Raw genomic sequence first — 41,871 nt, forward strand, 5'->3', positions numbered from 1 at the left:
TCTGGGCTTTGCGCATAAAAAAGGCTGTGTCAGCGTTTTGACACAACCTCTTATATTAGAAGCTAAAGTATTGCTAAAACATAGCAATCTGCTTGTTTATCAAATTTCTGATGAATTGAACTTCCCTAATCCTTCTTTTTTCTCGAAGTTCTTTAAGCGAATGACAGGAATGACACCACATGAATATCAATTCTCGAAATAAATTTTATTTCGAGAATTCTTTAATTCTTTGCTCTTCTTCCAGCTTGCAGATCAATAATGTGTTATCTTTCTCTGCAATGATATATCCATCCAAGCCTTGAATAACTACTCGTTTTTCTTCGCTGGCATGCACAATACAATTTTTACTTTCATACAAACGGATATCGGTTCCTACGGTTGCATTTCCAGACTTATCCTGTGGAAGCAAACCGCGAAGTGCTCCCCATGTGCCCAGATCTGACCAACCAAAAGAAGCGGGAAGTACATAAATCTCCTGCGCTTTCTCCATCACTGCATAGTCGATAGAAATGCTTTCGCAAGTAGGGAATAACTTCTTGATTGTTTCATTCTCTTTCTCTGTATAGAAATCGGGGAAAATGCGATCGAAAATTTGTGCGATGCCCGGAGCATATACACGCATCACGGAAGTAATAGTACGCACATTCCATACAAAGATTCCCGCATTCCAGAAGAAATTGCCTTCTGCCAGATACTTTTCGGCAGTCTCTTTATCCGGTTTTTCTTTAAATGCATCTACTGTATAAATCTCTTTATCTGTCTGGAGCTGATCGGCAGCAGCAATATATCCGTATCCGGTTTCCGGACGAGTTGGCCGGATACCTATCGTTACAATAGCGCTGCCATCATCTGTGAAACGAAGGGCTTTCTCCATCACTCTACGGAATTCTCCCGTATCAATGACTAATGCATCCGAAGGAGTTACTACAATGTTAGCATTCGGATGTTTTTTCTTAATCTTCCAGCAAGCAAAAGCAATGCAGGGTGCAGTATTGCGCGCACAAGGCTCCGCCAAAATATTACTTTCCGGAATTTCCGGCAACTGCTCCCGAACAATATCAATGTATTTTTCAGAAGTTACGACCCACATATTTTCCCTAGGGCAAACACCGTCGAAACGGTCTGCCGTCAACTGAATCAGCGACCGGCCACATCCCATTACATCAATAAATTGTTTAGGACATTCCGGAGTGCTCATCGGCCAAAAGCGGCTCCCTATGCCACCAGCCATTATTACAACATGATTATCCATACCTGTTATTCTCCTGTAAAAAAAATATTCTTTAAAATAGGTGTGCAAGTTACGCTAAAATGTCCAAAACAGCAAATAAAAATAAGAGTATTTGTAAGCTCCCGATAAAGTACCAATATTTATAATGAAGAAGTATTCAATATAAAAACGGAAGACAACAAAAGTGCTGTCTCCCGTTTTGAGTTGTATATTATCTAGTGATAATATCATTTCAAATATCAACGATCTTCACAGACAGTTGATATAATAGAAATCACATCGGATTTACACCGACATGAGGGCGTTGATCAGGAATACACCGCCGCACATTTCCTGACCACAAAATGTAGGGTGCTTCATGTGTGTAGCATGAAGTTAGGGACCTACATGTTCCATCTCACTTTTGTGTAAAGTATTAAAAGTACTCTATGACATTATTAACTTAAAAAAATCTCGATCACCAATAAAATATATATTGGCGAATTCTATGTCAAAGTTTATTAACCGCTATATTGGTTGAATTTATGACTCCTTGTCATGAAAATGTTCTCCATATCCATAACCGTAACCATAGCGCTTACCATAACCATAGAACTTGCCATATTTACCATAACCGTAATAATAACCGTATTTTCTTCTTTTCAGATCCAAACCATTTATTACAGTACACAGGCTAGGCAATTTATTGTTTTCAGCAAGTTCATTAATCAAAGTATACTCGTTTTTATGAGTATAGTCTGCACGGCAGACATAAACAGACAGGTCAGCCACACGTCCTATCAACAAGGTATCAGTAACCATACCAACAGGAGCTGTATCCAGAATCACATAATCAAAATTCTTCTTAAGAGTTTCAATCGCTTTATCCAGTCCATCACGAGCCAATAATTCGGTAGGATTAGGAGGAACTGTTCCACCGGGAAGAATATAAAGATTCTTACTTACATCAGAAAGCTGTACTAAATCCATCAAGTTCTTTTCCGGATTAGCCAAATATTGAGTTATACCAACTTCTTTTCTCGGAATATTAAATACCTTATTCAAGCCCGGTTTACGAATATCAAGACCAACGATTACTACTTTCTTCCCTAATAAAGAAAGACTAATAGCAAGATTAGCAGAGATGAAAGATTTACCCTCACCACTAACCGTAGAAGTAACCAGAATCACCTTCTTGTCATTTTCAAGCATAAACTGAAGATTCGTTCGGATATTGCGGAAAGTTTCACTCATCAAGTTATTGTGATTCTCAAATACAGCAATAGCACCCTGCTTTTCATCAGTCAATGGAATATCACCAACAATAGGCACACAAGTAAGCTTTTCTACATCAGAACGACCTTCAATCTTGAATTTGGTTAATTCGAGCAGGTAAATAATCCCCACCGGAATTCCGATTCCTAACACTAAAGCAACCAGATAAATTATCTTGCCTCTAGGAGATACAGGAGTATCATCTGCTATAGCGTCATCTATAATCTTCGCATTATTGGCTGTAGCAGCCAGAGTTATCGCATTCTCTTCACGCTTCTGAAGAAGCATCAAATAAAGTCCGGCCTTTATCTCCTGTTGGCGAGCAATACTCACAAACTCACGCTCCTGACCAGGTGCCTCACTAATACGACGGGAATAACGATTCGCTTCACGATCCAAATCTGCCTTTGTAATCAACAATCCACGCAAAACCCTGTCTAAAGATACTTGTACATTCTCTTTCATGGCATGAATACTTGTATCCAAGTTTATAATGGTAGGATTATTCTCCGTTGATGTACGCAGCAAACGTTTTCTCTCAACAAGCACATCATTATAACGGTTGATGGCAGCCGCAAGATTCACATCCTGCAATCCGATATTACTAGGTAAAACCTCATAACCTTCATTTTGCATATATTTTTGCAAATCCTGCAGCAAATTAATCTGGGTTTGATTCTCCACACGCTTCTTTTCATATTCAGCACTACCCGTCAAAGCTATTTGTGCATCACTGGTCAAATCCGTAATACCGGCCCCACGTTTGAAACTTTCCAGATCCTTTTCCGTACTACCCAGTTCTTTGGAGATAATACTAATACGTTCATTGATAAATTCTGCTGTTTTCTGTGCCACTTCATTCTTATCATTATTCGTATTGATATTATACATCTCCAATAACTTATTGATAAAATCCTTGCCGCGTTGTACATTTGAGTTTTTCAATGATATGACAGCCACAGAAGTGGTTTTGGAAGTAGGCTCAATAGTCATATTTTTGCAATACCCTTTCGCTACAGCCAAAGGCTTATTAATTGTTGCTGTAATATTACGTGTAGTCTTTTCTGAATCTGTAATTTTTTCCAATATTCTTTTAGATAATACAGAATCCGGTGTCAGGAAAAAAGCCAATGTTCCTTTATCGGTAGGAAAAACAGCCGGTAACTTTTCGAAATGTTTCTGATATTCATCATCGCCAAGCTTCACATTCACATCCAGACTTCCTTGTGGTTGCAATATCATCTCCACAATTATCGGTTTCTCCAATAAATCGGCCTCCTGCGGAGTCATGCTCACTTGTACTGGTGAAGTTTTATACATATTCCTGGAAAGAAATTCATCCTCATCCGTATAAGAAATATAGAGGCCCAAATCTTCAACCACTTCTTTGACGATAGTCTTGGAACGGAGCACTTCAATCTCGTTATCAATATTCTGTGAAGAAGACATCAAACCATCCAATCCCAAACTCTCTAGCCCAGAAAGCATTCCGGCACTACCTCCCTTTTTATCGTCCTTTATTAAAACCGTAGCAGATATGTTATACACAGGAGTAGCTATATACAAATAGACCCATGCTGTAATCAAACATACCACAACCGCCCCCACAAACCAAGGCCAATGGAGCAAATACTTAAACAGCAGTTCCTTGACATCTATACTTTCTTCCTTAGGCTCTTGTGTTCCGTTGAATTCTGTTTCTTTCATTGCAAATCGTTATTTTAAGATGTTTACTAATAGGCTGACAACGGATACCAAGATAGAGGTAGCGGAGAACCAGAGGCTGGTACTATTGCCCACATCGGAATTTCGAGCCTTTGCTTTATTGGGAGTTATATAAACAATATCATTCTGTTGTAACCAATAGTAAGGTGAAAGAATCGTTTCGGCATTATTTAAATCCAAAGTGACAATTTGCTGTTTGCCATTTGCGTCCTCACGAATCAGCTTCACATTATCACGAAGACCGTATACCGTCATATCACCAGCCATGGCCAATGCCTCCAATAGATTCACCTTCTCATTAGAAATAGTAAATGTACCCGGTCGAGCAACCTCTCCAATGACTGATATCTTATAATTTACCATACGTACTGTAACAATAGGATTTTCTTTCATATAAGGCTTCAATTTATCAACGATTAACTGCTCTGCCTGTTTCTTTGTAAGCCCTCCAACTGTCAGTGCTCCTAATACTGGAAAAGATATTTTCCCTTCATTGTCAACCAAATATTGTTGTAACACAGGCTGAGTAGTAGTGTACTGTATTGATAAATTAGACGGGCTGGCAATTGTCAAGTTAAAGGGTGCAGCTAGTTCCGGACTGGTACACGAAACCACAATTGTCAATAAATCTTTCGGCATGATCTTTGCATCATAAAGAGTTTCCTGCTGAGTAGCTTGATTGACTGCTTCCACGTCTTGCAAATAAGGTACCTTTTTATAAGATTGACATGCTGCTAATAAAAAAGACAACAATATCATACATATTAGTTTATTTACTTTTTCCATATTCTTATCATCTTATTCACTTTTAAAAGTAATATCATCTGTAGGGGGGTATATAAATTCAAACTCTAAAGTTCTTGCCAGCCCCTCTCCTAAAGAATAAGGAGCTTTAAAAACAGAAGAATGTATTTTAGCAGCATCAAATTCAGTTGTTGCACAAAACTTCTTCACACGCACAGAACTTACTGCCAATTTCTTACGAGTAATGCAAGCAAATATATCAAAACAATATCCTCCTATCATGCCCAACCAATAAGGGAAATGAGTAGCCGGAATATGTTTATTCATAACTTTGCTCACATGAGCCACTAGTTCATTCATTGTAAAATCCGGCTTGTCAACATAATTAAACACATTATAACCTGTCCGAACCTCATCAATCATGTATTTTACAAAAGCAACAACATTACCGACATAAGCCATTGATTTTTTATTGTTTCCAGAACCAATCATTAGAAACTTTCCACTCGCAATTTGCTTTAATAAATTGTACACATTGCCTCTGTTACGTTCTCCAAAAATGACTGTTGGACGAATAATATCAATATTCCAATCCGGATGTAACTTATACCATTCATGCAAAATTTGCTCTGCCTGCCATTTACTTTTCCCATAGTGATTAAACGGATCTGCCGGATATTCTTCATTTGGATTCTTTTTATTTAGACCATATACTGCAACAGATGAAAAAAAAATGATTCGTTTTATATTATTTTTCTCCATTGCTTTTAATGTCTTTTCTATACCACCTACATTTGTATCATAATAAAGAGATACCGGAACAACATCATCCCGATGCTGTGCTGCTAATAAAACAACACATTCAGCCCCTTCCAATTTCTTATCTAAATAATCCTGATCACGTACATCACCAATTGCTGTAACTTCTGGAAAGAAACGACTTTGTTGCAAATCAATATTCAACATCTCATATCTTTGTGCTTTTTTCAAAAGTGTAATCAAACGAGTCCCGACAAAACCTGACGCACCAATTAAAGTTATTTTCATGTTTTTTACTAATTATCTTTTTACTAACAATTTACAAATTACAGACATCTTTAAATTTCACGCATAGTTTCGCATAATCATATTTTTCGGCTGCTTTTTTCGCTTTATTACATATTGTCTGATACTCATCAGAAGGCAAGTTTTTAAGCGAAAGTATAGCAGCGGCATAATCCTGCGGATCAGTTAACTTACAGTCTATTCCGACACCCTCCTCTAATATGATACTGTATGGCATTCCTACATTACAACATAATGGTTTACCACTTGCCAGTCCCAAAAACATCTTATTCATACTGCCACCATACTTCCCGAAATTAGTAGAATAATTCAGAGCATTCACATCTGCTTTTGAAAGTATATATGGCACATACTCAGGTGATGTCCATTTTGCTTTAAATTTTACGTTTGTAATCTGTTGTTCTTCACAATAATGCTCTAAAAAAGCCCTATCCTCACCATCACCATAAATCAAGACCTGCACACTATTATTCTGCAATATTTTAGCTGAATCTATAAGCAGTTTAAGATTATTTGCCAATCGAATGCTTCCCAGATAAATAATATTGAAAGTTTTATCGTTTGCCAAATCAAAATCTTCTATTTTGTATCTTTGCATGTTAACATTAAACTCAGACAAATCAATACCATTATTTATATAATGCAATTTGTTTAAATCAATTGTCCCCCCCTGATCACTATCCCATCCGTTTTCTCTCACATAATTAACTGCACCAGGCATAGAAAAAACAACGTTGTCTGCTTTACTATAAATATATCGTTCTAAACAATAAGCAATTTTCACGCATGGATTATTTTTTCCCAATAAGCCTAAGCTTACGAATGAATCAGGCCATAAATCTGTAACATCCACGATATATTTTGCTTTTACCTTTTTAGCAAGTTGATAAATTGGAATATCAAAAGGAATACGAGATGTATGAATTATCACATCCGGTTTCTCAAATTGTTTTCTATGGATGAATAATTTAACCGCAAACCTAAAATATGATATAATCCTTCTTATCCCATTAGTAGATCCACAACCTGCATTTACTAAAACAAAAGGGATATTATCATAAGTTTTCTCTTCAAATGTCTTATTAGAGTCAGACAAACATAAGTTTCTATTGTGAACATAACTAGAACAAAACAATTTCACATTATAGCCTTCTGATTGAAAATATTGTGCCAACTTTATTGTTCTCAAATGAGTGCCATAAAATTCAATAGGTGCTGCATCTTTATTTATGAACCAAATAGTCTTTTTTTTCATCATAAGATTATTACTTCCAAGCATTCAACACTTTTACAACCCTTTCAACCTCTTCCATAGATATAACAGGACTCATTGGAATACTCAATTCTTCAGCATGAATCAATTCTGTAATTGGAAAGCTAAGATCATTCCATTCTTTATAGCATTCTTGTTTATGAGGAGGAATAGGATAATGGATATTAGTTTGAATATCATTCTCTGCTAAATATTGTTGCAAGCCATCACGATCTGCACAACGAATTGTAAAAAGATGAAATACATGTGCATTCCAATCTTTCACAATTGGCAAAATAATCGCTGGATTCTCAATGTTTTCTATATAATATTTTGCAACTTCTTTTCTTAATTGTATATCATTATCAAGATAACGGAGTTTAACATCAAGAATAGCTGCCTGAATTTCGTCAAGACGACTATTACGCCCTACATATTGGAAAACATATTTCTTTGCAGATCCGTAATTAGCAACCGACCTTACTATATGTGCCAACTCATCATCATTCGTTGTCACAGCTCCTGCATCCCCTAATGCACCTAAGTTTTTACCCGGATAAAAGCTATGCCCTGCAGCATCGCCTATCGAGCCTGTCATTCTCCCATTAAATTTGCAGCCATGTGCCTGCGCATTATCTTCTACAAGCTTAAGATTATATTTTTCACATAATTCTCCTATTTTCTCAGTATACGCACACTGACCATAGAGATGTACTATAAGTATAGCTCTTGTACGAGAAGTTATAGCTTTTTCAATCTTAGAATCATCAATTTGATATGTTTCCAGATTGGGTTCAACCAACACAGGAATAAGTCCGTTCTCAGTAATGGCTAAAATAGAAGCAATATAGGTATTTGCAGGAACGATAACTTCATCTCCAGGTTTCATTATCCCCATTTCAATATAAGCACGGAAAATCCAAATCAATGCATCAAGGCCGTTAGCACATCCTATAGTATATTTAGTACCAATATATGAAGAATAATGTGTTTCAAACATTGCATTTTCTTTGCCTTGTAAATACCACCCTGAATCAACGACTCTCAATACTGCTTCATGAATCTCTTCTGCATATTTTGCAGTAACTTTCTGTAAATCTAAAAATTTAATCATATCCGTTTTATATTTTATGTTTAACTCCATTTTTATCACACATATTTAAGTCCAGGGCAATACCATCTTTAGTGATATACCCTTTTTTACATGCAGGATTACCAAACCAAATCTCATGTGCCGGAACATTTTTTGTAACAACACTTCCTGCCCCGACAAGAGCGTACTCACCAATAATCAATCCTCCCATTATTGTAGAATTGGCTCCGATCGAACAATGTTCCTCAAGTGTCGTCATTAGAAATTCACTTGGATAGACTTTTGAACGAGGAATCAAATCATTAATAAAAGAGACATTTGCTCCGATAAAAACATTATCTTTTACTCTTAGACCATCCCACAATTGTACTCCTGATTTTACAGTAACATTGTTACCTATAATAACATCATTCTCTACAAAAACATGGGCACATAAATTGCAGTTACTTCCAATAACAGCACCATTTAAGATGACACAAAATTGCCATATAGTAGTCCCGTCACCAATCAATTTACTTTGACAGTCAGCCAGTGGGTGTATCATATATTCCTCGCTTTATATATTTGTTAATACTTCAATGTATAGTTTAGCCTGACTTTCCCAGTTATACTCTTCTAAAACTGCTCGTCGACCATTTTGCCCCATCTGATAAGCCATTTCCTTATTTTCAACTAAATATTGAATAGCCTCCTTTATTTGCTGCGAATTATGTGGATCAACACAAATTCCACAATTATATTTTTCTACAATTTCACGATAGCATTTCACATCCGAAAGCAACACCGGTAACCCCGCCTCCATACTTTCAAATATTTTCAACACACCAAAAGATCCATTCGGACTGCCTGTCCGACTAAAATCCCGAAGAGTATTACTAATAGTCATTTTTGAAAAAACTGTTGATATCTCTTCTTTCTTAAACGGCCCTGCAAAATCCACATTCTTCCAGTTTGGAAAAGTTTCAAGAACATCAACATATCCTTCTTCAATCACACCTGCAACATAATATTTGATATCCGGCAATTCCGCTAAAGCTTTTAATACTTCTTTTTGACAACTAATCCAATAGACTGTTCCAATATATCCAAGAACATTTTTACGGGATAAATATTCCTCCTTGGATAAAGTAAACCTGGAAGATACAACAGGGAAATTTTTAATAACATAATGATTCTTTATTCCCCACTTTTCAAGGCGATTGTCAGTATCATCAGTTACAGTAAATACAGCATTATATTTCTTTAGAGATGACTTCAGATATTTCTCCATCAGCACTGCAATTACATTACGAGCTATTTTAGGCAAATATGCTTTATCATGAATGATGCCAGGATAAAACTCACGAAGATTAAATACAACTTTATATCCCTTATGTTTCAATTTAACCCCAAGAGATAATAGCTCCGGATCAGAAATTTGGTATACATCTGCATTTATCATCAGTGCTTTCCTATAAAGAAATTTCTTGGCATTCAGCATCCTCTCTATACGCGAGCATGGCTTATAGTTACACGAAATAAGCTCAATACCATCAATTGTTTCATTCGGTTCTAAGTCACAAACAACAATAGTAACTTTATAGCCAGCCATTGCCAATGCCTTCCCCTGACGGTCAAAGATCAATGGGTCTTTTCGAGAATAAAGCCCTGTGAGATAACAAATATGCATCATGGATTTAATTTTATATTTTCACGTTTGTCGTGCATTACTATATACATAGAAAATAGAAAGATATAATTAACAGAAAATAACCCAGGACGCTGATATAATGTAGCAAGTAGCAAGGTTATAAATATAAGAATATACCATATGGACTTTATACGATTTAAGGCATAAAGAACAAAGAAAAGCAGGTACATAATACAGACAACAGCTCCATTGGACAGAATTGCATTTCGATAACCAGCACTATCCGAGAAGTTTGCCAACTGTCTCTTATTATCTACCCCCCACCAATATTGACTTGTACCCTGAATAGAATTAAAATAACTTTTTAAACTACTATCAGCCCTATTATCCCCACTGATCATCCCTTGTGTTTTATCATATTCCAATCTATCCCAAATCAACAACCTAGTCATTGTATTTTGCATAGAAAAAACAATTAACAATGCCATTAAAGAAGAGATGAAGAATTTATATACGACCTTGACATTTCTAGAAAATAAAAAATACACTAAAAAAATGGCAGAGAGGATATAGAAAAATAGAGACAATGAAAGAAGTCCAGAAATTAAAATAAATATATTCCTTTTATCCTTCAGATTAAAATTATCTATATACAGCATAAGTCCGGCGATAGTACCAACAACACCCGGCTCATCAAAAGGGCCACAAAATCTTAATGATTGAAAATAAACATCAAGACCTGCCCCTAAATAGTTGGGAATAACTAAAAATGGATATGCAATATAATTATATGTTTTTACAGCATTCAAAGGAGCTATTATTTTTCCAGGGACAGGAATACCAAAGAAAAGTAACAGCCATACCAAAATGGATATTCCAATTATTATAGAATATAACGTTTTGTACCTATCAAACACGTTAACCATAAATCTTTTCGATCCAAAAGGTACTGCTGCCAAAATAATCATAAAAAAGAATCCTATCAGATTACGATTTTGAGAAATAGAAGCTAACAAAAGGGTAAAAACAAAGAAAAACAGATACAGCACATTCAATCTATTCATTCTATAATTCCGCCAGAATAGAATCGCCAATGGGAAAAGAAATACAATTTGCGCATAAGACCCACTTAGACTCCAAGTAAAAAATGGCCTTAGAGTTAACAAAAGTAATATACCTCCTATAAAATAAGTTATATCATTACTATTTTTAATCCTCATTATAATCAATCATTTTTTTCAGTTTATCAGTGCTGACAATGTAATCAGCATGTAAATCTACTGTACTATCAGAAATACCAGCTAAATACCGCATTTTAACATCGACAATATTAGCAATAGTCGAAAATATTGGAGAATAGTTTCTTATGGATCTAAAACAAATAACCTTACAACCGCTATGACAAAACAATAAATTTGTAAATGCAGCTCCAGAACCACCCACAATATAGTCAGCATTATTAAACAAGGCCATTTGCTCACAAAAAGTGTATGTTTCGGGAGCAACAACTTCAAACCCATATTCTTTAAGTATTCCCCAAACTTCAAATTCATTATAATGCCTCTTTTTTGTACTCTTCCGTGTCAGAAAAATGCGTTTCGGAGTTGCTAAATTAGACTTAAACAAGAGCAATTTATCACGCATTTGCAATGTTAAATGACAATCAAAAACAAACCCAAATAAATGATCAGGATCAGTAATATCTCTATAATGAGGTGCAATAGAATTCACAGCAGAAAGAGAATATAAAGTACCAAATTCTACTATTTCTTTTTCTCCTATAGTAATTATGTCACGTTGGGTTTCATTAAGAATCTCAAAAATCTTTTTAAAAGAATCTATTTTCATTACGATTTCATCGATTATCAACGGAGCATCTTTTGATATGTTTATTCTGTTGAAGACAAGCAGTTTAATGAGAATTTCATACAATTCATGATAGTAATTACATGAAAATTTCCCTGAAAGCATAATTCCAGACTTCAAATAACGACATTTCCCAATACCGCCATCGTTACGTAAAACAGCAACATTATTCTTTAACCGCAATAAAAGCCCATCAAACATCACATAGCGATCGTTCATATTATAACAGAAGTCGTTAATTACACACTTTTCTTTCACATTTAAGATAAAATCGGAATTTCCTTGTATTCTAACACCTTCATGTTTATAAATAAAAATATCTTGCATCGGAACTGATATCAGTTCTTTCTTCAAAGGCTCCAACTCATAGGTTAACTTACTTGTATACCCTACTCTATTAGTAATAAGTGGTATTATAGATGAAGTCAAATGCGATTTCGCATAGACATGATGACTAACAACTTCAAACGGTACAAACGAAACACAACGTAAAAACATATTATTCATCGCATATAAACAATGCCCCCAACTGTTCTTTTTTGAATGATAATAGAGTCTACATGATATACTTTCTATAGCATTTCCGATTCTTTTATTTATTGAATGTTTTATTTCGAGCAATATTTTCTTCATTATCCATCATATTAGTTTTTACGATGTAATTTGTTTATTATAACCTGCCTAATCCCTATCCTACGATCTAGTCCCGTATGTGAATAATATGTCGTTAAAACTAAAAACACTGTCACCACTGCGTATCCACTCCAGCCAAACATTAATATTTTGCAGGTAAGGACTATGGCAGTGATACAAGAAAATAGTATAAATAATTTCATTATTGATCTGGTAAATTTGAGATTACATTTTATTCGACAAATGATCCATAGCTGCAAAAAATAGAATCCATATTTAATGAATGATGATATGCCAAGTCCTATTAATCCCCAATAGTAATACCCTATCATATTAAAAATTAATCCATAACAAACTGTAATAAATTCATTCCAAAAGTATACTTTGGAATCACCTTTCGCTAATAAACCATAAGACATACTCCACGCCATGGCTTTAAAAAACATGGCTGCCATTGCCCAATACATCATACCTTCAGTAGGTATAAACTTTGTAGAATAAAGTACTACTACAGCTACCCGTATATAAGCGATAAAAGCAATAATTATTGGAGCAAGCAACAGTAACGAAATCTCTGCCTGCTGATTAATCGCCCTAACAAATGAGTCATTATCCGAAGCTATCGCTGACAATCGGGGATAATAATCTGTTGCCATAGCCGTAAATACCAATCCAACATATGTGTTGACTATTGTAAACCCAGCATTGAACAACCCGACATCATCAATAGAACCCATACGACTTATGAAAATACGAATGAAATAGGAAGCTAATATTGCCAACATACCCTGAAGACTGATCAACACTCCCATCTTCAACATATCTCGCCCTTCAACTTTTATATCCGTAATGGTTATTTCTTCCTTCTCAATCTTTATTTTGCGGGCATATATATAAGACAGGATAAAAATCAAAGCATTCGAAAACAATAAAACAGGAACAATAGCATCTATCTTCCAAAAATAATATAACGGTATGATAAATATTAAACCGACTGCATTGCCAACTACATTGGCCTTCGCCAAATAACGATACTTCCGCATCCCCTGCATTAAAGCATTTTGCCCGGAAGTTAATTGCATCAATAAAACCGAGAATGAAAGTATTATAAAAGCAAAAGTAAAATCTGTATTTCCAAATGTCACTTGACTTAACAATGAAGCTGAAACCAAACAAATCAATGCACCTGTCAATCCGGTAATCCAAACCAATCTCCTAAATACAGAAATAATTAAAGCTATACGTTTAGTATCATTGGCTCCGTTAGCTTCTGCAATATTACGTACGGCACTGGTCCCTAAACCACAATTTGTAAAGGATGAAATCATTGTAATGGTAGAATTAAGCAATCCCATAACCCCCATCCCTTCAGGGCCTAATAATACTGCAGCAAATTTAGACCTGATGATTTGTATAAGTATATTAAAGATTTGAACCCCTCCAAACAATGATGTAGCTTTTAGGCTTTGTTTATACGAGTTCCTGTTTTCAGTGTCCATTGCTTCTGACATTCCTAGTATTATTGAATTAATCTTCCATAATTCTTCTCAAGAATTTTGCAGGTAACCCTACATGTATTTCAGAGTCTGGTATATCATGAGTAACCAAACTTCTTGCTCCTGCCATAGCAAAATTGCCAATCTTTCTCTTTTCTAAAACTGTAGCACCTATAGAAACATCAGCACACTTACCTATAACCACCAATGAACCGGTTATCGAACCCATTGCAAAATGACATAATGGTCCACATTTAACATCGTGTCCGATACAAGTATTGGATTTTACCATTGTCCCTATGCCCAGTTCTGTTCGAGGAGCAATATATGCATGACACATGACCACTACCCCTGGATGAAGAACCACGTTCTCTCCAATAAATGCTGTATAATGTATTATTGTTACTAATCTATCCAATGGAACATTTAGTCTCTTAAACAGTTCTTCTGTCAAGACATTTCGTCCTATCATATGTATTCCCCATATAAAATAATACCCTTCATCGACAAAATGCTGAATTCTATCAGTACCTCCCAAAACAGCATACTCATCTACATTATCTACAAAATCGTTCACAAAACCACAGATTTCAATATCTTCATCGTATCCGTTTTTCTGGTTATCTTTTATACAAGCTGCAATAACAGAACCATGTCCATTACCACCAATTATCAATACCTGCTTTTTCATTTTGTATTCTTATACTCCAAGAAATCCTTATATATTCGTATATAATCAGCTTCATCATAAGGCATTGAAGCAAGTACCAGACACACTGCTCCAGATGAAAAGTTATCCAGTTCTCTCCACATTCCCGGAACAATATATAAACCTTGATAAGGACGATTTAATGAAAAGGTACGTTTCACACTGCCATCATCAACTGTTACATTAAAACTACCGCTAGCAGCTATCACCAGCTGAAACAATTCTTTATGAGCGTGTCCACCACGCGCCTCGCCACCTGGTATATCGTATAGATAATAGGTACGTTTTACTTCAAATGGAACAGTTTTAACATTTTCAACCACAGTGATATTACCTTCATCTCTGTGATGCTTATCAAGCTCTATAATTGTGCAGTCATAGACTGTACTATTTTTACTCATAATGCAGTATTTTTGAAAGTTTCGTAATCACGTATATAATCATTTTCTCCATATGGAGTTGAAGATAATATTAAAGCTAACGAATTAGTAGAAAAATTATCCATCTGTCTCCATATCTGCTTTGGTACGTACAATCCATAGTATGAACGATTCAAATGGATTTTTCTCCTCTCTTTACCATCATCCAAGAGCACATCAAAACTACCGGAAAGTGCAATAATAAATTCCTGATTTTCTTTATATGCATGCCCTCCACGTTTCTCTCCACCAGGGACATCGTATATCCAATATGTCCGTTCTATTTTAAATGGAATATGCTTAAATTCCTCGGCAAAAGAGAGATTACCTCTTTTATCCAAAAATTTTGGAAGATCAATCAACCTACAATCTGATACATTCATAACTTTTATATTTTGTACATACTTTCATAATACTTATTATACTCTCCACTCGCTATATTTTCCATCCATTCGTTATTTTCCAAATACCAGCGAACAGTTTTTTCAATACCTTCCTCAAATTGCAAAGACGGTTCCCATCCTAATTCTTTTTTCAACTTATTAGAATCAATAGCATAGCGTAAATCATGTCCTTTTCTGTCAGCTACATATGTAATCAACTTTTCGGAAGTACCGTCCGGATTACCCAATAACCGATCTACAGTTTTAATGATAACCTTAATTAAATCAATATTTGTCCATTCATTGAAACCACCAATATTATAAGTCTCAGCTATTTTTCCTTTATGAAAAATGGTATCAATAGCACGTGCATGATCTACTACATACAACCAATCACGTACATTCTCACCCTTACCATAAACCGGTAAGGCTTTACCATGACGGATATTATTAATAAAAAGAGGTATAAGCTTTTCGGGAAATTGATAAGGCCCGTAATTGTTACTGCAATTGGTAACAATAACAGGCATTCCATATGTATCATGAAAAGCACGTACGAAATGATCACTACCAGCCTTACTAGCAGAATAAGGACTATGTGGCTGATATTTTGTTTGTTCAGTGAAGAATGTTCCGTCAAAATCTAATGCACCATATACTTCATCTGTTGAAATATGATAAAAAAGTTTATGATCATATCCCGTTTCTGAAGTTTCCCAAGCCAACTTAGCTGCCTGTAATAATGAAAGAGTACCCATCACATTCGTTTGTGCAAAAATAAATGGATCTTTAATACTACGATCAACATGGCTTTCTGCTGCCAAATGTATCACACTATCAATATTATACTGTTTAAAAAGCTGTATTATTCTCTCAAAGTCACAAATATCAGCTTTTACAAAAGTATAATTCGGCTGACCTTCAATATCTTTCAAATTAGCTAAATTTCCAGCATAAGTCAACTTATCTAAATTTATAATATGATACTCAGGATATTTATTCACAAATAAGCGAACAACATGGCTTCCAATAAATCCTGCACCACCAGTAATCAATATATTCCGCTTCATCTTTCTATTTCTCTTTTAATTCATCTATTACATTCATCAAGTATTTCCCGTATTGATTCTTTAACATCGGCTGTGCCAATGCCATCATTTTTTCAGGAGTAATCCAGCCTTTCCGAAAAGCAATTCCTTCTAAACAAGCTATTTTTAACCCCTGACGTTTTTCTATCACTTCAATAAAATTACTAGCCTCTGATAAAGAATCGTGCGTACCAGTATCAAGCCATGCAAAACCACGTCCTAAAAGTTGGACTTTTAATTCTTTAGTATCCAAGAAACATTGGTTTACTGTAGTTATTTCCAATTCTCCACGTGCAGATGGCTTGCTATTCTTTGCTATTTTAACCACTTTATTGGGATAGAAATAAAGGCCCACTACAGCATAGTTTGATTTTGGGTGAACAGGCTTTTCTTCCAATCCTAATACATTACCGTTTTTATCAAATTCCGCAACTCCATAACGTTCGGGATCTGATACCCAATAGCCAAATACAGTAGCTTTGTTTTCTTCTTCAGCCATGCGTACAGCTTCTTTTAGTATATAAGTCAGCCCCTGACCATGAAAAATATTATCTCCTAGTACTAAGCAAACCGAATCATCACCAATAAATTCCTCTCCAATAATGAATGCTTGCGCAAGACCATCAGGCGAAGGTTGTTCTGCATATTCAAAACGGACACCGAAATCAGAACCATCACCTAATAATCGTTGAAAACCAGGAAGATCATACGGAGTAGAAATTATTAAAATCTCACGAATACCTGCAAGCATCAAAACCGAAATGGGATAATAAATCATCGGTTTATCAAATATGGGAAGAAGCTGCTTACTAACTCCCTTGGTAATAGGGTACAAACGAGTACCAGATCCACCGGCTAAAACAATACCTTTCATTTTAATATAATCTGTTTAAATGTGTGCGCTTATCTCTCACTTTATCCCACCAAAGATTTAAAGCAATCCAGGCTACAATATCTCCTATCAATATCACAGTATTATTCACCCATGGTATCAATAAAATATTTACAGCACTAAATGCACAGGATATTAATATTATAATAATCATAGCTTTACGGGGTGTAAATCCCATTGCCAAAAATTTATGATGAATATGATTCTTATCTGGTTCAAAAGGGCTCTTTCCATTACGCAAACGTACCATTACCACACGAATCACATCAAAAGCTGGAATTATTAGTGTACTAAAGGCTATAAGAAAAGTACCTTTGGTATTAGAAATTACCTCAGGATTGTTCTGACTATATTTGATAGCAAGAAAACTTAGTATATACCCCAAAGTTAAGCTGCCGGTATCTCCCATAAATATTTTCCGTGCCCGTTCTGCATTACCGAAAACATTATAATAAAAGAAAGGAACTAATACACCTAAGGTACTAAACGCAAGCATACTATACATCCACAGCCCTTTCTCTATAAACAAAAGGCCAAAGACCAAAAGCGCAACACTACTCAATCCTGATGCTAATCCATCAATTCCATCTATTAAATTAATAGCATTAGTAATGAAAACAATGGTCAATATAGTAAAAGGAATACCAATCCAATTTGGAATTGCATATATCCCCAATAACCCATATAAGTCATTTATCCAAAGCTCTGCGATAGAAAAAAAACAAGCACAGAGAATTTGTATCACAAACTTTTGGCGATAACGCACTCCAATAAGGTCATCTGTAATTCCTGTCAAATATAAAAGAGTCAACCCACAGACTAAAAACAAACATTCCAATAAAAAACAAGTTGCATGTAAATCTGAAATATAATATCCTGTTATAGTACGGAATGCCAATACCAAACAACAAGAAAATAATATCGTTGGGAAAAAAGAAACTCCCCCCAAACGTGGAATGGCACATGTATGGATTTTACGTTTATCTGGTATATCAAATAATCTCTTACGAAGAGAAATTAGTAATATGCGAGGTATGACAAATAACGCTATACAGACAGAAATAACAAAAGCTAAGATTATAAATATATAATTCATTCGAATAATTATTTCATGAATAAAGTTTAATATTAAGCCCCATTTAGTTGATGCAATAATTCATTTTTATACAGCAACTTGATTTTCAATCTTTTCCACATACCCAACCGGCATATCCGCACAAGCACACCCCAGCATATTCAACCGGACAGCAATCTTACTCCTGCCATCCACCGTGACAAGTTCTCCTACAAGACCAGTCAAAGGACCTTTGACAACACGTACTTTTTCACCACGTGCCAAAGGAGCGCTATTCATACAGATTGCCTCTTCGGAATAGTCGAGCATAAAACGGAAACGGGCCATTTGTTCATCAGGAATGATAGTCGGACTGCTCTCACCGCGCATTACCATATAACGACTAACGGTAGAAAAGGAAAGAACCTCTTTGCGTTCTTTAGGATCAGCATGTACAAAAACCATCATGGGAAGCAGCACGGATTCAACCACTTTACGGCGGTCGCTCCATTGATGTACTTCTTGCTGGACCGGTACAAAATTTTCAATCCCCATTTTGTCTAAACGTTCGGCTACCTTCTTCTCATGATGCATACGAACCAGAGCGACATACCAGCGTTTAGAGTGTGCTACGCCTTCCCCTGTCCCAATTTTAGGCCCAGCACTTAAAGTTTCTTTCGTTAGAATCATACTTTTTTACCCCTTAAGTTTCCGTTACTTCTTAGGTAACGGAAATTATAGAGTACTGGACACCTACCACAAAAAGAAGAAGAAATACGTACGAACAAGGGAGTTTAGATACATTTTGCCTGATATACAGAGATATTTGAAAAGTATAGGCAGTCGAATTCATAGAACATGAAATAGGAATGTTTCATGTCCCGATACATTTTTACTGTATATTTAAATAAAAAGAGAAAAAAAAGGAATTTTGCTTGTATGTTATTAACAAATTTGTCTATATTTGCACCGAATAATTTCCGTTACCTAAGAAGTAACAGCTGCGTATTTAGACTGGTTATCAAAGACTTAATATACTTTTCAAAGAATTCCTCTATAATTCCCGACGTAAGAATAATTCAGTCGATTTACTTTGGTACGCTCATTCAATTCAAAGCCTTTCAAGTAAATTTGTGTTGTCTTAATAGATTTATGCCCCAATGATTCGCTAATCATTTCGATAGGTACTCCCCTGTATTTAGCGGTAGTTGCCCAGGAATGACGAAATGTATAAGAAGTCACGGATGAATGGATACGTAATTTTTTAGCTAAACTCTTCAAATCATTATTAAAACGACGCAGTGTGGATTGATATTCTCTATATGCCGCTTCCCCATCCCGTTTATTTTTTCCACTTAATATATAAAAAAGATAATCCGGATGCTCGGGGAGAACAGCAGAATGCGTATTACGAAGTCGGGAAACAATACATGAAGCCGATTCTAAGATTTCTATACTCATTGGGGTTCCAGTCTTGATACGGTTGTACTTCAATATATTCCCCTCCAAATTCGACTTTTCCAGATGAGCAAGATCGGCGAAAGGCATTCCGCAAAATAAAAATAACAAATTAGCGATGGCTTGCGTCCGGCGAAGTTTTTCGGACTGCGGATCTTTATAAAGCAGCGTGTGTAATTCGTTTATAGGAATTGCTTTTTTCTGACGAGTATCTACTCCGGTAAAGACATCACGAAACAAGCGATGAATATAAGGAGCCTGATGAGTATCTACTCCCTTATTGTATATGCAACGTAACATTCGCATATAGGTGGAAATCGTGTTCAACTTCAAGCGGCAGGACATCAGATAACTGCTATACCGCTTCAAGTTCTCACGAGTAATCAAACTGAATGACACACACTCTGTTCCACAAAATATGGTGAAAGAGCGAAGTGCATTCTCATAAACATGTGCTGTGGCATAACGCCCTTCCTGACGCAAACAATTTATATAATTATTTGCACATACGGTAAATCCGTCTTTTCTCATAATTTACTTTCTATATTAATTGATTAAAATAAGTTTGATATTACGAGAAATAGAACGAATTTACAACAAAGAAGGTGATTTACGGTCGTTTTCTTATAAAGTTTTTAGTAACCTATACGATTTAATACTAAATTTGGCTATTTATCAGAAAGTGATAGTGCAAGAACTTCCCCATTGGATACTGGTTTTGTTTTCCGTATTCCACAAACATTCACGAGCCGTTAACAAGCGTTGATTCACATCCATGGTAACTACAATAAAGGAAAGTAGACGTTCGTCAGCAGAAGAATACTCACCTTTCATAGGGGAGTCCACCCGGAAAACAGGTAAATCAATTGTTCCATTTACCCCATTCCAGGTATAAAATTCATTGTAATTCTTATCTCCATGAAAGTAAGCCTTAATCATAGAATGAGAATGGATAAACTGCTCCAGCTTTTCCCAATTCTTTGTGGCTTTCTTTTTGACATCAGTCACCAGACAGGTATCTGCCAACAAATTCTGAAACTTATCTACTGAATTGATCGTATGCTTACCGTTCGGATTCGTAAAATGCTTGGTATCGGCAATGGGAGGATCGTGGGTAAATAAAATAACAGGAATAATCGTATCGGTTCCTATTTCCTGATCGAACCATTGACGCATATATGCATCAGGCCACATTCCCATAAAAACAAACCGTACCCCGTCCTTTACAAAGGAATAATGCACCTTATCCGTTTGATAATTAAAAGTCTCCGCCGTACGTTCCACCGCAGGGCGCATCATCCGGTTGAAAATACCGGCAGCACTGGATGCATCTTTTTCAGGAGATAAAACCTTGGGATAACCTATCGCATTAGAAATATCGTGATTACCCGGTACCAGATACAAAGGAGAACTTATCGATGAATCCCAATCACTGCAAAATTGACTCCATGATATAGTAGCAGATTGAACTCCTTCTTCCATCCGATTGGCAACATCACCCGTACAAACAACAAAATCAGGAGAACCGAATTTTATTCCTGCGCCCACCCCACTATCTTCCGGCAGCCGAGTTTCAGAAAGCAATTTGAAGGTTGCCAACATAGCACGACTTACCTCATCACTTCCCACTTCTTTTCCCCGAAATTCACGTTCAAGACCATAATGTACGTCTGAACAATATATAAAACGAAGAATTCTTCCTTCGTCTGCTCCGGCAGCGGTGCAGCTAAAAAGAAGAATTCCCGTAAATAATAAAAGGATTAGCTTTCTCATTCCTTACAATTATAATCTTACCATTCTATTTTTGTACTTAGTCCGGCAGTGGTGCTATTACTCTCACCTTGAGTGGCTTTCATCATATACCATTCAGCACCGTTATCCTTACGGGCATACGCCATTCCCTCTGTTTCTCCATTGTATTTAGGTGTTTCTCCCCAAACCTCTTCACCGGCATCCGTTAGATTCTTGAATACGTCTATGGCAGTTTCTTCCGGTGAAAGAAGCTCAATCTTCACAGATTTTTTAGCGGAGAGTCCACTTGTAAAGCCTGTAGAATAATCTGCTTGATCCGAAAGAAGCACTAAAAAACCATGAGACTGTATTTTAGTCCCTTCGGGAGCTATATAAACAATATCCCCATCATCTTTTTTAATCTTTACTCCGGTTATATCCAGTTCACGACCTGTACTATTATACAACTCAATATATTTGGGTTTATTACCGTTCAACTCATTCAGCACCAATCCAGTATAATCAATACCGGAAGGTCCTTCAGGTTCCGTAATTTTATTAGCTGTTCCTTTAGTAGCTTTCAATACAACAGTCCATTCTCCCGTACCGTCGGGAATACGTGAATAACTTCCTCCCACTTCATGTTTACCTCCATCACCAAATTCCGCATCCTTATCAAATTTGTCTATATCTTTACCAGAGGGCATTTGCAAATTGATAGAAACAGATTTAGTATTTGAGATTCCTTGAGTAAAATCAACGCCTTTGACTTTCAGCAAATATGCTTTACCGGCAATGGCTGCCCCTTCCCCAAATGTATAAATAATCTCCGAAACACCTTCTTCATCAGTTTTCACCAGTTTAACGCCATTGAGATTAATTGTTGTATTGGAAGTATTATAAATCTCAATCCAATCTTCTTCACTTGCATTCCCATCGTTTCCACAAATTTCATTCAATACCAATCCTGAATAATCAATATCAGTAGGAATTTCCGGTTCCGAGTCATCTTTACACCCAACCAAAGCCAAAGCACAAAGTGTGCTCATCAGCAAAAACTTTTTCATAATCATCTTTTTTTAATTTATATCGTTATTCGCGTTTAAAAAGAAATCATTGTACGCAACTGAAATACATTAAAATCGATTCCTGAAGGCATTAGTTCACTTAAAGGTTTGCCTCCTTTGGTAATTTGTCCTTTAGAGTCGGCATATTTATCATTATTCATATAAATGTAATTCAGCCCAATCACCACATTACGTACAGGATACCAGTTCAACGAAGCAGAATAGCTGGTTGCCTTACCTCCTGTAATATACGCAGCCGGATCATGGAAATCATTCATATTTATATTACTGATACGAGCCGCAACTTCCAAATCCCCCCCTTTACGACGCATTTTCATTGGACCAAATTCCGCCTCATCCGGGGAGTATTGACGGTTTTCTCCCAATATCATATAAGATGCCGTAGCATACCAACCATTAAATACTGCATTTTTCAAATCAGTCTTTTGATTATTAGCACCATAGGTATAGCGGGATATGTTGTTATAAATATATTCTCCATAAGTCAGCAACTTACGATAACGGAATCCCAGTTCGAAGCCTGTAGTATAATAATGATTGACATTCGAAATCTCGGCTTGCACAAATCGGCGACGGTCTACCCTGCTCTCCGGGAAAGTCCGGAAAAGAACCGTCTTATCCTCCAGACCTGAACCGGAAGGTGTCTGATAGTTAAAGTATCCGCCGACATGAATCGTCATATCTTCATTGTAAATAGGCGACACTGCTACACGGGTAGCCAGAGCATAACCGTCATTCCCTCTATTACGCTCTTTCTGAATGATATCCACTTCCCTACCAAATACTCCAGCGGAAGCCCACCAATGTTTTCCCCAACCAGTTCCGGCAAGTCCCAGACGGCGCCCGTCAGCAAAAGCTTCCACTGCCATCGGACGTTCCGAAGCCATCAGATATTTAGAACTTGTTGTACGTTCCATACTCATCGGAACTTTAAAATTTCCCGCCTTTACAAAGAAATGATTATTAAATTTATAGCCCAGATACATATCTTTTATTTCCACTTCATTGTAAGCGAAATCCAGATCCAGTTCTGCAAACCATTTTTTGTATAAAGTGGCTTTCACACCGAAACGTGCACGACGAATACTCACCCCGTTGCTAAAACGGAATTGATTGTCATCGTCCTCCAGATCCTTATTCGTTTTGGATGTCAGATCATTCACATTCGATGCGGGCGAATAGACCGCTGCATCCAAATAAATTCGATTATCAAACCATAAATGAAAGTTTTCATTTTTAAAAGCAAAGTGAAGTTTTCCACTCTCAAAATAAGCCTTTACAGGTATCTTACCCGATTCATCTTCCCAACCGGAAGTCGTGTTTTGTCCCCATACTGAAGTAAATGCCAACAGACCAGCAACCAGAATCATGTTTCTTTTTCTCATATCGTATCTCTATCGTTTTGCAGGCGCAAAGTAAACGACATGGAAATACAAATGAATGACAGAGTTATTACATTTCTACAACAACAAAGGCCGCTCCCGAATAACAGGAACGGCCTTAACATTTTCATTTCAATGTGATGTCAGCCTCTTTTCAAAAAGATGACATTCTGCTTATTTATACTCTGCCCAGCTCTTGATAGCTATATCATCCACACTCATCGTACAGAAGGCATTGATAAATGCACTAGCCAGACGGGCATTCGTAATCAACGGTATATTCAAGTCAATGGCAGCACGACGGATTTTATACCCATTACTTAATTCTCCGGCTGTCAGATTCTTCGGGATATTGACTACCATATCGATTTCCTTGCGATGAAGCATCTCCAATGCTTGCGGATGCCCCTCCTCACTCGGCCAATAGACATGAGTACTTTCAATTCCATTCTCTGCAAGCGTTTTGTGTGTACCACCCGTTGCAAAGAGTTTGTATCCCTTATTCACCAACATACGGGCCGCATCCATCATATCCGCTTTTTGCTTCATGGTACCTGTAGAAAGCAGGATATTCTTCTGCGGAATACGATAGCCTACAGAAAGCATAGCCTTCAATACAGCACATGAAGTATCCATACCGATACAACCTACTTCACCGGTAGAAGCCATATCTACTCCCAACACCGGATCGGCCTTCTGCAAGCGGTTGAAGGAAAATTGGGAGGCCTTGATTCCGACATAATCCAGTTCGAAGAGATTCTTTTCCGGTTTCTCCACAGGCAGACCGAGCATCACTTTCGTTGCCAGCTCGATAAAGTTGATCTTCAACACTTTGCTGACAAACGGGAAAGAACGACTGGCACGCAGATTACATTCAATCACCTTGATATCGTTGTCTTTCGCCAGATACTGAATATTAAACGGACCGGAGATATTCAAAGCCTTAGCAATCTCACGGCTGATACGCTTAATACGGCGAACAGTTTCTACATACAGCTTTTGCGGCGGGAACTGAATCGTTGCGTCGCCGGAATGTACTCCCGCAAATTCGATATGCTCACTTATAGCGTATGCTACAATTTCTCCATTCTGCGCCACCGCATCCATTTCCACTTCCTTGGCGTGTTCGATAAACTGGCTTACTACCACCGGATGTTTCTTCGATACATTAGCTGCCAGTTTCAAGAAACGTTCCAATTCTTCCTGGTTGGAACAAACATTCATCGCAGCTCCCGAAAGCACATAGGACGGACGAACAAGTACGGGGAAACCTACCTCTTCAACGAACTCCTGAATGTCATCCATAGAAGTTAATTCACGCCAACGGGGCTGATCCACACCGATACGGTCAAGCATGGCAGAGAATTTCTCACGATCTTCGGCATTGTCAATACTCTTGGCACTCGTACCTAGAATATTGATCTTCTGTGCATCCAGACGCAAAGCAAGGTTATTTGGAATCTGGCCGCCGGTAGATACAATTACCCCATGCGGATTCTCCAGTTCCAGAATATCCATCACACGTTCAAAAGTCAATTCATCAAAGTACAAACGGTCGCACATATCGTAATCCGTAGATACGGTTTCAGGATTATAGTTAATCATGACACTGCGCCATCCCTCTTTTCGAATGGTATTCAAAGCCTGTACGCCACACCAGTCGAATTCTACGGAAGAACCGATACGATAAGCACCGGAACCCAATACGACGATGGATTTATGGTCGCCCAGATAACGCACATCATTTGCTACACCGCTATAAGTAAGATACAGATAATTGGTTTGTGCCGGGTATTCGGCTGCCAACGTATCGATCTGTTTCACTACCGGAAGAATGCCTGCCTCTTTACGGTGTTTGCGGATATAAAGAATTCCATCTTCCATATCACCTTCGTAACCGATGGCACGGGCAATCTGGAAATCGGAGAAACCTTGAACCTTAGCTTTACGGAGCAATTCGTTCGGCAGATCGGCAATCTGTTTGTGATTGTTTCCCCAACTATGCAGTTCTTCGGAAGTCTTCATAATATTCATTAACTTCTGCAAGAACCATTTATCAATCTTAGTCAATTCGTGCACCTGATCGATGGTGTAGCCGGCGCGAAACGCTTTCGAGATCACGAAAATACGTTTATCGGTCGGTTCGCGCAAGGCTTTATCAATGTCGGAAATAACCAATTCTTTGTTCTCCACAAAACCATGCATTCCCTGTCCGATCATACGAAGACCTTTCTGGATAGCTTCTTCAAAAGTGCGTCCGATAGCCATCACTTCACCCACAGATTTCATAGAAGAACCCAACTCTTTATCTACACCGTGGAATTTACCTAAATCCCAACGAGGAATCTTACATACGACATAATCCAGTGCCGGTTCGAAGAAAGCGGAAGTAGTCTTGGTTACAGAATTCTTCAGGTCGAAGAGTCCATAACCCAATCCCAATTTGGCAGCAACGAAAGCCAGCGGATAACCGGTTGCCTTAGATGCTAAAGCCGATGAACGGGAAAGGCGGGCATTTACTTCGATCACCCGGTAATCTTCGGATTCGGGATCGAAGGCATATTGTACGTTACATTCACCCACGATACCGATATGGCGGATGATACGTATTGCCAATTCCCGAAGTTTATGATACTCTTTATTGGTAAGCGTCTGTGAAGGAGCAATAACGATAGACTCACCGGTATGAATACCCAGCGGATCGAAGTTTTCCATATTACAAACGGTGATACAGTTATCGAAGCGGTCACGTACCACTTCATATTCCACTTCTTTCCAACCGCGTAGTGATTTCTCCACCAATACCTGTGGGGAGAAAGAGAATGCTTTTTCTACCAGCACATCCAGCTGTTGTTCATTATCACAGAAACCGGACCCCAAGCCTCCTAACGCATAAGCAGCACGAACAATCACCGGATAGCCCAGTTCTTTTGCTGCGCGACGTGCATCTTCCGCATTTTCTACGGCTTCACTCTTGATGGTTTTTACATTGATCTCATTCAATTTCTGAACAAAAAGTTCACGGTCCTCGGTATCCATAATGGCCTGTACCGGAGTACCCAACACTTTTACATTATATTTTTCAAGAATACCTTCTTTATACAATGCTACTCCACAGTTCAGAGCCGTCTGACCACCGAACGCCAGCATAATACCTTCCGGTTTTTCTTTTTGGATCACTTTCTCTACGAAGTACGGAGTCACCGGAAGAAAGTAAATTTGATCTGCCACTCCTTCGGAAGTCTGCACCGTAGCAATATTCGGATTGATAAGAATGGTTTCAATACCCTCTTCTTTCAAGGCTTTAAGTGCCTGTGAACCGGAATAGTCAAATTCACCAGCCTCACCGATTTTCAGGGCACCTGAACCTAATAGCAATACTTTCTTTATATTTTCTTTCATTGTTACAATAGTTTTACAAATTCGTCGAACAGGAATTCCGTATCCGTAGGTCCACTCGCAGCTTCCGGGTGGAATTGCGCAGAGAACCAGGGATTCTTTTTATGTTTGATTCCCTCGTTGGACCCATCGTTCATATTGATAAACAACGGTTCCCACTCTGCACTCAACGTATTATTGTCTACGGCATAACCATGATTTTGTGAAGTAATGAAACAACGTTCCGTACCTATCATACGCACCGGCTGATTGTGGCTACGATGTCCGTATTTCAATTTATAAATCTTGGCTCCGCCCGCTTTTGAAAGCAACTGGTTACCCATACAGATGCCGAAGATAGGCAGTTTCTCATTTACCATCGCCTTCCGTATATTCTGTACTGCAGCATCACAAGTATCCGGGTCACCCGGTCCGTTGGAGATAAACAACCCGTCAAATTCGAGTCCGCTATAATCATAATCCCAAGGTACACGGATCACTTCTACATTACGTTTCAGCAGACAACGAATAATATTTGTCTTTACACCGCAATCTACCAGGATAACCTTCTTAAATTGAGAATTGAAAGTTGAGAATTGAGAATTAAGCTGCGCATAGGAACTATTTACGGAGAAAGTTTGTGAAGTTCCGGCAGGAAGATAGCAAATAATCTCTTTGCAAGATACACGATCTACATAATTGACGCCTGCGTATACTGCTTCAGGCACATTATCCGGTTCATCATCGAAAACGATTTTTCCCATCATTACTCCATGTTCACGAAGAACCTTAGTCAGCTCGCGCGTATCAATGCCTGTGATACCGGGAATCTGCTCGCGTTTCAACCAGTCACCGAGACTTTCCACCGCATTCCAGTGGCTGTATTCATAAGAATAGTCACTTACGATAATCGCTTCCGCATGGATTTTCTCACTTTCCATGAAAGTGGCAAGTCCATTCGGTTCGATGGTAAAAGGAGGAACACCGTAGTTGCCTACCAGAGGATAGGTAAGCGTCATCAACTGTCCGGCGTATGAAGGGTCAGTAAGGCTCTCCGGGTATCCGGTCATGGCAGTATTAAAAACTACTTCGCCTGCCACCGGCTTCTCGTAGCCAAACGACTTACCGGAAAACCGGCTCCCGTCGTCAAGGATTAATGTCACATTTCTCATTCTTATTATTGAATCGTTGTATGGTTGTTAGAATTGATACATTTGTTCTATATAGTCGATGAACGCCCGGTTCACCATTTTCACACCTCCCGGTGTAGGGTAGTTACCGCTAAAATACCAGTCGCCTTTATGATGCGGACAAGCCTCGTGCAATCCCTCCAACGGTTGATAGACAATTTCCACTTTCGCCTTTGTTCCCTTGGGAGTCAGCAGTTCCACCATCTTGGCAGAGATTTCCTCATCGGTGAACGGAGCATAGATATTCTTCACATAGTTTATCATCTGCTCTTTCGGCAGTCCCACCTGATCTTTCGATTTACGGTAGGCAGCCGCAATCACATCTTTCATATCCCGCTCCTTTAAAAGTTCGACAGCAGCTCGGAAAGCGATAAACTCACTCATCTTTGCCATATCGATACCGTAATAGTCAGGATAACGCACTTGCGGAGAAGAAGATACTATCACAATCTTCTTCGGACCGAGACGGTCGAGAATACCGATAATACTTTGTTTCAACGTAGTACCACGCACAATGCTGTCGTCAATAATCACCAGATTATCAACACCGGGTACCAGACTTCCGTATGTAATGTCATACACATGGGCTGCCAGATCATTACGACTGTTTCCTTCGGCAATAAACGTACGGAGTTTGATATCCTTGATCGCCACCTTTTCGCTACGGATGCGGCGGGAAAGAATGACTTCCAGTTCCTCCATATCCGGATGATGCCCTAATGCAGCAATTTGCTGCACTTTCTCCTCATTCAAGTAATCGTCCAGTCCCTGCAACATTCCGTAGAAAGCCACCTCCGCAGTATTGGGAATAAAAGAAAAAACCGTATGATCGATGTCATTATTGATAGCTTTCAATATTCTCGGAACCAACTTTTCACCCAACCGTTTCCTTTCCTTATAAATATCGACATCACTCCCACGGGAGAAATAGATACGTTCGAAAGAACAGGCATGATTTTCGCGCGGCTTGTTAATTTGCGAAGTACGGATTTTACCTTCTTTGCTGATTAACAATGCTTGCCCCGGTTGCAATTCTTTGATTTCCTCAAACGGAACATTCAAAGCAGTCTGGATCACCGGACGTTCGGAAGCAAGAACAGCTATCTCATCATCCTGATACCAGAATGCAGGCCGGATTCCCCACGGGTCGCGGATGGCGAAGGACTCGCCGCTCCCGGTCAATCCGCAGATCACGTATCCCCCATCCCATTCGCGGCTGGAAGTGCGCAACACGTTTGCCAAATCAATATATTCTTCTATATAATGAGTGATTCCCATGCCCGTAAGCCCCTCGGCTTCGGCAAGATTGAATACACGCTCCACTTCACGGTCAAGACGGTGTCCCACCTGCTCCAACATGATATATGTATCGGCATATTTACGCGGATGCTGACCAATGGCAGTGATACGGGCAAATATCTCGTCCACATTTGTCATATTGAAATTTCCGCAGAGGGCCAGATTCTTGGCACGCCAGTTATTTCTTCTTAAAAATGGATGCACATAAGAGATTCCGGATTTTCCCGTAGTGGAATAACGAAGATGTCCCATATATACTTCACCGGCAAAAGGCAAAGTTCGTTTGGCATACGCTGCATCGTGCAACTGTTCGGGAGTGAGATCCTTAAAATTGTTTTGAACGTTTTCAAAGATTTCCGTAATGGCTCCGGAACCTAAAGCGCGTTCACGAAACATATATTCTTCACCCGGATTTGCTTCCAGTTTCACACATGCCAGTCCCGCACCTTCCTGTCCACGATTATGCTGCTTCTCCATCAACAGGTAGAGTTTATTAAGACCATACATCCATGTCCCGTACTTTTTCTCGTAATACTCTAACGGTTTGAGCAAGCGTATCATGGCAACGCCACATTCATGTTTCAATTGTTCCATCTCTCTATATACTAGTTACTACTTAAAGTTACTCTACTGTTACCGACTTCGCCAGATTTCTCGGCTGATCCACATCCATCCCTTTGCATACCGCAATGTGGTAAGCAAGAAGTTGCAGAGGTACCGTAGTAATTAACGGATCGAGACATTCGATTGTTTCAGGAAGTTCGATACTACAGTCAGCGATTTTGCTGATAACGGTATCTCCTTTCGTCACAAATGCAATCACTTTTCCTTTCCGTGCCTTAATCTCCTGAATATTACTTACTACTTTCTCATACAACCCATTCTGGGTAGCAATCACCACTACCGGCATTTCCGCATCGATCAGGGCAATCGGTCCATGCTTCATCTCCGCAGCCGGATAACCTTCGGCGTGAATATACGATATTTCTTTCAATTTCAATGCACCTTCCAGAGCAACGGGATAACTATATCCGCGTCCCAGGTAAATAAAATTATGCGCATAAGTGAAAGTTTTCGATAACTCCGCCAAAGTATCATTCAATTCCAACACCTCTTTCATTTTTTCCGGAATATGATTTAACTCCTGTACGATTGAAAGATAATGCTGTTCGTCAATGGTTCCTTTCGCTTTGGCAAGTGTCAATGCCAACATCGCCAATACAGTGACCTGTCCGGTAAATGCTTTGGTAGAAGCCACCCCGATTTCTGGACCCACATGAATATATGAACCGGTATGAGTGGCACGGGGAATAGAAGAGCCGATCGCATTGCAAATGCCATATATAAATGCCCCGCGGCTTTTCGCCAATTCCACAGCAGCCAATGTATCTGCCGTCTCGCCACTCTGGGAGATTGCTATCACCACATCCTGCCCGTCAATCACCGGATCACGGTAGCGGAATTCGGAAGCATACTCCACTTCCACCGGTATGCGGCAAAAACTCTCAATCAGATGCTTACCGATCAGTCCGGCATGCCAGGAAGTTCCGCAAGCAACAATAATAAACCGTTTGGCATTCAGCAGCTTTTCCCGGTGATCTATCACAGCAGAAAGCACCACATTATCAGCTTCCACATTGATACGTCCGCGCATGCAATCACGAATACAATCGGGCTGTTCGAAAATCTCTTTCAACATAAAGTGCGGATATCCCCCTTTTTCCAACTGACCGAGGTTGAGTTCCACCTTCTTTATTTCAGGTATCATTTCGACATTGTTCAAGTTGACTACCTTCAACTCCTTCCCCAGATTCAAAACAGCTATTTCCCCGTCTTCCAGATAAACCACTTTATCAGTATATTCTACAATCGGAGTAGCATCTGAAGCAAGAAAGAACTCATTCTCTCCAATCCCCACTACCAATGGACTGCTCTTACGGGCAGCAATAATCTCATCGGGATGCTCCTTATCAAGAATCGCAATCGCATAAGCACCAATTACCTCCCCTAACGCCAACTGAACAGCCGTCAACAGACTGACCTGATTAGTGACTTTCATGTATTCTATTAATTGAACGAGGACTTCGGTATCTGTACTACTTTTAAAAATATAGCCTTTGGCTTGAAGTTTTTCTTTAAGAACGGCGTAGTTTTCAATAATACCGTTATGAATGAGAGCGAGCTTTTCGGAAGAAGAGTAATGAGGGTGGGCGTTAGCAGAACAAGGTTCCCCGTGAGTAGCCCAACGGGTATGGGCAATTCCGATTGTACCGGAAATATCTTTCTGTGTGACGAAATTTTCAAGATCAGAGACTTTTCCTTTCGTCTTATACACATTTAACTGTTGGTCATCACTAATGATTGCTACCCCCGCGCTGTCATATCCACGATACTCCAGTCGCTTCAGCCCTTTGATAAGGATAGGGTAGGCTTTTCGTTTACCAATATAGCCTACTATTCCACACATATTATGATATTTTTATTTCGCCTGCAAATATACACATTACAAATAACATAAAGACAACAAAAAGCATATTTATTTGACAGAAACGCATAAAAAAGTTGCAAACACATCAAAAAGTTAAATAATATATTATTTTTAGCTCAAAAAGAAACAAATTACAATCAGCTTCAAATAAGGATAAATAAGCTAACAAATTAAAAGCAAATTTCCTGTTTTTAATAACAAATTAAAAGAATAAAGATTCCTATTCTCATTTCGCGTCACACAAAAGCTAAACTTCACTATCATTTTGAAATTAAAATATTAACTTTGCCAAACAATTTGATACATCAAACAGGTATTATCATACAATAAAGCTAGTAAGAATGAAGAAACAAGAACTTTTTAACAACGTAACAGAAGGATTCCCTTACCAACGACAGCCCCAACAGGTAGGCTTGTACGATGCGGCATACGAACACGATGCCTGCGGTGTCGGTATGCTGGTTAACATTCATGGAGAAAAGTCACACGACATTGTTGAGTCGGCTTTAAAGGTATTAGAAAACATGCGCCATCGTGGTGCCGAGGGTGCGGATAACAAGACCGGTGACGGTGCAGGTATCATGCTTCAAATTCCGCATGAGTTTATTTTATTACAAGGTATTCCTGTCCCCGAAAAAGGACGGTACGGCACAGGATTATTGTTTTTACCGAAAAACGAAAAAGACCAGGCAGCTATTCTAAGTATTATTATTGAAGAAATTGAAAAAGAAGGACTCACATTGATGCATTTACGCAATGTGCCCACCTGCCCCGAAATCCTGGGAGAATCGGCTCTGGCAAACGAACCGGACATCAAACAAGTGTTCATCACCGGATTTACGGAAACGGAAACTGCCGACCGGAAGTTATATCTGATCCGGAAAAGAATCGAAAATAAAGTCAGATTGTCATCTATTCCGGCAAAAGACGATTTTTATGTTGTGTCACTCTCTACCAAAAGCATTACATATAAAGGTATGCTTTCATCATTACAGCTGCGCAACTATTATCCGGACCTGACAAATAGCTATTTTACCAGCGGACTGGCATTGGTGCACTCTCGTTTCAGTACCAATACATTCCCTACATGGGGATTGGCACAGCCGTTCCGTCTGCTGGCACACAACGGTGAAATCAATACTATCCGTGGTAACCGAGGATGGATGGAAGCCCGTGAAAGTGTACTCTCCACTCCCACTTTAGGCGATATAAAAGAAATCCGCCCGATTATACAACCGGGCATGAGCGACAGTGCTTCTCTGGACAATGTACTGGAGTTCCTGGTGATGTCAGGATTGAGCCTGCCACATGCCATGGCTATGCTCGTGCCGGAATCTTTCAACGAGAAGAACCCGATCAGTGAGGATCTGAAATCATTCTACGAATACCACTCCATCCTGATGGAACCGTGGGACGGACCGGCCGCACTACTATTCAGCGACGGACGATTTGCCGGAGGTATGCTCGACCGCAATGGCCTGCGCCCTGCCCGTTATCTGATTACTAAAAACGATATGATGGTAGTGGCTTCGGAAGTCGGTGTTATGGATTTCGAACCGGGAGACATCAAAGAAAAAGGTCGCTTACAGCCCGGCAAAATCCTGCTGGTGGATACGGAAAAAGGCGAGATCTACTATGACGGCGAACTGAAAAAACAGTTGGCTGAAGCCAAGCCTTACCGCACCTGGCTATCTACCAACCGAATCGAACTGGATGAACTGAAAAGCGGGCGCAAAGTTCCTCATCACGTAGCAAACTACGACCGGATGCTTCGTACTTTCGGCTACTCCAAAGAGGACATCGAAAGGCTGATTATGCCGATGGCAAGCACCGGAGCAGAACCGATCAATTCAATGGGTAACGATACGCCACTCGCCGTACTTTCAGATAAACCACAGTTGCTTTACAACTATTTCCGTCAGCAATTTGCACAGGTAACCAATCCGCCCATTGATCCCCTTCGTGAAGAACTGGTGATGTCATTGACGGAATACATTGGAGCAGTCGGTATGAATATTCTGACGCCCAGTGAAAGTCATTGCAAAATGGTACGCCTGAATCATCCGATTTTAAGCAATACCCAACTGGATATTCTTTGTAATATCCGGTATAAAGGCTTCAAAACAGTCAAACTACCCATGTTGTTTGAGGTTGCCAAAGGGAAAGCCGGACTGCAGGAAGCACTGACCCATCTTTGTAAAATGGCGGAAGAATCCGTGACGGAAGGTGTAAACTACATTGTCCTGACCGACCGTGAGGTGGATATTACCCATGCTGCCATTCCATCATTGCTGGCAGTAAGCGCTGTTCATCACCACCTGATTTCAGTTGGTAAACGGGTGCAAACGGCATTGATCGTAGAAAGTGGTGAAATACGTGAAGTGATGCACGCCGCGTTATTGTTGGGTTTCGGAGCAAGTGCCCTGAATCCTTACATGGCATTCGCTGTCCTCGACCGACTGGTAAAAGACAAAGATATTCAGTTGGATTATACCACTGCTGAAAAGAACTATATCAAATCCATCTGTAAAGGCTTGTTTAAAATCATGAGTAAGATGGGTATCTCTACGATCCGCTCCTATCGTGGTGCTAAGATTTTCGAAGCTGTCGGTTTGAGTGAAGAATTGAGCAAGGCTTATTTTGGAGGACTCGGTTCACCGATCGAAGGTATCCGTCTGGAAGAAATAGCCAGAGATGCCATTGCTTTCCATAAAGAAGGATTTGAAAGTATTAAAAATGAAGAGTTATTAAAAAATAACGGTTTGTATGCTTTCCGTAAAGATGGAGAAAAGCACGCATGGAATCCGGAAACAATCAGCACTCTGCAATTGGCTACACGACTGGGGAGTTATAAAAAATTTAAAGAGTACACCCATCTGGTAGACGAAAAAGAGAAGCCTATTTTCCTTCGTGACTTTCTGGGATTCCCTCGTAATCCGATTTCAATCGATCAGGTAGAACCGGTGGAAAACATTCTGCATCGTTTCGTCACGGGGGCTATGTCTTTTGGTTCTATCAGCAAAGAGGCTCATGAGGCAATGGCTATTGCCATGAATAAAATTCACGGACGCAGTAATACCGGTGAAGGTGGCGAAGACGCTGCCCGTTTCCAACCGCTGCCCGATGGCAGTTCTTTACGAAGTGCAATCAAGCAGGTAGCTTCCGGTCGTTTCGGTGTAACAGCAGAATATCTGGTTAATGCGGACGAAATTCAAATCAAGATAGCACAGGGAGCCAAACCGGGTGAAGGCGGACAACTACCGGGATTTAAAGTGAACGATGTGATTGCGAAAACACGTCATTCCATTCCGGGAATTTCGCTGATTTCTCCTCCGCCTCATCATGATATTTATTCGATTGAGGATTTGGCACAATTAATCTTCGATTTGAAAAATGTAAATCCACAGGCCAAAATCAGTGTGAAACTGGTAGCAGAAAGCGGCGTCGGTACGATTGCTGCGGGTGTGGCAAAAGCAAAGGCGGACCTAATTGTCATCTCTGGTGCTGAAGGGGGAACAGGTGCTTCTCCGGCTTCTTCTATCCGCTATGCGGGTATCTCACCGGAATTGGGATTGAGCGAGACACAGCAAACATTGGTTTTGAACGGACTTCGTGGTCAAATAGTCCTGCAAGCCGACGGACAACTGAAAACCGGACGTGATGTCATTTTAATGGCCTTAATGGGTGCCGAAGAATATGGTTTCGCCACCTCGGCATTGATTGTATTAGGTTGTGTGATGATGCGTAAATGCCATCAGAACACTTGTCCGGTAGGAGTTGCCACGCAGAATGAAGAGTTACGTAAACGCTTTCATGGACGCAGTGAATATTTAGTAAACTTTTTCACATTCCTGGCACAGGAAGTCCGCGAGCATTTGGCTGAAATGGGATTCACCCGGATGGATGACATCATCGGGCGTACAGACTTAATCGAGCGCAAGTCCGATGCCAATGACCCAAATCCGAAACATGCTTTAATCGACTTCACCAAATTGCTGGCACGTGTTGACAACAGTGCGGCTATCCGTCATGTCATCGACCAAGATCATGGAATTTCTGCTGTAAAGGATGTAACCATCATCGATGCCGCACAAGAAGCTATCGAACATGAGAAAGAGATTTCTTTAGAATATACGATTGCCAATACAGACCGTGCAATAGGTGCTATGCTTTCCGGAGTAATCGCCAAGAAATATGGTGCCAAAGGATTGCCGGAACATACGCTGAATGTAAAATTCAAAGGTTCGGCAGGTCAATCTTTCGGAGCTTTTCTCGTACCGGGAGTTAACTTTAAACTGGAAGGTGAAGCGAATGATTACCTGGGTAAAGGATTGAGCGGCGGGCGTATCTCCGTATTGCCTCCTATCCGCAGCAATTTCGAAGCCGAAAAAAATACAATCGCCGGTAATACCTTGCTTTATGGCGCAACAAGCGGTGAAGTATATATCAACGGCCGTGTAGGAGAGCGTTTCGCTGTTCGTAACTCCGGCGCAGTTGCCGTCGTAGAAGGCGTGGGTGACCATTGTTGCGAATACATGACCGGAGGTCGTGTGGTAGTCCTCGGACAAACCGGACGTAACTTTGCAGCCGGTATGAGTGGCGGTGTAGCTTATGTATGGAACAAAGACGGCAACTTCGATTATTTCTGTAACATGGAAATGGTGGAACTGTCACTCATCGAAGAAGCCAGCTACCGGAAAGAGTTGCACGAACTAATCCGCCAGCATTACCTCTACACAGGCTCGAAACTGGCACGCATCCTGCTCGACAACTGGAATCATTACGTAGATCAATTCATCCAAGTAGTGCCCATCGAATACAAAAAAGTATTGCAGGAAGAACAAATGAGAAAGTTACAACAAAAAATTGCAGATATGCAAAGAGACTATTAGATTTACAATTTGACTATTTACAATTTACTATTTGAATGTATAGTATAGTCTGTAAATAGTCAAATAGCAAATGATAAGATAGTCTAGAAATAGTAAATAGTAAATCGTCAAATAGTAAATAACAAGATGGGAGATCCTAAAGCATTTCTAAATATACCTCGACAAGAGGCGGGATACCGCCCTGTAAACGAGCGAATCGCTGACTATAGTCAGGTAGAACAGACTTTGAATACAAACAGCCGTAAATTGCAGGCGTCACGCTGTATGGATTGCGGTGTACCTTTCTGTCATTGGGCATGCCCGATAGGAAATAAACAACCGGAATGGCAGGATGCATTATACAGGGGAAAATGGAAGGAGGCATACGAAGTATTGTCGTCTACTTGCGATTTTCCTGAATTTACAGGACGTATTTGTCCTGCTCTTTGCGAGAAATCGTGTGTGTTGAAACTTTCCTGCGATCAGCCGGTGACTATTCGCGAGAATGAAGCAGCTATCGTAGAAGCGGCTTTTCGTGAAGGATATATACAAGTAAAGACGCCGGAAAGAAACGGAAAGAAAGTGGCGGTGATTGGTGCAGGTCCTGCTGGATTGGTGGTGGCTAATCAGCTGAATTTAAAAGGATATAGCGTTACTTTATTCGATAAGGATGAAGCGCCCGGAGGATTATTACGATTCGGTATTCCTAATTTCAAACTGGATAAAAATGTAATTGACCGACGGATGAAGATATTGGCTGCAGAAGGAATACAGTTTGAGATGGGAGTAGAAATAGACGTTAATCATTTACCGGAAGGATTCGATGCTTACTGCATCTGTACCGGAACCCCCACTGCACGTGACTTGAGTATTCCGGGACGTGAACTGAAAGGGATTCATTTCGCACTCGAAATGCTGGCACAACAGAATAGGATTCTGGCAGGACAGACTTTCCCGAAAGACAAGTTGGTAAATGCCAAAGGCAAAAAGGTTCTCGTGATAGGTGGCGGAGACACTGGTTCCGACTGCATCGGAACCAGTGTGAGACAGGGAGCCGTCAGTGTCACTCAAATCGAAATCATGCCGAAACCTCCTATCGGCTACAATCCGGCTACTCCTTGGCCACAATGGCCGGCAGTCTTCAAAACGACTTCCAGCCATGAAGAAGGTTGTACACGCCGCTGGTGCCTGGCTTCCAATCAGTTCCTCGGAAAGAATGGAAAAGTGACAGGTGTAGAAGTGGAAGAAGTAGAATGGATTCCGGCAGCAGATGGCGGACGTCCCACAATGAAACCAACAGGGAAGAAGGAAGTCATCGAGGCTGATATGGTATTATTGGCGATGGGATTCCTGAAACCGGAACAACCCAAATTTGCAAAGAATGTATTTCTTGCCGGTGATGCCGAGACTGGTGCCAGCTTAGTAGTACGCGCCATGGCAGGAGGACGAAAGGCTGCTGCGGAAATAGATGCTTATCTAATACAATAAGGTTTGCAACAGTGTACAACAAGAAGCTCGATTGCTATTATCGGTTCGTTCCATATCTGTAGAACTAAAGAATAACAGATATGGAACTAAAGGAAAACAGTTATGGAACTAAACGATAACAATTATGGAACGAATTAAGAATAACTAGTCAGCTTCTTAGAAATAGCGAATAAACAATCAACAGATTACATTACCCCCTCTAAAAATTAAAGTTATGTGTGGAATAGCAGGTATACTCAACATCAAAGTTCAAACGAAAGAGCTAAGAGATAAAGCACTGAAAATGGCCCAGAAGATCCGTCATCGCGGACCGGACTGGAGTGGAATCTATGTAGGCGGAAGTGCCATCCTGGCACACGAACGTCTTTCCATTGTCGACCCGCAAAGTGGCGGACAGCCGTTATACTCTCCCGATCGTAAACAAGTGCTCGCCGTCAACGGTGAGATTTACAATCACCGTGATATTCGCGCTAAATATGCGGGAAAATATAACTTTCAGACCGGAAGTGACTGTGAGGTAATTCTTGCCCTTTACAAAGATAAAGGCATCCATTTTCTGGAAGATATTAGCGGTATCTTTGCTTTCGTTCTTTATGATGAGGAAAAGGATGAATTTCTAATTGCCCGTGATCCGATAGGGGTTATTCCTTTATATATAGGAAAAGATAAAGAGGGAAAAATCTACTTCGGCAGCGAGTTGAAAGCCCTTGAAGGATTTTGCGACGAATATGAAATATTTCTCCCCGGACATTACTTCTATAGTAAAGAGGGAAAAATGAAACGTTGGTATTCGCGCGACTGGACAGAATATGAAACCGTAAAAGAGAATGATGCACAAACCGTTGATGTGAAAATAGCATTAGAAGAGGCTGTACACCGCCAGTTAATGAGTGACGTACCGTACGGAGTGCTTCTTTCGGGCGGGTTGGATAGTTCTGTCATCTCCGCCATTGCCAAAAAATATGCGGCAAAGCGTATAGAAACAGACGGAGCGAGTGATGCGTGGTGGCCTCAACTCCACTCCTTCGCCATCGGACTAAAAGGTGCTCCCGATTTGATTAAAGCACGTGAAGTGGCTGAATATATCGGTACTGTCCATCACGAAATAAACTATACTGTTCAGGAAGGTTTGGATGCCCTGCGTGATGTCATTTATTTCATCGAGACATACGATGTAACCACGGTACGCGCTTCCACTCCCATGTACCTACTGGCACGTGTCATCAAATCGATGGGTATCAAAATGGTGTTGAGCGGTGAAGGCGCCGATGAAGTTTTCGGTGGTTATCTGTATTTCCACAAGGCTCCCACTCCACAGGCATTCCACGAAGAAACAGTACGTAAACTTTCAAAGTTGCACATGTACGATTGCCTCCGCGCCAATAAAAGTTTGTCAGCATGGGGAGTAGAAGGACGTGTTCCTTTCCTTGATAAAGAATTCCTCGACGTAGCCATGAACCTGAATCCGAAAGCTAAAATGTGCCCCGGAAAGGAAATTGAGAAACGGATTGTTCGCGAAGCCTTTGCCGAGATGTTACCGGAAAGTGTGGCGTGGAGACAAAAAGAGCAGTTCAGTGACGGTGTAGGATATTCATGGATTGACACATTGAGGGAAATCACAGCTGCTGCTGTGAGCGATCAGCAAATGGAACATGCTGCCGAACGCTTCCCTATCAACACGCCACAAAATAAAGAAGAATACTATTATCGCAGTATCTTTGAAGAGCATTTCCCCAGTGAAAGTGCAGCACGCACCGTACCCAGTGTTCCCAGTGTGGCCTGCTCCACAGCAGAAGCGCTGGCGTGGGATATTGCTTTCAGGAATCTGAATGAGCCTAGCGGACGTGCGGTGAGAGGAATACACGAAGAGGCCTATACTTAACTGATAAGAATAACAGAATCTGCTCTTTCTGTTATTCTTTTGTAACATTTCTATTTTAAAATCTCAAGGATTAACGCAGATTAGCATATTATTGTCTGATTTGCGTTTTCTTTTTTATAATTTTGAGGCCAAACCAAATTAAATCTATCAAACTTTTAAAAGACCAAACAAATGAATTTAAAAAAAATGATGATGGCTTCTGCCCTTCTAATGGTTGCTTGCTGTATGCAGGCACAGACAAAAGTGATAGCCCACCGTGGATTCTGGAAAACTCCGGGATCATCACAAAACAGTATTTCATCACTTCTAAAAGCAGATTCCATCGGTTGTTACGGTTCAGAATTTGACGTATGGATCGCTAAGGATAACAAGTTGGTGGTCAACCATGATCCTGTATACAAGATGAGACCGATGGAGTATTCCAAAGGTGACGCACTGACCGGACTTAAATTATCCAACGGAGAAAACTTACCCAGCCTGGAACAATATCTGGAAGCCGGGAAAAACTGTAATACCCGACTGATTCTCGAACTGAAAGCACATAGTAACAAGAAACGTGAAACCAAAGCCGTACAGGGAATCCTTGCCATGGTGAAGAAAATGGGACTGGAAAACCGCATGGAATATATCACGTTCTCCCTGCATGCCATGAAAGAGTTTATCCGCCTGGCTCCTGCCGGTACTCCGGTATTTTACCTTAACGGGGAACTGTCCCCCAAAGAATTAAAGGAACTCGGTGCTGCCGGTCTTGATTATCACATGGGAGTGATTAAGAAACACCCCGAATGGATCAAAGAAGCTCATGAACTCGGCTTGAAAGTAAATGTGTGGACTGTGGACGAAGTGGAAGATATGAAATCGCTGATCGAACAGAAAGTAGATTTGATTACCACCAACGAACCAGTCATCTTACAAGAAGAACTGAAAAAACATCAATAAGATAAAATCATTACAAAGTAAACTATTTAATATCCGTCTTTAAAGAAACAGCTCGTTCCTTTAAAAGAAACAGGATGTTTCTCGGTGTCGAACGAGGTTGTGTCAAAACGCTGACACAGCCTTTTTTATGCGCAAAGCCCAGA

General features: G+C 39.7%; 31 protein-coding genes. 5 read left to right on the top strand and 26 right to left on the bottom strand.

The features are described 5' to 3' along the window. Window positions 1-202 (top strand): helix-turn-helix domain-containing protein (locus tag DWZ47_RS26640; RefSeq protein ID WP_117515278.1); only part of this gene is annotated, 202 nt, incomplete at its 5' end. Window positions 203-205: 3 nt separating this feature from the next. Here DWZ47_RS26640 and DWZ47_RS26645 read toward each other — a convergent pair. The 26 genes from DWZ47_RS26645 to glmS all read right to left on the bottom strand — a co-directional run bounded on the left by DWZ47_RS26645 (window position 206) and on the right by glmS (window position 32,527). Further along, complete coding sequence (locus DWZ47_RS26645) at window positions 206-1,252, bottom strand: mannose-1-phosphate guanylyltransferase (RefSeq protein ID WP_004325717.1); 1,047 nt, start codon at window positions 1,250-1,252, stop codon at window positions 206-208. Between the two features lie 501 nt (window positions 1,253-1,753). Beyond that, the gene (locus DWZ47_RS26650; protein ID WP_117515280.1) at window positions 1,754-4,192 is read right to left on the bottom strand and encodes a GumC family protein; all 2,439 of its coding nucleotides are present in this window, start codon (window positions 4,190-4,192) and stop codon (window positions 1,754-1,756) included. Between the two features lie 9 nt (window positions 4,193-4,201). After that, window positions 4,202-4,996, bottom strand: a complete 795-nt coding sequence (locus DWZ47_RS26655) for a polysaccharide biosynthesis/export family protein (RefSeq protein WP_004300023.1) — start codon at window positions 4,994-4,996, stop codon at window positions 4,202-4,204. A gap of 12 nt (window positions 4,997-5,008) precedes the next feature. After that, window positions 5,009-6,001: an NAD-dependent epimerase/dehydratase family protein gene (locus DWZ47_RS26660; protein WP_004300024.1), complete on the bottom strand. Its 993-nt coding sequence runs from the start codon at window positions 5,999-6,001 to the stop codon at window positions 5,009-5,011. A 31-nt stretch (window positions 6,002-6,032) separates the two neighbouring features. Continuing rightward, window positions 6,033-7,277: a glycosyltransferase family 4 protein gene (locus tag DWZ47_RS26665; protein ID WP_224262691.1), complete on the bottom strand. Its 1,245-nt coding sequence runs from the start codon at window positions 7,275-7,277 to the stop codon at window positions 6,033-6,035. A gap of 7 nt (window positions 7,278-7,284) precedes the next feature. Next, window positions 7,285-8,385, bottom strand: coding sequence for a DegT/DnrJ/EryC1/StrS family aminotransferase (locus tag DWZ47_RS26670; RefSeq protein ID WP_004309278.1), 1,101 nt, complete (start codon window positions 8,383-8,385; stop codon window positions 7,285-7,287). Window positions 8,386-8,392: 7 nt separating this feature from the next. After that, window positions 8,393-8,908: an acyltransferase gene (locus DWZ47_RS26675; RefSeq protein ID WP_004300033.1), complete on the bottom strand. Its 516-nt coding sequence runs from the start codon at window positions 8,906-8,908 to the stop codon at window positions 8,393-8,395. 12 nt (window positions 8,909-8,920) lie between these two features. Next, window positions 8,921-10,036 carry a glycosyltransferase gene (locus DWZ47_RS26680; protein WP_008648229.1) on the bottom strand — a complete coding sequence of 372 codons (1,116 nt, stop codon included), beginning with the start codon at window positions 10,034-10,036 and terminating at the stop codon, window positions 8,921-8,923. Then, window positions 10,033-11,058 carry a hypothetical protein gene (locus DWZ47_RS26685; RefSeq protein ID WP_224440792.1) on the bottom strand — a complete coding sequence of 342 codons (1,026 nt, stop codon included), beginning with the start codon at window positions 11,056-11,058 and terminating at the stop codon, window positions 10,033-10,035. The genes DWZ47_RS26680 and DWZ47_RS26685 overlap by 4 nt, the downstream gene beginning before the upstream one ends. 145 nt (window positions 11,059-11,203) lie before the next feature. Continuing rightward, complete coding sequence (locus DWZ47_RS26690) at window positions 11,204-12,493, bottom strand: glycosyltransferase family 61 protein (RefSeq protein ID WP_117515282.1); 1,290 nt, start codon at window positions 12,491-12,493, stop codon at window positions 11,204-11,206. An 11-nt stretch (window positions 12,494-12,504) separates the two neighbouring features. Continuing rightward, window positions 12,505-14,004 (bottom strand): O-antigen translocase, encoded by a 1,500-nt coding sequence (locus tag DWZ47_RS26695; RefSeq protein WP_117515284.1) that lies wholly within the window; start codon window positions 14,002-14,004, stop codon window positions 12,505-12,507. Between the two features lie 16 nt (window positions 14,005-14,020). Further along, window positions 14,021-14,680, bottom strand: coding sequence for an acetyltransferase (locus DWZ47_RS26700; RefSeq protein WP_004300042.1), 660 nt, complete (start codon window positions 14,678-14,680; stop codon window positions 14,021-14,023). After that, window positions 14,677-15,099 (bottom strand): sugar 3,4-ketoisomerase, encoded by a 423-nt coding sequence (locus tag DWZ47_RS26705; protein WP_004300044.1) that lies wholly within the window; start codon window positions 15,097-15,099, stop codon window positions 14,677-14,679. The genes DWZ47_RS26700 and DWZ47_RS26705 overlap by 4 nt, the downstream gene beginning before the upstream one ends. Continuing rightward, entirely contained in the window at window positions 15,096-15,500 is a 405-nt protein-coding gene (locus DWZ47_RS26710) for a sugar 3,4-ketoisomerase (protein ID WP_004300047.1), read from the bottom strand. The genes DWZ47_RS26705 and DWZ47_RS26710 overlap by 4 nt, the downstream gene beginning before the upstream one ends. A gap of 5 nt (window positions 15,501-15,505) precedes the next feature. After that, window positions 15,506-16,570, bottom strand: coding sequence for a dTDP-glucose 4,6-dehydratase (gene rfbB / locus DWZ47_RS26715; RefSeq protein ID WP_004300048.1), 1,065 nt, complete (start codon window positions 16,568-16,570; stop codon window positions 15,506-15,508). 4 nt (window positions 16,571-16,574) lie between these two features. Then, window positions 16,575-17,462, bottom strand: a complete 888-nt coding sequence (gene rfbA / locus DWZ47_RS26720; protein WP_004317896.1) for a glucose-1-phosphate thymidylyltransferase RfbA — start codon at window positions 17,460-17,462, stop codon at window positions 16,575-16,577. A gap of 1 nt (window position 17,463) precedes the next feature. After that, window positions 17,464-18,576: an MraY family glycosyltransferase gene (locus tag DWZ47_RS26725; RefSeq protein WP_004317895.1), complete on the bottom strand. Its 1,113-nt coding sequence runs from the start codon at window positions 18,574-18,576 to the stop codon at window positions 17,464-17,466. Window positions 18,577-18,642: 66 nt separating this feature from the next. Beyond that, window positions 18,643-19,224, bottom strand: a complete 582-nt coding sequence (locus DWZ47_RS26730; RefSeq protein WP_004300054.1) for a UpxY family transcription antiterminator — start codon at window positions 19,222-19,224, stop codon at window positions 18,643-18,645. A 351-nt stretch (window positions 19,225-19,575) separates the two neighbouring features. Next, window positions 19,576-20,523 (bottom strand): tyrosine-type recombinase/integrase, encoded by a 948-nt coding sequence (locus DWZ47_RS26735; protein ID WP_117515286.1) that lies wholly within the window; start codon window positions 20,521-20,523, stop codon window positions 19,576-19,578. Between the two features lie 144 nt (window positions 20,524-20,667). Beyond that, complete coding sequence (locus DWZ47_RS26740) at window positions 20,668-21,765, bottom strand: metallophosphoesterase family protein (RefSeq protein ID WP_117515288.1); 1,098 nt, start codon at window positions 21,763-21,765, stop codon at window positions 20,668-20,670. Window positions 21,766-21,782: 17 nt separating this feature from the next. Beyond that, window positions 21,783-22,790: a lamin tail domain-containing protein gene (locus DWZ47_RS26745; protein WP_233525118.1), complete on the bottom strand. Its 1,008-nt coding sequence runs from the start codon at window positions 22,788-22,790 to the stop codon at window positions 21,783-21,785. A 35-nt stretch (window positions 22,791-22,825) separates the two neighbouring features. Beyond that, window positions 22,826-24,196 carry an OprO/OprP family phosphate-selective porin gene (locus DWZ47_RS26750; RefSeq protein WP_233525119.1) on the bottom strand — a complete coding sequence of 457 codons (1,371 nt, stop codon included), beginning with the start codon at window positions 24,194-24,196 and terminating at the stop codon, window positions 22,826-22,828. Window positions 24,197-24,367: 171 nt separating this feature from the next. Further along, on the bottom strand, window positions 24,368-27,595 hold the full coding sequence (carB, locus tag DWZ47_RS26755; protein ID WP_117515294.1) for a carbamoyl-phosphate synthase (glutamine-hydrolyzing) large subunit: 3,228 nt from the start codon (window positions 27,593-27,595) through the stop codon (window positions 24,368-24,370). Between the two features lie 2 nt (window positions 27,596-27,597). Next, window positions 27,598-28,743, bottom strand: coding sequence for a glutamine-hydrolyzing carbamoyl-phosphate synthase small subunit (gene carA / locus DWZ47_RS26760; RefSeq protein ID WP_004309298.1), 1,146 nt, complete (start codon window positions 28,741-28,743; stop codon window positions 27,598-27,600). Window positions 28,744-28,770: 27 nt separating this feature from the next. After that, entirely contained in the window at window positions 28,771-30,654 is a 1,884-nt protein-coding gene (locus DWZ47_RS26765; RefSeq protein ID WP_004309300.1) for an amidophosphoribosyltransferase, read from the bottom strand. A 28-nt stretch (window positions 30,655-30,682) separates the two neighbouring features. Then, window positions 30,683-32,527, bottom strand: coding sequence for a glutamine--fructose-6-phosphate transaminase (isomerizing) (glmS, locus tag DWZ47_RS26770; RefSeq protein WP_008776596.1), 1,845 nt, complete (start codon window positions 32,525-32,527; stop codon window positions 30,683-30,685). Window positions 32,528-32,889: 362 nt separating this feature from the next. On the opposite strand from glmS, the gene gltB reads away from it, so the two are divergent. The 4 genes from gltB (at window position 32,890) to DWZ47_RS26790 (ending at window position 41,728) form a co-directional block, all read left to right on the top strand. Beyond that, window positions 32,890-37,440 (top strand): glutamate synthase large subunit, encoded by a 4,551-nt coding sequence (gene gltB / locus DWZ47_RS26775; RefSeq protein WP_117515296.1) that lies wholly within the window; start codon window positions 32,890-32,892, stop codon window positions 37,438-37,440. Window positions 37,441-37,566: 126 nt separating this feature from the next. Then, complete coding sequence (locus DWZ47_RS26780) at window positions 37,567-38,907, top strand: glutamate synthase subunit beta (RefSeq protein ID WP_117515298.1); 1,341 nt, start codon at window positions 37,567-37,569, stop codon at window positions 38,905-38,907. A 214-nt stretch (window positions 38,908-39,121) separates the two neighbouring features. Then, entirely contained in the window at window positions 39,122-40,789 is a 1,668-nt protein-coding gene (asnB, locus tag DWZ47_RS26785; RefSeq protein ID WP_004309309.1) for an asparagine synthase B, read from the top strand. A 171-nt stretch (window positions 40,790-40,960) separates the two neighbouring features. Further along, window positions 40,961-41,728, top strand: coding sequence for a glycerophosphodiester phosphodiesterase family protein (locus DWZ47_RS26790; RefSeq protein ID WP_182281671.1), 768 nt, complete (start codon window positions 40,961-40,963; stop codon window positions 41,726-41,728). The last annotated feature ends 143 nt before the right edge of the window (window positions 41,729-41,871 follow it).

This window comes from Bacteroides sp. AF32-8BH, assembly GCF_003435205.1.
Taxonomy (GTDB): Bacteria; Bacteroidota; Bacteroidia; order Bacteroidales; family Bacteroidaceae; genus Bacteroides; species Bacteroides ovatus.

Excerpts from the sequence above, each read along its gene's own strand:
- DWZ47_RS26700 (WP_004300042.1), bottom strand. The coding sequence starts at position 14,680 with ATGAAAAAGCAGGTATTGATAATTGGTGGTAATGGACATGGTTCTGTT.
- DWZ47_RS26660 (WP_004300024.1), bottom strand. The coding sequence starts at position 6,001 with ATGAAAATAACTTTAATTGGTGCGTCAGGTTTTGTCGGGACTCGTTTG.
- DWZ47_RS26675 (WP_004300033.1), bottom strand. The coding sequence starts at position 8,908 with ATGATACACCCACTGGCTGACTGTCAAAGTAAATTGATTGGTGACGGG.
- rfbA (WP_004317896.1), bottom strand. The coding sequence starts at position 17,462 with ATGAAAGGTATTGTTTTAGCCGGTGGATCTGGTACTCGTTTGTACCCT.
- DWZ47_RS26670 (WP_004309278.1), bottom strand. The coding sequence starts at position 8,385 with ATGATTAAATTTTTAGATTTACAGAAAGTTACTGCAAAATATGCAGAA.
- DWZ47_RS26690 (WP_117515282.1), bottom strand. The coding sequence starts at position 12,493 with ATGAAGAAAATATTGCTCGAAATAAAACATTCAATAAATAAAAGAATC.
- gltB (WP_117515296.1), top strand. The coding sequence starts at position 32,890 with ATGAAGAAACAAGAACTTTTTAACAACGTAACAGAAGGATTCCCTTAC.
- DWZ47_RS26740 (WP_117515288.1), bottom strand. The coding sequence starts at position 21,765 with ATGAGAAAGCTAATCCTTTTATTATTTACGGGAATTCTTCTTTTTAGC.
- DWZ47_RS26650 (WP_117515280.1), bottom strand. The coding sequence starts at position 4,192 with ATGAAAGAAACAGAATTCAACGGAACACAAGAGCCTAAGGAAGAAAGT.
- carB (WP_117515294.1), bottom strand. The coding sequence starts at position 27,595 with ATGAAAGAAAATATAAAGAAAGTATTGCTATTAGGTTCAGGTGCCCTG.
- DWZ47_RS26645 (WP_004325717.1), bottom strand. The coding sequence starts at position 1,252 with ATGGATAATCATGTTGTAATAATGGCTGGTGGCATAGGGAGCCGCTTT.
- DWZ47_RS26710 (WP_004300047.1), bottom strand. The coding sequence starts at position 15,500 with ATGAATGTATCAGATTGTAGGTTGATTGATCTTCCAAAATTTTTGGAT.
- DWZ47_RS26680 (WP_008648229.1), bottom strand. The coding sequence starts at position 10,036 with ATGATGCATATTTGTTATCTCACAGGGCTTTATTCTCGAAAAGACCCA.
- DWZ47_RS26780 (WP_117515298.1), top strand. The coding sequence starts at position 37,567 with ATGGGAGATCCTAAAGCATTTCTAAATATACCTCGACAAGAGGCGGGA.
- rfbB (WP_004300048.1), bottom strand. The coding sequence starts at position 16,570 with ATGAAGCGGAATATATTGATTACTGGTGGTGCAGGATTTATTGGAAGC.
- DWZ47_RS26750 (WP_233525119.1), bottom strand. The coding sequence starts at position 24,196 with ATGAGAAAAAGAAACATGATTCTGGTTGCTGGTCTGTTGGCATTTACT.
- asnB (WP_004309309.1), top strand. The coding sequence starts at position 39,122 with ATGTGTGGAATAGCAGGTATACTCAACATCAAAGTTCAAACGAAAGAG.
- DWZ47_RS26735 (WP_117515286.1), bottom strand. The coding sequence starts at position 20,523 with ATGAGAAAAGACGGATTTACCGTATGTGCAAATAATTATATAAATTGT.
- DWZ47_RS26685 (WP_224440792.1), bottom strand. The coding sequence starts at position 11,058 with ATGAATAGATTGAATGTGCTGTATCTGTTTTTCTTTGTTTTTACCCTT.
- carA (WP_004309298.1), bottom strand. The coding sequence starts at position 28,743 with ATGAGAAATGTGACATTAATCCTTGACGACGGGAGCCGGTTTTCCGGT.
- DWZ47_RS26705 (WP_004300044.1), bottom strand. The coding sequence starts at position 15,099 with ATGAGTAAAAATAGTACAGTCTATGACTGCACAATTATAGAGCTTGAT.
- glmS (WP_008776596.1), bottom strand. The coding sequence starts at position 32,527 with ATGTGTGGAATAGTAGGCTATATTGGTAAACGAAAAGCCTACCCTATC.
- DWZ47_RS26725 (WP_004317895.1), bottom strand. The coding sequence starts at position 18,576 with ATGAATTATATATTTATAATCTTAGCTTTTGTTATTTCTGTCTGTATA.
- DWZ47_RS26790 (WP_182281671.1), top strand. The coding sequence starts at position 40,961 with ATGAATTTAAAAAAAATGATGATGGCTTCTGCCCTTCTAATGGTTGCT.
- DWZ47_RS26730 (WP_004300054.1), bottom strand. The coding sequence starts at position 19,224 with ATGATTCTAACGAAAGAAACTTTAAGTGCTGGGCCTAAAATTGGGACA.
- DWZ47_RS26665 (WP_224262691.1), bottom strand. The coding sequence starts at position 7,277 with ATGATGAAAAAAAAGACTATTTGGTTCATAAATAAAGATGCAGCACCT.
- DWZ47_RS26655 (WP_004300023.1), bottom strand. The coding sequence starts at position 4,996 with ATGGAAAAAGTAAATAAACTAATATGTATGATATTGTTGTCTTTTTTA.
- DWZ47_RS26765 (WP_004309300.1), bottom strand. The coding sequence starts at position 30,654 with ATGGAACAATTGAAACATGAATGTGGCGTTGCCATGATACGCTTGCTC.
- DWZ47_RS26695 (WP_117515284.1), bottom strand. The coding sequence starts at position 14,004 with ATGTCAGAAGCAATGGACACTGAAAACAGGAACTCGTATAAACAAAGC.
- DWZ47_RS26745 (WP_233525118.1), bottom strand. The coding sequence starts at position 22,790 with ATGAAAAAGTTTTTGCTGATGAGCACACTTTGTGCTTTGGCTTTGGTT.